The sequence below is a fragment of the Ruegeria sp. YTSC106 genome (assembly GCF_059609765.1).
Genome location: NZ_JBXWMI010000021.1, coordinates 1 through 56,605, shown reverse-complemented (window position 1 = coordinate 56,605; position 56,605 = coordinate 1). Strand labels below are relative to the sequence as shown.

Below are 56,605 nucleotides of genomic sequence, written 5' to 3'. Positions count from 1 at the left end.
ATCGGGTCAAAGCCTTTTACGCCGGCGGCGACGTCACCATCAGCGATACCCTGCACTTCCAACTCGTGCATTCCTACGAAATCCGCGATCTGCTTGAAGCTGATCGTGGTGTTGTCCACCAGCCATACGGCGGTTGCCTTGGCCATAAGCGGTTTTGCCATCAGCCCGTCTCCTATACATACATCTGTCCCGTCGCCGGAATTCGGCGGCCCCTTGGTTCTTGGGGCAGGTTTCCGTTGTCGGGGAACTTGGCCAGTATATAGTCGCGCAAAGGCAAGAAGGGAAGAGGCGAATGCGCTGGGTAGTTTTGTGGGTCTTCAGTGCGGTGGCTGCGCTGGCCGAGGGCGAAAAGGCGGGCGAGTTTGACTACTACGTTCTGTCGCTGAGCTGGTCGCCCAACTGGTGCGCCCGCGAAGGAGATGCGCGCGGATCGGATCAATGCGATTCACGCCATGATCACGGTTGGGTTCTGCACGGGCTGTGGCCTCAATTCCATCAGGGCTGGCCGTCCTACTGCCGTACCCCCGCAAGCCCACCTTCGCGCCGCATGACGCGGGAAATGGAGGATATTCAGGGCAGTTCCGGCCTTGCCTGGCATCAATGGAAGAAACACGGCACATGTTCGGGATTGTCGGCGTCCGACTACTTTGCCCTGTCCCGGCGGGCTTATGAAGCGGTCGAGCGCCCTCAGGTGTTCCGCAAGCTGGATTCATCCGTCAAACTGCCCGCTTCGGTGGTCGAGGAGGCATTCCTGAACGCCAACCCGGAGTTGGAGCGCGACATGATCACGATCACCTGCAAACAGGGCTATATCGAAGAGGTCCGCGTGTGCCTGTCGCGCGATCTGGATTCCGTGCCCTGCGGTCGGGACGTGATCCGTGATTGCACCGCCAAGGACGCGCTCTTTGATCCGATTCGTTAGAGCTTTTTGTTCTGACAGTCCCGCGCATAGTCCAAAGCCTTGGCGGTCCCTTTGAGGTCAATGGCCATCACCACCTCACCTGCCGGATTGTAGACCGTCATTGTCTTGTTCTGAGCGATGGCGTTCACGAAGCTCCGATCGGTGAAAAACACGGTCGCGCCCGGCACGTCGCGTTCGTTGAACCCGATGGCCGTGGCATCATGGCTTTTGCCGTCAAGATCGAACCGGATCGGGTAACTCTCACCCTGCTTAATGTCGCCCCAAGCCTTGTTGTAGACGGCGAAGTACCCGCGATTGTCCAGTGCGTCATAGCCAAGGCGCACCACCGAGAGATCCTGATACACCGTCTGAATCAGGCACCCGTTGCCAAGTGCGGGGTCCATCATGATGTTCCAGCCTTCGACGTAGCCTTTGTCGATCAGCTCTTGTGAAAGGGCGGCGGTGGCAGAAAATGTAGCAAAAGCAAGCGCAAGAAGACGGGTCATGAGGGGTGCTCCAAAGTATTCGCTGAGTTTATCTATCCTTAGAGCAGTTTAGTGATCATCCAAAGTTGCTTTTTTGAACTATGGCTGTCCCGGTATTGAAAGCGAGACAAACCTGAATTCGAGCCCAATCCATGAGCTCAGCTCAATATGGTTTCAACGCCGTTAGCAAGGTGAAACACGCACCCTTGTGTTCTCGGTAGCCGTAGCAGAGTGTCCAAATCCAGGCCCAACCAAAGCCCTCTCAGCACCAATGATGTAACGCCATGGGTTACGATGATCGCTGGCTCAACCTGTTCCTTCAGAAAAGAATCTACGCGACCGCAGATGTCATCAAAGTTCTCTCCGCCCGGGCTGCGAAAATACCAATGATAGCTTTCATAGGAACAGTCGATTTGCTCTCGGATGAAACCCCTCGTTGCACCTTCCCATTGTCCAAACGCGATTTCCATAAGCCGATCGTCATGTATCACCTCATGATGAGGTGAGGTTGCCAAACGCGCGGTGCGTTTAGCCCGTTCCTGTGGGCTGGCATAAACACGCGATGGTGCATCCGGGACTTGTTTGAGTATCTCGTTTTGTTTTCGAGCCTGAGACTTGCCATTTTCCGTCAACGGAGAATCCTTGCGCCCTTGGAACTTACCCTGAGTGTTCCACTCGGTTTCGCCATGTCTCAGTACAAAAAGTTCTGGATACTTGCTCAAGATGCGTACCTCAATTTAATGCCCGAGGGGTGTTGTTCTTATTGGCGTAAAAAAAGGGGTGCGGTTTGACAAAGCTGATTCAGATCTCTTTCCGCGCCCGCAGCGCCGCCGTAATCGTCCCGTCATCCAGATAATCCAACTCTCCGCCGATCGGCACACCTTGGGCCAAAGAGGTCAGGCGCACCTGACCCTCCAGTTGGTCTGCAATGTAGTGGGCGGTTGTCTGGCCATCGACGGTCGCGTTGAGCGCCAAAATGACCTCGGTAATCCCTTCGGCCATGACCCGGTCCCTGAGTCGGGGAATGCGCAGTTCGTCCGGGCCGACCCCGTCCAGCGCCGACAGCGTGCCACCCAGTACATGATAGCGGCCTTTGAAAACACCGGCGCGTTCCATCGCCCAGAGGTCGGCGACGTCCTCGACCACGCATAACTCTCCGGTTGCGCGGGCCTCGTTGTCGCAGATATCGCAGATGTCGGTGGTGCCCACGTTACCGCAGTTCAGGCACTCCCGAGCGGTGATCGCGACCTGCTGCATGGCATCAGACAGGGGTGTCAGCAGCAGGGCACGTTTGCGGATCAGATGCAGAACGGCGCGGCGGGCCGAGCGTGGGCCGAGGCCCGGCAGCTTGGCCATCAGGTCGATCAGATTGTCTATATCGCTGTTGGAACTCAACCCGGGCGCTCCTGCAAAAGGGCCAGGCCCAGGTGCCCGGCCGATGATCCGTCAGGAGGGTGTATCAGAACGGCAGCTTGATGTCTGCGGGCAGGCCCATGCTTTCGGTCAGTTTTGCCATCTCGGCCTGCGAGCGTTCGGTGGCCTTGGTCTGCGCGTCCTTGATGGCGGCCAGGATCAGGTCTTCGACCACTTCCTTGTCGTCACCGTTGAAGATGGACGGATCGATATCCAGACCTTTGAGTTCACCTTTGGCGGTCGCAGTTGCTTTGACCAGGCCAGCACCGGATTCGCCGACAACCATCATGTTGTTCAACTCTTCCTGCATCTCGGTCATCTTGGTTTGCAGGTCCTGCGCGGATTTCATCATCTTGGCCATGTCGCCCAGACCGCCAAGCCCGCCGAGTCCTTTCAGCATAGTATTCTCCTGTGTCTCCGTTTGCGCTCTAGATACGGGCAGCGGCCACATCGCACAAGGGTTGTCCCGCCCGTCGTCAAGGTCTTTGGCAAGACCTTTCCTCCCGTTGGGCCCGGCAGCGCATGGGCCCGGTCCATGCGCTGCCGGGCCCAAGGCCGCTCTGGGGTATCGGCGCAGCCGATAGACCGTGGCGGGCGCGGGAGGGTTGGTTCTTAGTTTTCTCGAACGCGGTTTGAACCTTCGGCGTCGCTGACAGAGCAGCAAATGGATTTCAGGGTTCCTGGGTGGTATTAGTTCCAGAGACGGCCGCGATGCATCGTGGCGCGTTCGTCCCAGATGAGAACGTCGCCGACTGACCGCTTGTGGGAATAGACTTGTTCGGGCTGCGTGCAGAACGTGATTGCGTTGTCCAGCAGGGTCTGACCTTCATGATGCCCAATCCCTTCGATAGCAAAGGCATGCGAAGCGATGAATACAGGATTTGGCCAGATCGCGCGCCATTGGCAATCCTGCCATCTGGTCATTTTAGACAGTTCGGCCAGATCGGGTGAAATCTTTGATCGGGAATGAGACAACCGGTGCCAGATAATGGCATCCTTCAGTGTATTTTCAGTTGATCCGGCATATCTGCCCGCGCCGCTAGGGTCGATGCGAGCTCGGTCGGGTTACCCGACGGGAGCACGGCCTTGGCCGTCAGAATGTTGATCAGTGCAGGCGTCGGCAGGAATATACTGTCCGTGTGCCGCAACATATCACAACAAATTTGCCTGCAAATCCAGCAAGCGCAGATCGTCCTTTGAGCAAAGGCTGTCTTTTGTTTTCTAGGTCAGTTCGGAAATCTGAAATTCAAAGTCGTGTGCCGCCGCCACGGCTCTTCTATTCTCCAACGGCCAAACAGTTCGGCGATGCGAACATGGTATGTATCCGGGATTGATTGTTTGGGAAACAGCAACGCTGAGTGGGTTTCGAACGCCTGCCGAATATCAGGATACAAGGTATCACCTGCAACTTCGCGCAGGTCGATGTCGTGAACAATCAATTCGAAAAGTGGATGCAGTGGTGACGCTCGCATGAAATCCCTCGCTCACGTTGTGGAACGGTGTAATCACGGGAAGAGTCGATGAGTAACACTTGTGACACGATATGACGGGTGGCAAGGTCAGTCTTCCTCGAACGGGTCCCACTCGTCTTCAACTTCGGGAAGAGCTTCGGTCTCGACCTTGGCGGCGCGTTGTTCCGGCGTCTCGATATTGGTGATTCTCGCCTTGGGGAATTGCGCCAGCACAGCCTGAACCAAAGGGTGTTGTTCAGCCTCGGATTTCAGTGCCAGCTCGGCCTCGTCCCGTACTTCCCCAATTGTGGGTGCATCCCCATCCGAGACAATCGAGACCGCCCACCGGTTTCCTGTCCAGCGTTGCAAGGCAGAGCCCAGCCGTGGAGCCAGATCCGCCGGTGCTTGAGCGGCGGGTGTGAATTCGATTCGTCCGGGCTGATAGGACACGAGGCGCACGCCGTTTTCCACCTCAACCAGCAACTTCACGTCGCGATTGGTCCGGATCAGTTCGACCACGTGGTCGAAGGTCGGGTACCGCGCAAGGGCCGTTTGAGCATCCTGCGCCAGAGCTGCAACCGGCGCACCACCGGCACCGCGAGGGGGCGACGCGTAGGCAGGCGGATGGGCCGCGCCAGCTTGCGTTGGAACCGCACCCTGTCTGGCTATGGGCACGCCGCCGTTGGGCCCGCCCTGCGGCGGTGGCGGGTTATCCTGTAATCGCTTGATCAGCTCTTCGGGGCTGGGCAAATCAGCCACATGTGTCAGGCGGATAACGGCCATTTCAGCGGCCATCATCGCGTTGGGGGCAGCGGAGACTTCCTCGAGCGCCTTCAGCAGCATTTGCCACATCCGGGTCAGGACCCGCATCGGCAGAGCCTCGGCCATGAGTTGGCCCCGGGTCCGTTCGTCCGGAGAAACTGTCGGGTCCTGGGCCGCGTCAGGTGTGATCTTTACGACGGACACCCAGTGCGTGATCTCGGCCAGGTCGCGCAGCACCGCCAGCGGGTCCGCGCCTTCGGCGTATTGCCCGCTCAACTCGGTAAGTGCGCCCGCGGCGTCGCCGCGCAGGATCATATCCATAAGGTCCAGAACGCGGCCACGGTCCGCCAGTCCAAGCATTGCACGGACCTGATCGGCGGTCGTCTCGCCAGCCCCGTGCGATATCGCCTGATCCAGCAACGAGGTCGCGTCCCGGGCCGATCCTTCCGCTGCTCGGGTGATCAGTGCCAGCGCGTCTTCGGCAATCTGGGCGCTTTCCGCTTCGGCGATCTTGCTCAGAAGGCCAATCATGTCTTCGGGTTCAATCCGGCGCAGGTCGAAGCGCTGGCATCGGGACAGTACTGTGACAGGCACTTTGCGGATTTCAGTGGTCGCGAAGATGAACTTTACGTGCGCGGGCGGTTCTTCCAGCGTCTTGAGCAGCGCGTTGAAAGCACTGGTCGAGAGCATGTGAACCTCGTCGATGATATAAATCTTGTAGCGCGCGCTGGCGGCGCGATAGCGCACGCTGTCGATGATCTCGCGGATATCGTTGACGCCTGTGCGGCTGGCGGCGTCCATCTCCATCACGTCGACATGGCGACCTTCCATGATGGCGACACAGTGTTCGCACTGACCGCAGGGCTCGGTTGTGGGGCCACCGGTTCCGTCCGGACCGATGCAATTCATGCCCTTGGCGATGATCCTCGCGGTCGTGGTTTTGCCGGTGCCGCGAATGCCGGTCATGATGAAGGCCTGCGCGATCCGATCGGCCGCGAACGCGTTTTTCAGGGTGCGCACCATGGCATCCTGACCCACCAGATCGGCAAAGGTTTCCGGGCGATATTTGCGGGCGAGAACCTGATAGGTGGGGCTGGAGCTGTCTGTCATGTCTTCTCGTTGGGATTCGGTGCTTCGGCACAGCGTAGTGGCCACCGCTGCCCGCGTCCACAGCGTGGTGTGATGATTTTTGATTTAGAAACGAGTCGCTTTCGCACTAAACTGCGTTAGCAGATTTAATGACTCATTTTTGTAAAGAGTTCTTTGGGGAGGACACGTTTCATGTCGCAGCTGGTGATCTACGCCCTGCAAGTCGGAGGCGGAACGCTTGCACTGACCTCGATGCCCGGACGTGGCGGGGATTATTTCAGCGATCTGGATACGATCGCAGCCTGGCAGCCGGGGCTTGTTGTATCGATGACAACGGATGTCGAGATGCTTCAGGATGGCGCGAAGGATTTCGGCAGCGACATTCAAAGCCGCGCCAGCCGATGGGTTCACCTTCCGATCGAAGATTTCGGAGCGCCGACACAGGCGATTCAGGACGCGTGGCCGTCTGTCAGCGCCGCAGCCCGGCACGCGCTGTCAGGTGGAGGTCGCGTTTTGGTGCACTGCCGTGGGGGCTGTGGCAGGTCAGGTATGGTTGTTCTGCGGCTGATGGTCGAATGCGGCGAACGCGCGGACACAGCGCTGGAACGATTGCGGGCGGTACGTCCTTGCGCTGTCGAAACGGATGCGCAACTGGCCTGGGCCTCTCGGCGTGCCCAGGCACGGGTCAGTCTGGAATCAGATTGACATCTGCGCGGGCGCGCAAACGGGTTTTCGAGGCCGGATCGTGGAAACCTGGATCATCGCGCAGGGTGGGTTTTTCACGACGCCGGATGGCATCGCACTGAACGTGTTTCCGAAGATCAAGTCGGCATAGCCGTTCAGGGGCTCAATTGCGGCTTCGGGCTGCGTCCCGCAAAAGATACGAATGCTGTCTGATCGCGCGCGGAAAATTGCATGGCATCCTTCGGCGCAATGCGACAGCTCACTGCTGCCCTCAACCTCCAAATCGTCACTTGTGGCCAAGGTCGCCTGTGTCACGGCTTCGGATATCGAGCGCGCCAGCCGCGCCAAAGCGGGGCAGGTTTTGCCCGTCCGCTGACATACTGTTGCACTGTATTCATGCGTTTTTGTCTTCCAGATCATCCTGCGCCCTCCGCGCGTGGTGGACAGGATATTTGGGACAGGTGGGACAGCGTGATGCCGTCAAGACCTGCCCGGACACCCCGCCCGAGTTTCGGTTTTGTTTCCGATGGCAGGTCTCCTGACTTGCGGGTCATTGCTTTGCCGACCTTCCCGGCCATTGGGCCAGTGGTGTTTTGGCATCGCTTACCGCTTACAGTTGCGGGGGCAGTCGCGGATTTGGTTGTTGCCTGTATGACCAGACATTACCGCACCGTGTTCCCTTTTCATCCCGACCCCTTGTGGAGGCCGGAAACCATCACACAACCGCTAGCGTTTGAGCACGCACCGAGTCAAGCCGATCTTTTGACCGGACGCTTGGTCATGCTGGATACGATGTTGGTTCATGCATAGTGTCGAGGGTGTTGAGGTTCGGAAACCGGATTTACCAAGCGAAAAGCCAGAGATCATGTTGGATACAGAGCAAACGGTATTGACCGAGGAGTTTCGGTTTCCGTCCGGGCAGAAAACGCTGTCCGCCCGATTGTATAGCCCGGTAACTTCGCCCGAAATCGTCGTCGTGCTGAACAGTGCAACGGGTGTGCCGCGTGATTATTACCGTCATTTCGCACGATGGCTTGCCGCTGAGAAGGGCATGGCCTGCCTGACCTATGACTATAGGGATTATGGGTATTCTTTAACGGGCCGCCTGAAAGATTCGCGTGCGACCATGGCGGATTGGGCCTTGATCGACATGCCCGCGGCACGGGCGGAAATGCGTCGGCGATACCCGAATGCGAAACACTGGACCATCGGCCATTCCGTCGGCGCGATGTTGGGGCCAGTACAACCGGATATCGATCTGATTGACCGGATGATCTGTGTGTGTTCGGGGCTTGTGACCCTAAGCGACCATCCGTGGCCCTATCGGGGTTTGGCAGGGTTGTTCTGGTACGGCCATGCCCCGCTTTTGGCCCGAGCACTTGGCTACCTTCCCGGAAAGGCGATAGGGTTTGGCTCGGACCTGCCGGCATCGGTCTATTGGCAGTGGCGCAAATGGTGTACAGCGTCGTTAAGCTATGTACCTGAAGTCGGGCGTGACTTACCTGCGGCGCACTGGGAGGAAACTGGAGTGCCCGTGGATTTGTTTGCATTCGAGGACGACCAGATGGTGCCGCCGGAAGCGGTTTGGCGGCTTGCGGATCTTTACGGCCCCGATGCCAACCGTCACCTGCTCAGCCCCGCCGATTTCGGGTTGCCTGAGGTTGGTCATATCGGAGCATTTGCCCGGCGCAACGCAGCGGTTTGGCCGCGACTGATCGCTTGACCAGACGCGGCGCAGGACGGGCCGGGCACCGTCCAACCATCACCGGTTGCGAAGTTTCTTTTCCTTCATGACGCCACGGACCATCTTACCGAACGCTTTGTCCCGCGCGCGGGACTGTGCGACTGTTTCAGAGTTGCGCCGATCTTCGCGCCGAAGCTTGCGCCACCGGTCCAGTCTCACCGGATCAAGCGTGCCGTGACTGATCGCCGTTTGCACGGCACATCCGGGCTCGGAGTTGTGCTGGCAATCCGCAAAACGGCAGTCCCGGCTCAACTCGGCAAGGTCCGAGAAAACTTCGTCGATCCCGTCCCGAGCGTCCAGCAGGCGCAACGCGCGCATTCCGGGTGTATCGATCAACCAGCCGCCGTTGCGCATCTGGTGCAGTGCGCGTGCGGTCGTTGTGTGCCGGCCCCGCGCGTCATCCTCGCGAATGCCCGACGTGGTGAGATCCTGACCGGTCATGGAATTGGCAAGTGTCGTCTTGCCAACGCCCGACGAGCCAACCAGCGCTCCGGTTTGGCTTTTGGAGCACCAGGACAGAACCTTTTCAACTTCTGCTGGGTCCAGCGCGTTGATCGCCAGAACCGTCAAGAACGGGTCCAGTGATTGCACCTGCCCCGAGAAACTGTCAGGGTCCTCTGATTTGTCGGCCTTTGTCAGAACAACGACCGAGTAACACCCGGCCTGATGCGCAAGCGCCAGATATCGTTCCAGCCGGGGCAGGTTGAAATCGGCATTGCACGAGCTGACGATGAACAGCACATCGACATTGGCTGCGATCAGTTGCGTCGCGGCACCTGAACCGGCAGCGCGTCGGTGCAGCAGGCTGCGCCGGTCGAGCAAATGGCGCACGCGTTTGTCGTCGTCGGTGAGAACCCAATCGCCAACGGCATAGCTGCCGGTTGACTGATCGAGGGTCAGCAACGGGACTTCACCATCCGGGTTCAGCCCGATCAGGCGGTCCCGATGAACGGAAGTGATGCGAAAAGGTGTGCAGGAAGGATAAGCCGCGTGTTGCGCAGCAAAGTGAGAGGACCATCCCAGGTCCGAAAGTGTAAGAAACATTGGTCTGCCTGTCGTCAGAAACAGTACTCCCGACGGATGGCGATCGCTCATCCCCGGGTCATGTGTTCAGGCAGTCAGTTGATACCGTGAGGTCAGAACCGTGCTGCCCGAAGGGTCTTTTCTACAATCATAAAGCCCTCCTGCGGCTAAGGTTCGAAAAGTGAGAGGTTGGACATCGACCCAAGCGGGGCTCGTTGTGGCTGCTTCCTTCCGGACCTGACCAGGTTGGCGAGGCGCTCGCCCGCGCCAACCTCTCGACTCTGGATATAGGGAAGGCTTCGGCAAATGACAACCCGTCAGAGCGTCAGGCGAATGCGTGCAAAACCGGTTTCGTCAGGTTCCAGAATCTTGGGGTCAAACATGTTCAATTCGTCAATATACTTCAAAGCACCGGGACCAGTCCGAAGAATGGTCGTCATCCCGGATTTCGGCATCAGAGAGAACGGATAAGGTTGCCGGGCCAATGGGTCGGGTGGCAGGCGGTGCGTCATGTAGTCTCGCAAAATGTCCCGGATATCCAGCGGGGGCAGATTGATGGCTAGGGCCGATGACACATATGGGAAATGTCCACCACCGCTTGCGCGATAATTATCGAGAGCAACGACAAACACCTGATCCGGCCGTACGGCTTGGCCCGCGCAAGTCAGATGATGCACCCGCCTGTGACCGGGATGGATCATTTGCCCCCCGACATCGTATCGCGGCGGTTGCGACGGGTCGATCTGATAGGACAAGCCAAAGATGATATCGAAATTGTACCCCGCCCGATCCCGGTCGAACAGTTCTGCCTCGGCATCGGGGAATTGTTGGTTGAATGCACTGGCTGACATCTCCAACCATTCCAGCAACTGCGCGCCTGTGATCTGGATCGCGCGCAACTCATTGGGGAAGACATGCAGATCCGCAACGTGCCGCAGACAGATTTCACCGGCCGGAACGTCCGTGTAATACCGAGGGCCAGAGCGCCCGCCGCATTTGGCTGGCGACACGGCTGACAACAGTGGCAGCTCTGCAAGCGCGGTGCCGTGTAAAAAGGGGCGCAACGCGGTTGCTTGTGCGGCGGCAACAAGCGTCAGTCCACGATCCGGTGCACAGAAACTGAAATAGCTGTGCAATGTGTCCGAGACGCGCGCAACGGGCGCGGCCATGTCCTGACGGGTCTGCTGATGTGCGGGTTCAACTAGTTGCGCGATTTCCAAGTCTTCGCCAATAGCGGTGCCGCCCACGGAAACCGGGCGCAATTCAGCGTGGCTGTCAACAACACGCAGCCCCGACTGGGCCTGTAGGGTAACGGCTAAATCAATTACTCCAAGATATGCGCCTGCCGAGCCGGGCATGACAACCGGCGTACCATGCACCAGCCCTTTCGCGTAATCCACATTCGGGGTTTGGGCGCTGGTGCGTGCGGGAAGGGTCAGGTGAGTGTGCCCAGCGACAACAGCGTCGATGCCCTCAATCGCGGCCAGGGGAATAACGGCATTCTCGGTGTCGGCCGCTGTGTCCGGGTTTCCAAGCCCGGAATGGGCGAGCGCCACGATCAGATCGCACCCTTTTTCGCGCAAGAAATTCGTCAGGGACCGTGCCGCGACAACAATGTCGTCCGCCACTACGGTTTCGTTCAGATTATGTTCTTCCCAACGTGTTGTTTGCGGTGGAAGAACCGAAAACACGCCAACGCGAATGGGTACGCCCTTGTTTCCTGCCGGTATGATGCGGTCAATGATCGCAAAACGCTGCCATGATTGTATTTTTCCTGACCGATGAAGATTGCCGCACAGAACCGGGCACGGGGCTTGTGCAAGGGTCTTGTCCAATGATGGCAGCCCGAACCCGAAATCATGGTTGCCAAGACCAATCGCATCATAGTCCAGTGCCTTGAATGCCAGCATCATCGGATGGGGAGTGTCGTTCCGAACGGCCCATTCGCCCATCGGTGTTCCCTGGAGCGAGTCCCCGTTGTCGAACATCAGCACCAGTGCGTCTGTGGCCTCGTGTCGGGCCTTGCGGATCAGGCTGGCGGTGCGAGTCAACCCAAGTGTTGGGTCTGGTGTGTCCGTGTAATAGTCAAAACCGGTCAGATGCATATGCAGGTCGGAGGTGGCAAGAATACGAATACGCCCACGGTTTTCCGTGGGTTGAACCTGCGTCGATGGGTTTTGCTTCACTTTTGTTGTTCTACTTTTGAATGTGGTAATGGGCTAAAATCATCGAAACGCAATTTAGATGATTTTTCCGAGGCCGCCATGCGGCTTTTCGGCGGCGCGTCTCTGCGTTTTGCGCTTTGAATTGCCATTGCAACATGGCCTGAGACATGGCAGCCCTTGGCGCAAGACCAGAAGGAAATCCAATGAAAAACGCAGAGCAGGTGACTTTTGGCGGCTCGGGTCTGAATCGGGCAGCGCATCTTCGTGGGGATTCGGAGAAGCTGTCGGAGATGGCGCGCAGCCCTGCCGCGCGATGCATATTGCTGTGGCGAGGCAAACTTCTGGTAGTGGGTGAAGCGCTGGATCAGCTTGCCCTGACGGAGATGACCCACCCGCTGGTCAGAGATGGCCCTGGCGGAGTAATCGAAGCTCCGTTTTTTCTTGGCCTGAGCGCAGAGGGCGCACCCTTGTTTGCGGCGGATATCTCGGCTTGGGCGGCAGAGGGGCTGGACCTGACCGGCTTGGGAGAGTTCGTGGACAGATCCGAACAGCAGCACCCGGATTTGCCGGAAGGGCATGTCTTTGCCGAGCTTCGCCGGATCATGACACGATTGTCGCCCCGTGATGCCGAACTGGCCGCATCGGCCAAGGCGGTTATCGGTTGGCACGAAACACATCGCTTCTGTGCCCGCTGCGGCGCAGCCAGTGATGTGTCACAAGGTGGGTGGCAGCGAAGTTGTCCGTCTTGCGGTGGGCAGCATTTCCCGCGCACGGATCCGGTTGTGATCATGCTGATTACGCATGGGGACAGTGTGCTTATGGGACGATCTCCGGGGTGGCCCGAGGGGATGTTTTCCTTGCTGGCGGGATTTGTCGAACCCGGCGAAACGCTGGAAGCGGCGGTGCGCCGCGAAGTGATGGAAGAGGCAGGCGTACCTGTAGGTGCGGTGTCTTACCTGTCCAGCCAACCCTGGCCGTTTCCGGCATCCCTGATGTTCGGATGCGCAGGCGAGGCCCTGTCGCGCGACATCGTGATCGATCCGGTCGAGATCGAAGAGGCAATGTGGGTCAGCAAATCCGAAATGATGCAGGCGTTTGCCGGCGAACATCCCCGGTTGTTGCCAGCTCGCAAGGGGGCTATCGCTCATTTTCTGCTTCAGAACTGGCTTGCGGATACGCTGGACTGAGGAAAAACTGGTGAAGCCATAAACAGCAAAGGTCACTATGCAGTTTTCAGCGCGGGAAGATATCGAAGCCCCTATCAATTCGGTGTTCGACATGGTGTCGGATTTCGAGAGGTTCGAGCGTATGGCGATGCGTCGTGGCATCGACGTGCGGCGCCTGGGCGCGGATGCAATGGTGACTGCTGGCGCCGAATGGAAAACGGAATTCAGGTTGCGTGGAAAGCCGCGTCAGATGTCGGTGGTGATGACGGACTATGACAAACCGTCGCAAATGCGGTTTGAAGCTGCCAGCAAGGGAATAACCGGCCTGACGACAGTAGATTTTCTGGCCCTATCCCCGCGCCGGACACGCCTGAGCGTTGAGATGTCCTTGGCCGCAAAATCCTTGCCCGCGCGGTTGCTGTTGCAATCCATGAAGCTTGGACAGTCAAAGTTCCGCAAGCAATTCCAGGTGCGGTTCAGCGAGTTTGCGCGTGAGTTGGAACTGCGCCACCTGCACGGGGCGTGAACGGCGTCCGCTGGGCTGAACGGGGCAAGGCTTGGGGAAGAAACCTAGGATGTCGCACATTATTTTTCTGCATGGCGCATCAAGCAGCGGAAAATCGACGATCGCACAGGCTTTGCAGCAGAAGATAGAGAAGCCGTTCTGGCATATCTCGATCGACCACTTGCGCGATTCTGGAGTTCTGCCGCTGGAGCGCTATCGCCGTGGTGAGTTCGATTGGTCCGACGACAGATCAGCTGTCTTTGATGGGTTTCATCAATCGCTGGCTGCTTATGCGGCCTCGGGCAACAATCTGATTTTGGAACATATTCTGGATACGCCGGGGTGGGTCAAAGACTTGCACGACCTCTTCCGCCCGTTTGATGTTCTGTTCGTAGCTGTCCATTGCCCGGTTCCCGAGTTGAACGCGCGCGAACGATTGCGCGGCGACCGTCCGGTGGGAAGCGCCCAACGTGACCAATCCATGATCCACGCTGGCAGAGTTTACGATATCGAGATTGATTCGATGGACGGCATCGGGGCAAACGTGCAGACAATTCTTCAAGCATGGCGCAGTGATCTGCGCCAATCGGAATTCAGCCTGCCTTTCGAGTGACCTGTCAGCCGCGAGGATGGGCCGCAGGGTAGACGCCAAGAACCTCGACGTTGGTCGTGAAGTGTTCCAGCTCGTCCATGGCTAGTTGCACGTTACGGTCTTCGGGATGACCAACGATGTCGGCATAAAACTGCGTTGCAGTGAAGGACCCGTCGACCATATAGCTTTCCAGCTTGGTCATGTTGATCCCGTTCGTGGCAAAGCCGCCCATTGCCTTGTACAGCGCAGCCGGGATGTTGCGGACCTGAAACACGAAGCTGGTGATCATTCCATACTCACCCCGACGGGACAAATCCGCCTCTTGTGACATGACAAGGAAACGGGTCGTGTTGTCGTCATTGTCCTCGATGTGGCGGGCCAGGACGTTCAGGTCGTAGATTTCAGCCGCAAGCTCACTGGCCAGAGCGGCGGAATGCAAATCCCCGATTTCGGCCACTTCGCGCGCGGCGCGGGCATTGTCGGGACTGACTCGGCCGCGAATACCGTGTTCTTTCAGGAAGCCGGAACATTGCGGCAGCAGCACCAGATGCGAATGCGCTTCGGTGATATCTTCCAGTTTTGCACCCGGTACACCAAGAAGGTTGATGTGAACGCGTACAAAGGCCTCATCGATGATGTGCAGGCCGCTATGCGGCAGCAGCCGGTGAATGTCGGCAACCCGACCATAGGTCGTGTTTTCGACCGGCAGCATTGCCAGATCGGCCGCGCCCGAGCGAACTGATTCGATCACATCCTCGAATGTGCGGCAGGGTAGGGCCTCCATTTCGGGTCGTGCGTTGCGGCAGGCCTCGTGACTGTAGGCGCCGGGTTCACCCTGAAAAGCAATGCGATTGGTCATTTGGTCGATTCCATGCAACAAGTTCGCGATTTGGTCGTTTCGTCGCGGTGTCTATACCTTGCCTCTCGCAAGTGGAAGCCTTAGACACCTGCCCAGACAGCTGAAATGGACACGCGATCAATGTTCGACACGATGACAGTTACCAAGGCCGCCGCAGGCCTGTTCGGCACTTTCCTGGTGCTGCTTCTGGCCAAATGGGGGGCGGATGTCCTCTATGCTTCCGGTGGCCATGGCTCGGCTGAGGCCGCCTACATTATCGAAACCGAAAGCTCGGGCGAAAGCGCCGACGGCGAAGAAGTGGTCTTCGAAGACCTGCTGGCCGCCGCTGACGTCGAGAAGGGCGCGAAAGTATTCCGCAAGTGCACCGCGTGCCACAAGCTGGAAGACGGGGCGAATGGAACCGGCCCTTACCTGTATGGCGTAGTTGATCGCCCGGTTGCCTCGGCAAAAGGTTTCACCGGTTACTCAGCCAGCATGCAGGCCCATGGCGGCAACTGGACGCCCGAAGCGCTGGATGCCTTCCTGGAACGCCCAAGCGCCTATATCTCGGGAACATCGATGAGTTTTGCTGGCTTGAAAAAACCTCAGGACCGCGCGGACTTGATTGCTTATCTGCAGACAATTGGCAACTGATTGCCTGAGAGACCATTGAAGTTCAGAGCCGCTGCCCCGCGCAGCGGCTTTTTTTGTCTGAAGGGAACTTCACAAAGCGCTCACGCATTCTAAACTTGAAACTGTGAGCGTTGGCACTTTAGCTAGCGTATGCGACATAAAAGATTACAATAACCCAGAGGATGAGCCCCATGATATCCCTAATGCCTGCTGCACGTGATCTTAAGGTCAGGCCATTGGCTGGCATATTCGGGCTTTGTGCTGTTCTGCTCTCTTCGCAAGCCGCATTGGCTTTGGATGAGGGGGTTACCCGCAGTCATGGATATTCGTATTTCGGCAATCTGGATTACCCTGCTGACTATCCGCATCTGAAATATGTGAATCCAGATGCGCCCAAAGGTGGTGAGTTGTCCTTGGCGGCTTCAGGGACGTTCGATTCCCTGAACCCCTATTCCCGCAAGGGGCGCGCAGGCGCCTTGACGACGCTGCAATATGATCGCCTGTTCGAAAGCTCTGATGACGGCGTCGGGCAGTATTACGGCGTATTGGCGGAAAGTCTGGAATATGATGAAGGGCGCAACTACGTCATTTTCCATTTGCGACCCGAAGCAACCTTTTGGGATGGCACCCCGGTGACGGCAGAGGACGTTGTCTACAGCCACCGTCTGTTCATTGAGCAGGGCCTGCCCTCATACGCGCAAGCCGTAGGCCGCATGGTGACAGGGGCCGAAGCGCTGGATGACAACACGGTCAAGTTCTCGTTCAACCCCGAAGTCACCCGCCGCAGTTTGATCGAGACAGTAGGGTCAACCCCTGTATTTTCAAAAGCATGGTTCGAGGCGGATGAGTCCCGACGTCTGGATGAGCCGCGACTGGAAGTGGCGGTCGGCTCAGGCCCCTATAAACTCGACAGCTATGACATCAATCGCCGCATCGTTTACAAGCGACGTGACGACTATTGGGGTAAAGATCTGCCATTCAATGTTGGTCGCAACAATTTCGATACGATCCGCGTCGAGTATTTCGGCGATCAGACAGCGGCGTTCGAAGGCTTCAAAGCTGGAGAATACACGCTGCGGATTGAAAGTGACCCCAAGCTTTGGGCGACGGCGTATGATTTTCCGAAGCTGAACGAAGGTGTGATCGTTAAGGATGAGATTCCGGATGGCAGCCCGCCGACACCGTCAGGCTTCGTCTTCAACCTCGGAAAACCGCAGTTTGCCGACAAGAACGTCCGAAAGGCCCTTGCCTTGGCCTTCAATTTCGAATGGGCGAATGAATCTTTGCTGTTTGGTCTGAATTCACCGCGCAATTCCTTTACACAAGGCACCCCGCTTGAAGCGCATGGTCTGCCCGAGGGCGATGAACTGGCGTTTCTTCAGGTGCTGGGTGAAGTTGTTTCAGAGGATTTTCTTTCGGAACCTGTTGTGATGGCCCATGAGTCAAACCCCGCGCGCCTGAACGACCGGAGAAATCTGCGCAAAGCCGCGAAACTGCTGGACGAGGCTGGGTGGGCGGTCGGCGATGGCAACGTGCGGCGCAACGCGGAAGCGCAGACGCTCAGGGTGGATTTCCCGTATCCTTCAAACCTGCCGACATCGACGGCCACGATGATTGAAACCTATGTCCAGAACCTGCAAGCCATGGGCGTGGATGCGTCTGCAGAAAAGGTTGACCCGGCGCAATACACGCTGCGCAGTCGCGAGCGGGACTATGACATGGTCTATTCCACACGATACGGGTCGTTTCTTTCGACCGGTGGCGGGTTGAGTCAGATGTATGGGTCAGAAGAGGCCGCATTCAGCCTTTTCAACCCTGCCGGATTGGCCAGCCCTTTGGTTGATGCTATCATCGAAGCTTCCTTCGAAACCGACAATCAGGCGGATCAGGATACGGCATTGAAGGCGTTGGATCGCGCCCTCAGGCATGAGTTCTTCGTAATCCCTGTAGGATACATCGCTGACCACTGGGCGGCCTATTACGATATGTATGAATACCCTGAAAACCTGCCACCTTATTCGCTGGGCTATCTGGATCTGTGGTGGATCAATCCGGAAAAAGAGGCTGCACTGAAAGCGAAAGGCGCGCTGCGATAACATGGGCGCCTATATTCTAAGACGCTTGTTGCTGATCATTCCGACCCTTCTGGGCATCATGATCGTCAACTTCACGCTGGTACAATTCGTGCCTGGCGGTCCGGTCGAGCAGATCATTGCGCAGATCGAAGGACAGGGTGATGTTTTCGCCGGATTTGCAGGTGCGGGCGATGCCGGCGCGGGTTCAGAACCGGCGGGCGGTGTTTTCGACGACAAATATGTCGGTGCGAGGGGCCTGCCGCCCGAGTTCATTGCTGAACTTGAAAAGGAATTCGGCTTCGACAAACCGCCTCTTGAACGGTTCCTGATCATGATGGGCAACTATCTGACGCTGGACTTCGGCGAGAGCTATTTCCGCTCGATCAGCGTGATTGAACTTGTACTTGAAAAAATGCCGGTCTCAATCTCGCTGGGCCTGTGGTCGACCCTGATTGCTTATCTGGTTTCTATTCCGCTGGGCATTCGCAAAGCGATCAAGGATGGTTCGCGGTTCGATACCTGGACCAGCGGTGCGATCATCGTGGCCTACGCAATTCCGGGCTTCCTGTTTGCCATTCTGCTACTGGTGCTTTTCGCCGGTGGATCCTATTGGCAGATCTTCCCACTGCGTGGCCTAACCTCGGACAACTGGGACAGCCTTAGTTTCTTCGGTAAGATCGCAGATTACTTCTGGCACATCGCGCTACCGACTATTGCTCTGACGATCTCGGCCTTTGCGACGTTGACGCTGCTGACCAAAAACTCGTTCCTGGATGAGATCAAAAAGCAATATGTCATGACCGCCCGCGCCAAAGGCCTGAGCGAACGCAAGGTGCTGTATGGCCATGTGTTCCGCAACGCGATGCTGATCGTCATAGCCGGATTTCCGGCCGTGTTCATCGGTGTGTTCTTTGGAGGTTCGATCATCATCGAAACGATCTTCTCACTTGATGGTCTGGGTCGTCTTGGGTTTGAGGCTGCCGTGGCGCGGGATTACCCGGTGATCTTCGGCACGCTGTTCATCTTTGGCCTGATGGGCCTGGTCGTCGGCATCATCAGCGACCTGATGTATGTGCTGGTCGACCCGCGCATCGATTTCGAAAAGCGGGAGGGGTAAATGGCATTGTCCCCCCTGAACCAGCGCCGCTGGAGCAATTTCTGCCGCAACAGGCGCGCTTTCTGGTCGTTGATCGTTTTCTCAGTGCTGTTCGGCCTGTCGCTGTTTGCCGAGTTTATCGCCAACGACAAACCGATTCTGGTGAAATACCGGGGTGAGTTCTATACGCCGGTCTTCAACTTCTACGCGGAAACCGATTTTGGCGGAGACTTCCAGACAGAGGCGATCTATCGCGACCCCGAGGTTCAGTGCCTGATAGACAGCGGCGGCCTTGAAGACTGTTTTGACGATCCTGAAGGCATAATCGAACAGATCGACGCCGGTACGTTCCAGGCGGAAGGATTCGAACGTGGCTGGTCGCTTTGGCCGTTGATCCCTTATTCCTATAACACATCGGTCGATCGCCCCGGGGCTGCGCCATTGCCACCCAACAGCCAGAACCTCCTGGGGACAGATGACACCAAACGCGACGTTCTTGCCCGCGTGATCTACGGTTTCCGCCTGTCGATCCTTTTCACGCTGATCGTGACGGGCGCCGCCAGTCTGATCGGTATTTTCGCCGGTGCCATACAGGGCTTCTTCGGCGGTTGGCTGGATCTGATCTTTCAGCGGATCATCGAGGTCTGGTCAGCGACACCGTCGCTTTATGTCATCATCATCATGTTTGCGGTGTTGGGGCGAAGTTTCTGGCTGCTGGTCGCGTTGATGATCCTGTTCAGTTGGACCGGACTGGTTGGCGTGGTACGTGCCGAATTCCTGCGGGCGCGGAACCTTGAATATGTGCGCGCTGCGCGGGCGCTGGGCGTGGGCAACATGACCATTATGTTCCGCCACATGCTGCCGAACGCGATGGTGGCCACGCTGACCTTTATGCCCTTCATCGTCACGGGCACCATAGGTGGTCTGGCTTCGCTGGATTATCTGGGTTTTGGCCTTCCCTCTTCGGCCCCTTCGCTGGGAGAGCTTACCTTGCAGGCGAAACAGAACCTGCAGGCCCCATGGCTGGCCTTCACGACCTTTTTCACCTTTGCCATCATGCTGTCCCTGCTGGTCTTTATTTTTGAAGGCGTGCGGGATGCGTTCGATCCCAGAAAGACCTTCTCATGAGCCTGCTGGATGTAAACAACCTGAAGGTTTCTTTCCGGCAGGACGGTCAGATCAGTGCTGCGGTTCGGGGCGTGTCGTTCCATGTCGATCGCGGGGAAACCGTGGCGCTTGTGGGCGAATCCGGGTCGGGTAAATCCGTCACTGCGCTCAGCACGGTATCGTTGCTGGGCGACAGCGCGATCGTTGAGGGATCCGTCACCTATGACGGGCAGGAGATGATCGGCGCCTCGGAGCAACGCCTGATGGATGTGCGGGGCAATGACATCAGCTTTATTTTCCAGGAGCCAATGACATCGCTGAACCCGTTGCACACGATCCAGAAGCAGATGGCGGAATCGCTGGCCCTGCATCAGGGGGTGTCGGGCGATGTCGCGCGCGAACGGATTCTCGAACTGTTGAACAAGGTCGGTATCCGCGACCCCGAAGACAGGCTGGACAGCTATCCGCACCAGTTGTCGGGTGGACAGCGGCAGCGGGTGATGATCGCCATGGCACTGGCGAACAAGCCGGACATCCTGATCGCCGATGAGCCGACGACGGCGTTGGATGTAACCATTCAGGCACAGATCCTCGAGTTGCTGGCCGATCTTCAGAAATCCGAAAACATGGGGATGCTGTTCATCACCCATGATCTGGGCATTGTGCGCCGGATCGCTGATCGGGTCTGCGTGATGAAGGATGGCGAGATTGTCGAAACCGGAGTTACGCGGGAGATTTTCGACAACCCGCAGCATCCCTATACCCGCAAACTTCTGGCGGCCGAACCGTCGGGTCAGCCTGACGCCGTTGCAACAGATGCGGAAGAAGTCGCGCGTACCGATCATTTGAAAGTCTGGTTCCCGATCCAGCGCGGGTTTCTGAAACGGACGGTTGGCTATGTGAAGGCGGTGAATGACGCCTCGCTGAGTGTACGCGCGGGTGAGACTTTGGGGATTGTGGGCGAAAGCGGGTCTGGCAAGACCACGCTGGCACTGGCTCTCATGAGGTTGATCGCGTCCGAAGGCGGCATCACCTTCCGCGATCAGGATGTGCGAAAATGGTCCACGCGAGAACTGCGCCGGCTGCGCAAGGATATGCAGATCGTGTTTCAGGACCCGTTTGGCAGCCTCAGCCCACGTATGACATGCCAGCAGATCATCGCGGAAGGTCTGGCTATTCACAACGTTGATCCTCATCGCGCGCCGCGCGAACTGGTCGCTGAGGTGATGACCGAGGTGGGCCTGGATCCTGAGGCCATGGATCGGTATCCGCACGAGTTTTCGGGCGGGCAGCGTCAGCGCATCGCGATTGCGCGGGCGATGGTTCTGCGACCGAAGCTGCTGGTACTGGATGAACCGACCAGCGCGCTGGACATGACGGTTCAGGTTCAGATCGTCGATCTGCTGCGCGATCTGCAAAAGAAATACGGGCTGGCTTATCTGTTCATCAGCCATGACCTGAAAGTTGTACGGGCGATGTCGCACAAGGTGATCGTCATGCGAAATGGGGATGTGGTTGAAATGGGCACGGCAGAGGATTTGTTCGAAAATGCCCAGACCGACTATACCCGTGAACTGATAGCGGCGGCGGGCTGAAACCAGCCCGCCAAATTCAGTGTATCAAGCGCTTGCCTTTTCTTTGGTCGTCGCCTTGGGCGTTGGCCCGCGCAGTTCCTCATAGTGGTCAAAGCTCAGCTTAACCCATCCAGTGCCGCGCGTGGCGCTTGCGAGTGTGCGATGCAATTCATCCTCGGCAACGGCGGGAATCAGAGCGTTGAAGATCTCCCAGCCTGATGCGTTGGGATTGCCTTCAAATCCCAGAACTTGCCCTTGCAGAGAGCTGATTGTTGGCACGAGATCGCCCACAAAATAGGATGGCAGGTGGATTTCAGCATTCAGGATCGGCTGTAAAACAACCGGTTTGGCCTGAGGCAGCGCTTCGCGCACGGCGTTCTTGCCTGCGGTGCGGAAGGCATAGTCGGAACTATCTACGTTGTGGTGTTTCCCGTCTTTCAGTGTCACTTTGACATCGACTACGGGAAAGCCTTCGGGGCCTTGCTCCAGCGCGTCCTTGGCTCCGTGTTCCACTGACGGGATGTAGTTCTTGGGAACCGCTCCGCCTTTGACCACCTCTTCGAACTGGAACCCCGATCCGCGTGGCAGGGGCGCGACCGAGATCACCACATCCGCGAACTGCCCAGCCCCGCCGGATTGTTTGCGATGCCGGTGGCGATATTCGACAGGTTTTCGAATGGTTTCACGATAGGCGGTTTCGACCTGATCGGCTTGAATCTCGATCCCGAAATCCTCGGCCAGCTTGGTGGTCACGCGTCGCATGTGCTGCGGACCTTGAGAACCAAGAACGGCGTGGCCGCTCAGCTCATCCTGTTGCAGGTGAAGGCCGGGGTCGATTTCGGCCAGACGGCTCAGGGCGTTGGAGAGGCGCACATCGTCCCGCTCATGCACTGGTGAGACGATCTGGCGATGCGCCACTGGATGCGAGGACGCCCATTCCGGCAGCTCCGTCGCTGAATTGCTGTCATATATGTAACAAGGGTTGAGGTGATCGGACTTCACTGCCAGACCAATCTGCCCGGCCTCCAGTGTCGCGATTTGGGTTTTGGCATCCAGCGTTGTCAGGTTGCCGACGGTCTCACCGCCCAAGGCCTCATGGGCTTGCACGCCGTCCCCAAGGCCGCGCAGAACGACGATTTTTCCGATGTGTTTTTTGACATCTGCAAAACCGGCAATGGCGCGGGCGCTGTCTGCGGCCTCGTCGCGCCCGGCGGCGATATCAAACTCGGGGGCTTCGTGCCGTAGCGCTTTCATCAGGCGCGTCAGCCCGTTGCCGTGGCTCGCGGCCCCCAGGCAGGCGGGGATCAACTGGTGATTCTGTAGGACCTGCGCGGCCAGGTCATAAACTTCGTCACTTGGCGGCAGTTTGTCTTCGATCAATTGCTCCAGAAGGGTGTCATCGAAATCGGACAAGGTCTCAAGCAGCTCGGTTCGGGCCTCCTGCTCACGGTCTTCGACGGATTTAGGCAGTTCGATCAGGGCCGAGGGTTGGCCCTCCTGATACTTCCAGGCCCGTTCCGAGATCAGATCGACCGCCCCGATGATCGTATCTCCTTCGCGGATCGGCACTTGACGCAGGGCGATGTGATGGGTGCAATATGTTTGAAGTGAGGCGATGATATCGCGGATGCGGCCGTTGGGATTGTCCATCCGGTTGATGAACAGAAAACAAGGGATGCCGGCCTCTTCTACCAGTCGCAGGTAGGGCGCGCACAATACTGCGGCATTCGGGTCGGGGGGCACGACAACCACGGCGGCGTCCGATATTGCCATTGCGGGTCCGACATAGGCCAGAGCATCGCCGCCCCCGTCAACGTCGATCGCGCACCAGGGCTCGTCCAAGTAAGAAAAACCGTGCAAATGCACGGTTCCGGAAACATCGAATGTGGTGGGGCGCCCGTCGAGGCGGCTGATAGCCTCGACAAGCGTAGATTTGCCCGATTGGCTGGGCCCGAGGACGGTAAAAACGCGCATGAGTGTTGTCCCTCTTTCAGGTTGCAGATTGGCTGCACGAAAGGGACCGACCGACGCGTTGGCGCCGACAAGGATTGTCTGTATTTTGCCCGCCTCAGGCCGCAGGGCAAGATGCCACCCTACAGTATGAGTGTGGGAAAAACCGCAGGCGTGCGTCAAGCCCCTGATGTGTTTTGCGCGTCACGGGCCGAATGTTGCCCGTAGAAAAGGGTCAGATGGCTGAGCTGTGCCCGGCTTTGCTGAGGTCATAGGCATCAAAGCTACGGGCGATCATCCGAGTCAGCGCACGCGCTTCGGGCGGCACGAAAAGCCCGTCTTCGGTGATCTGCAGCATTCCGTCGAAGGATGCATTGGCTGCGCGATACATCTCGTCCAGTTCAGCGGCCGATACATCGTGATCCCGCAGGATTTCCGCCGTGTCGATTTTGAAATCGCACATCAGTGCCTCGATCAGGCGGGCACGCAGAATGTCCTGACCTTTAAAGAGGTGCCCTCGGGATGTTGAAAACTGCCCATTGCGAATGGCTTTGGTATGGGCAGAGGTGGCCGGAGCGTTCTGCGCATAACCTTGCGGAAATCGCGAGATCGAGCTGGCCCCGACACCAATCAGTATATCGGCCTGATCGTCGGTATAGCCCTGGAAGTTCCGCTTGAGGCGGCCCGCGTGCAAAGCGTGGGTAAGCCCGTCATCCTGAGTGGCGAAATGGTCGATGCCTATCTCGGCATAATTGTCCCAAAGGAACAAACGCCGGGCCGTGTCGAACAACTCGAGGCGCTGTTCCGGTGTGGGCAGGGCGTCCGAAGGAATCAGCTGCTGCCGCTTGGCCATCCAAGGCACATGGGCATAGCCGTAAAGCGCCACGCGATCCGGGCTGAGCGACAGGAGTTTCTGTACGCTTTCCGTCATGCGCGCCTTGGTCTGATGCGGCAGACCGTAAAGAATATCCGCATTCAGGCTGGTGATGCCACGTTCGCGGATCATGTCGATGGCATCGCGTGTTGTGTCGTAGCTTTGGATGCGGCCGATGGTTTTCTGAATTTCGTCATCGAAATCCTGCACTCCGATCGAGGCACGGTTCATGCCCGCGTCTGCCAGCGCATCCAGACGCGCCTCATCAATCTCGTTCGGATCGATCTCGACCGAGAATTCGGCATCAGGCCCCATGGGCACGATACCCAGGATGTGTTGTGCTAATTCGCGCATCAGTTGGGCGTTCAGCAACGTTGGCGTGCCGCCGCCCCAATGCAGGCGCGACAGAACCACACCTTCGGGCAAGCGTGCTGCCAGAAGATCCAGTTCGGCCTTCAGAACGTCGGCATAGGCGATCACCGGATTGTCGGTTTGTGTCCCTTGTGTCCGGCAGGCACAGAACCAGCAAAGCCTGCGGCAGAATGGGACATGGACGTACAGCGAAACAGCACTGCCGGGTGTGATCCCGGAAATCCAGTCGCCAAACATATCTGCTCCCACGTCGTTGCTGAAGTGGGGGGCGGTGGGGTAGCTTGTGTAACGCGGTACTTTCGCGTCAAATAGTCCAAGCTTTGCCAATTGTGGTTTCACTATCATGGCGATACCCTTAGGCGACAGATGACATAGGTGCTTTGATGGAGATCAAGTGGGAACGCGCATGACAGTAAAAGCACAATTTGACCATTCAAATTGCGGAGATTGCCCGATACGTCATCGTGCCGTCTGCGCTCGCTGTGATGCTGACGAGCTGGAAGAGCTTGAAAGCATTAAGTATTATCGCAGTTTCGAGGCGGGTCAGACGATCATCTGGTCTGGGGATCCGATGAGTTTTGTCGGCTCGGTTGTGGCCGGAATTGCATCGTTGACTCAGACGATGGAAGATGGACGCACCCAGATGGTTGGTCTGCTGCTGCCCAGCGACTTCGTCGGCCGCCCGGGTCGCGATACAGCACCTTACGATGTTCAGGCGACGACGGATGTCGTGATGTGTTGTTTCCGCAAGAAACCATTCGAAGAGATGATGGACCAAACCCCGCATATCGCCCATCGCCTTTTACAGATGACTTTGGACGAGCTTGATGCCGCACGCGAGTGGATGCTGGTTCTGGGGCGAAAGACCGCGCGTGAGAAGATTGCCAGCCTGCTGTCAATTATTGCTCGCCGGGACGCATCGGTAGGTCAAAAAGGTCTGTCAGGCACTATCGTTTTCGATCTGCCGCTGACCCGAGAAGCCATGGCGGATTATCTGGGCCTGACGCTCGAGACGGTCAGTCGCCAGATATCGGCTTTGAGAAAAGACGGGGTGATAACGCTTGAAGGCAAGCGGCACGTGACCATCCCCGATCTGGGTCGCCTGATGGAAGAGGCGGGCGACGATTCGGATGGCGGTTTTCTGGTTTAACGTGAACCACATATAAAAAGTGACAACCGGCGCAGCGTTTGTTGCGGGATTGTCCAACTTAGGAGCACGGCATGGAATTCAGCAGTTTGTTGGCAATGCTGTTGATCGGCGCAATCGCCGGTTGGCTGTCTGGCAAGATCATGGAAGGCCGGGGGTTCGGTCTTTTCGGCAACATCATTGTCGGAATCGTCGGCGCGTTTCTTGCGGGGTTGGTTTTTCCGGCACTTGGATTTGCCGTTGGCGGCGGCCTGCTGTCGTCTATCTTCTTTGCAACAGTAGGCGCCGTGATCCTGTTGTTCCTGATAGGCCTCATTCGCAGAGGATGACAAAAGCCGCCAAGTCAGGCGGCTTTTGAATGGCGGATCAATGGGCAAGGAATACGGGAACAGTTGACTGCTCCAGCATGTTGCGGGTTGCTCCACCCAGAATGGCCTCGCGGAAACGGGAATGGCCATAGGCACCCATCACGATCAGATCCGATTCTGTATCGGATGCGTGGCGGTTGAGAATATCCGACACGCGCGTCATGCTTTTGCTCAGCACATCAATCTCACATTTGACCCCGTGACGGGCCAGCATCTGTGACAGCATTCCGCCCGGATCAGACCGGTCGGGCCCATGGCGGGGAGGGTCGATGACCACGATTCGGACCAGCTCGGCCTGTTTCAGGAAGGGCAGGGCGTGACGAATGGCGCACATGGCCTCTACGCTTTCGTTCCAACCTATCATGATATTGCGCGGCACCGTCAGGGGTTTGACGTCGTCCGGTACGACCAGAACCGGGCAATGCCCCTCGAACATGGCGGCCTCAACGATGGGCTCGGCTTCGGCCCCACGGTCTTTGCCGTAGGGGTGCGGCAGGATCACCAGATCGGAAAACCGTGCCCTATGTGCAACGTGGCGTCCTATATCAGCAATTTGCGCGACGCCATGCTCGGCGGACCAGCGAACGCCGGACTTGCCAAGGTAATCATTGGCAAAGGACAACAACTCCTTGGCCTCGGCGTTGGCTCGGCTCAGTGTTTCCTGAACAATGAGCGCATTGGCACCCGCATAGTAATAACCTGTCTGACTGCGATCGACCCCAAGGCACAGGGCTTCGGCATGGGCATCCTGAGATTGTGCCAAAGCCACCATCTGCGCCAGAGCGGCGGGTGCTGTCTTGGTTTCGGTCATGACAGTGAGTAGAGATTTGTAAGTCATTGCGACCTCATGATTCGGGCATTTGGTCTCATGTGACCAGTTGGCCTATTTCCTCTACAATGCGTGTCACAGAAAACGCAGAACTGTCTTGATACAGATCAAAGCAGCAATAGCCGCCGTGCTTCAGAACGGCAGCCAGTCAAATGGGTTTCGCGCGTCATAAGAACCAAAAGCGCGCGGAGCATGGCAAAGGGACGCAATATGTCGAATTACATCAAGCTGATCGTGCTTGGTCTGATCGCGCTGTTTGCAGCGATCGGAACCAATTATGCACGCGATTTGGCGTATCAGGTACATGCGCTGCTGGTGATGCTTATCGCCGGTGGCTTGTTTATCTGGACGCTTCGAAACACTGACGAGCCAGATATTCTAGTCGACCGCTCGGGCGAATACATGGATGACGTGATCCGTTATGGCGTGATCGCAACCGCCTTCTGGGGCGTTGTCGGGTTCCTGGCCGGGACCTTCATCGCGTTTCAGCTTGCCTTTCCGGTGCTGAACTTTGAATGGGCACAGGGTTATCTGAATTTCGGTCGTTTGCGTCCGCTGCACACGTCGGCGGTGATTTTTGCCTTTGGTGGCAATGCGTTGATCGCAACCTCATTCTATGTCGTGCAACGTACCAGCGCCGCGCGCTTGTGGGGCGGCAACCTGGCGTGGTTCGTATTCTGGGGTTATCAGCTGTTCATCGTGCTGGCCGCGACCGGCTATGTTCTGGGCGGTACTCAGTCGAAGGAATATGCCGAGCCTGAATGGTATGTCGATCTTTGGCTGACCATTGTCTGGGTCGCCTATCTGGCGGTCTACTTGGGCACGATCATTAAGCGGAAAGAACCCCATATCTATGTAGCCAACTGGTTCTATCTGGCCTTTATCGTCACCGTTGCGATGCTGCACTTGGTCAACAACATGACCGTTCCTGTCAGCATTTGGGGTTCGAAATCGGTCATCGTCTGGTCGGGCGTACAAGACGCCATGATCCAGTGGTGGTACGGCCACAACGCGGTGGGTTTCTTCCTGACTGCGGGTTTTCTGGGCATGATGTACTATTTCATCCCGAAACAGGCCGAGCGCCCGGTATTCTCGTACAAGCTGTCGATCATCCACTTCTGGGCACTGATCTTCCTGTATATCTGGGCCGGTCCGCACCACCTTCACTATACCGCGCTGCCTGACTGGGCTTCGACGCTGGGCATGGTGTTCTCGGTGATCCTGTGGATGCCGTCCTGGGGTGGTATGATCAACGGTCTGATGACCTTGTCGGGTGCATGGGACAAACTGCGCACCGACCCGGTGATCCGGATGATGGTGATTTCGGTTGGCTTTTACGGCATGTCCACCTTCGAAGGCCCGATGATGTCGATCCGCGCGGTGAACTCGCTGTCGCACTACACCGACTGGACCATTGGCCACGTGCACTCGGGCGCGCTGGGCTGGAACGGTATGATCACCTTTGGTGCGTTGTACTTCTTGGTGCCCGTCCTGTGGAAACGGGAACGCCTGTACTCGCTGCAGATGGTCAGCTGGCACTTCTGGCTCGCCACCATCGGCATCGTGCTCTACGCCGCGTCGATGTGGGTGACCGGTATCATGGAAGGCCTGATGTGGCGCGAAGTGGATGCCAACGGCTTCCTGGTGAACTCGTTCGCCGACACCGTGGCTGCCAAGTTCCCGATGTACGTGGTGCGTGCTCTGGGTGGCGTAATGTTCGTCGCTGGTGCTGTGATCATGTGCTACAACCTGTGGATGACTGTGCGGAAAGCGCCGGCCAAAGAGGCCAGCCTGACCGTCGCGGTCCCGGCTGAATAAGGAGGGCCGGAGCAATGGCAATTCTCGACAAACACAAGATCCTCGAGACCAACGCGACCCTCCTGCTGATCTTCAGCTTTCTGGTCGTAACCATCGGTGGCCTGGTGCAGATCACCCCGTTGTTCTATCTTGAGAACACCATCGAGAAGGTGGAGGGCATGCGCCCTTACACCCCTCTCGAGATGGCGGGGCGTGAGATCTATATCCGCGAAGGCTGCTACACCTGCCACAGCCAGATGATTCGCCCGATGCGGGACGAGGTCGAACGCTACGGTCACTACTCGCTGGCGGCGGAATCGATGTACGATCACCCGTTCCAGTGGGGATCCAAACGGACCGGCCCTGATCTGGCCCGTGTCGGTGGCCGCTATTCGGACCAATGGCAGGTCGATCACCTGCGGAATCCGCAGTCCGTGGTGCCGGAATCGGTGATGCCGAAATACGGCTTTCTTGAGCATCGTAAAATTGACGGCAAGTACATCGGCGATGTAATGGCCACCAATGCTCTGGTCGGGACTCCTTACACCGAAGAGATGCTGGAAAACGCGCAAGCAGATTTCCTTGCTCAGGCTGACCCCGACAGCGACTATGACGGGCTGTTGGAGCGCTATGGTGACAAGGTCAATGTACGCAACTTTGACGGCCAGCCCGAGCTGACCGAAGCTGATGCGTTGGTTGCCTATCTTCAGATGCTGGGCACGTTGGTCGATTTTTCGACCTTCACCCCGGACGCAAGCCGCTAAAGGAGAATCGTGATGGAAGAATACACAATTCTCAGGCAGTTCGCGGATAGCTGGATGCTGTTGTTGTTGTTCGCCTTCTTCGTTGGCATCGTCATCTGGGTTTTCCGCCCCGGTGCCAGTAAGGAATACAACGACACCGCCAACATCCCGTTCCGGCATCAAGACAAACCCGCCACATCCAAGGAGGCGCGGAAATGAGCAAGACACCTGAAAAACAGCCGGGTGATCCGAACACAACCGGGCACAGCTGGGACGGGATCGAAGAGTTCGACAACCCGATGCCGCGCTGGTGGCTGTGGACATTCTATGTGACCATTATCTGGGGCGTGATCTACACGATCATGTATCCAGCATGGCCCTTGGTGCAGTCGGCAACCGCTGGCGTCATGGGATGGTCTTCGCGGGCTTTGGTCCAGCAGGAGATGGTCGCATTCGAAGAGGCAAACGCACCCTGGAATGCCAAGCTGGTGGAAACTCCGCTGGAAGACATCGCGAAGGACGCTGAACTTCAGCAATATGCCGTGAACTCCGGTGGTGCCGTGTTCCGTACCTGGTGCGCACAGTGCCACGGTTCCGGTGCACAGGGCGCGCCTGGTTTCCCGAACCTGCTGGATGACGCCTGGCTCTGGGGGGGGACGATGGAAGACATCGTCTACACTGTCAACTATGGTATCCGGAACGAAGAAAGCGACGATGCACGCTATTCCGAGATGCCTGCCTTCGGTGAAATCCTCGAGGATGATGAAATCACGCAGGTGGTTCAGTATGTCATGTCGCTGAGCAACGCACAGACCGACGATGCGGCGGCTGAGGCGGGCAAGGTTGTCTTCGAAGACAACTGCGCGTCCTGTCACGGCGAAGATGGTACGGGTGACATCTTCCAGGGGGCACCGAACCTGACCGACGCTATCTGGCTATATGGTGGCAGCGAAGAGACTCTGACTGAAACTGTGACCTACAGCCGCTTTGGCGTCATGCCGAACTGGGATACCCGCCTGACCGAGGCGCAGATCCGTGCGGTATCCGCCTATGTCCACCAGTTGGGTGGTGGTCAGTAAGACCTAGAGGGCAACCTTCGGGCGGTTCGCCGCCCGAAGGCTGTAGCACCGGCTGTTCCATCTGTTCGCGCGTTTCCTGAACAGCCGGTGCTCTTTTACACTACTTTCCTGTTGTATTGCCATTCAGTTCTGCGCAACGAGGTCTGCTCATATGCGTTGGGGTGGGGCGCAATCTCGGGCTGCGACAATTGGTCGGGACTCAGAGAGCCGCGCGTGCTCGATGCGGTTGGGTTCAAGCCACAAGCAGATTTTTCGCCAAAACCAGCTGAAAATCGGGTAAAATACACCATTTCCAGCGCGGGCAATATGGGCTGATCTTCAAAAGATGTTTGCTCGATGCGCTTTTTGACCCATGTCAAAGTTCGCCCATGCATGATCTGGAACAAGACGTCTTCAGAAGACCCATTTGTGGAGCCAGCCAGTGAGCGATTCCGACCCCGCCCCCAGCCTTTACGCCGCGCGTGAACCGATCTTTCCAAGACGTGTTTCGGGGCCGTTTCGAAACCTGAAATGGATTATTCTTATTGTGACGCTGGGCATCTACTACGTGACGCCCTGGATCAGATGGGATCGTGGTCCCAGCCTGCCGGATCAGGCTGTTCTGTTGGATCTGGCAAATCGGCGTTTCTATTTTTTCTGGATCGAAATCTGGCCGCACGAATTTTACTTTGTCGCCGGTCTGCTGATCATGGCGGGTTTGGGCCTGTTTCTGTTCACGTCAGCTCTGGGTCGCGTGTGGTGCGGGTATGCATGCCCGCAGACCGTCTGGACGGATCTGTTTATTCTGGTCGAGCGCTGGATTGAAGGTGACAGAAACGCCCGCCTGCGCCTGCACCGTCAGGAAAAGCTCGATTTCCGCAAAGCTCGTTTGCGGGTCACCAAATGGACGGTCTGGTTTCTGATCGGTCTGGCAACGGGCGGTGCCTGGGTGTTCTACTTCGCGGATGCACCGACGCTGGCCCGTGATCTTGTGACGGGCAACGCGCATCCCGTCGCCTACACGACGATGCTGATCTTGACGGGTACAACTTTCTTCTTCGGCGGGTTCGCCCGTGAGCAGATCTGTATTTACGCGTGCCCATGGCCGCGCATTCAGGCGGCAATGATGGATGAGGACACGCTAGTTGTCGGCTATCGCGAGTGGCGGGGTGAGCCGCGCGGCAAAGGCAAGCGGACGGCGGATTCAGAATTGGGGGATTGTATCGACTGTATGGCTTGCGTGAATGTCTGTCCTGTCGGTATCGATATCCGGGATGGTCAGCAGTTGGAATGCATCACCTGTGCCCTGTGCATCGACGCTTGTGACGACATGATGGCCAAGATCGGCAAACCACGAGGGCTGATCGACTACATGGCGTTGAGTGATGAAGCCCATGAGCGATCCGGCGAACCCCCCAAGAATGTCTGGAAGCACATTCTGAGGCCACGTACGATCATGTACACCGCATTATGGGCGCTGGTCGGATTCGGGCTTCTGTTTGCACTGTTCATCCGTTCTGACATCGATCTGACGGTCGCGCCGGTGCGTAACCCCACTTTCGTCACCCTGTCGGACGGAACAATCCGCAACACGTATGACGTTCGTCTTCGCAACAAGCACGGTGAAGACCGTCTGTTCAAACTGTCTTTGGCGGGCGATCCGGCGATGCGACTGGAAATTGAGGGAACCAAGATCGATACTGTGAATGTCACGGCGGATACGGCACAATTGACCCGTGTATATATCATAGCTCCTCGCGACAGCGGTCCGGCCGCAGCAGAGGCGACACCAGTGCGGATCTGGGTCGAAGACCTCAGCAGCGGCGAACGCGCATACAAGGACACCACGTTTAATGGACGAGGGAACTGATCATGGCCGAACGTAAATTCACCGGAAAGCACGCTTTGGCCGTGTTTGTCGGCGCTTTTGGCGTGATCATCGCGGTGAACCTCGTGCTGGCCTACAATGCCGTGAAGACGTTTCCCGGGCTCGAGGTGAAGAACTCCTATGTCGCCAGTCAGGAGTTCAATGAGAGATTGCAAGAACAGCGGGCGCTGGGCTGGACCGTTCGGGCGGAAACCAAAGGTGGTCTTCTGATCCTTCACATTACCGACGAAAGCGGTGTACCGGTTCAGGTGAGTGAATTGCAGGCGGTGGTTGGCCGGGCAACCCATGTACGCGACGACTTCGTACCCGACTTTACGTTCGACGGTACCGCCTATGCCACGCCTGCCACTTTGGGTAAGGGCAACTGGAATATCCGATTGGTGGCGCGTGACGGAAGCGGTGCCGAATTCTCGCAGCGCGTTCCGCTGTACGTGAAGGGGTAAGCATGACGGCTCAGCTTTCATCCGGTACAGCAGCCTGCCCGGGCTGCCTTGCGGCCCCGGCAGAACCGCCCCGGCCCGTACCGGAGGATGTACAGATCGCTTTGTCGCTGCCGGGCATTCATTGCTCGGCCTGTATCGCGACGGTCGAGCGTGAACTGAACGCGCACCCCGGCGTCGAAGATGCCCGGGTGAATCTGACGCTCAAACGCGCGATGATAAAAGCCACGCCGGAAACGCGCGCAAGCGATCTGATCCCGGTGCTTGAACAGGCGGGATTCGAAGCACATGAGCTTGATCCGGGGGTTTTGTCCGCAACGCAGACGGACAAGGCCGGTCGTGATCTTCTGATGCGCCTGGCCGTGGCCGGGTTTGCATCCATGAACGTGATGTTGCTGTCGGTTTCGGTCTGGTCCGGTGCGACGGATGCAACGCGGGACATGTTCCACTGGATTTCAGCGGCCATTGCGCTGCCGGCCATTGCGTTCTCGGCCCAGCCGTTCTTTGTCAATGCCTGGAGCGCCCTGCGCGTGCGACGGCTGAATATGGATGTACCGATTGTACTGGCGATCCTGTTGGCGCTGATCACATCGCTGTGGGAAACCGCGTTGAGCGGCGAGCATGCCTATTTCGACGCTGCTCTGACATTGACCTTCTTTCTGCTGGCGGGACGGTATCTTGATTACCGTACCCGTGCTGCGGCGCGATCAGCGGCCGAGGAATTGACAGCGTTGGAAGTTCCCCGCGCCATTCGTGTGGTCGATGGGGCCGAAGACGAGGTTCCCGTTGCCGAGTTGCATGTCGGAGATCTGGTCCTTGTGCGACCGGGTGGGCGCATGCCGGTGGACGGCCAGATCGTGTCGGGCCAGTCCGAACTGGATCGATCCCTTCTGACAGGCGAGACGGTGCCAGTCTTTGCCGAAGCCGGGCAGGTTGTGAGCGCGGGTGAAGTCAACCTGACGGGTCCGTTGACAATCCGGGCAACGGCGGTCGGGGAAGACACGTCGCTCCATCGCATGGCTGATCTTGTAGCCATCGCCGAGTCTGGCCGGTCCCGCTATACCTCGTTGGCCGACAAGGCCGCCAAGCTCTATGCGCCCGGGGTTCATATTCTGTCGGCGCTCAGCTTTGTTGGGTGGTACATCTATTCCGGTGACTTGCGCACGGCACTGAACATCGCGGCGGCTGTTCTGATTATTACCTGCCCCTGCGCGTTGGGTTTGGCCGTGCCAGCGGTAACAACGGCCGCGTCGGGTCGGTTGTTCCGCAAGGGAATGCTGATCAAGCACGCCACTGCACTGGAGCGGTTGTCCGAAGCCGACACAGTTGTATTCGACAAGACGGGCACCCTGACATCCGGCGTACCGGAACTGGTCAATCTGGCAGACCATGCCCGCGCCAAGGTCGAGGTCGCTCTGGCGCTGGCCGAGGCTTCTGCGCATCCCTTGTCCGTGTCATTGGCAAAAGCGGCGCGTGCGGCAGGGATCAAACCAGCAAGTGTTCGAGGAATAGCCGAGGTTCCCGGCTATGGCACCGAGGGCGAGTTCCGTGGCCAACGTGTTCGTCTGGGTCGGGCGGCCTGGGTCGGCGCGGATCAGGGCACCAATACTTCGGCCTGGCTGGCAATCGGCGAAGACGCACCCGTGGCCTTCCGATTCTCGGACGCCTTGCGCCCGGGCGCCGCTGAGGCGGTAGATGCGCTGCGCGCTTCGGGCAAGCAGGTGCTTCTGATTTCAGGAGACTCGCAGGGGGCCGTGCGCGCATTGGCAGAAAAACTGGGGATCAGGGATTGGATTGCCGAGGCTTTGCCGCAGGACAAGGCAAGACGCATTCAGGATCTCAGCGATGAAGGTCACAAAGTTCTGATGGTTGGCGACGGGCTGAATGATACCGCTGCTTTGACGGCGGCGCATGTGTCGATCTCTCCGGCTTCCGCGCTGGATGCGGCACGGGTCGCGTCGGATATCGTACTGTTGGGCAATGATCTTTCGCCTATTGCGGATGCGTGCGACACGGCTGTCAAAGCCACCAGGCGCATTCGCGAAAACTTCCAGATCGCAACCGTTTACAACGTGATCGCTGTTCCTCTGGCCGTGATGGGACTGGCGACACCGCTGATCGCGGCCTTGGCGATGTCGACCTCGTCCATTACCGTGTCCCTGAACGCCCTGCGGCTGAGGTAACCTGAATGGAAGTGCTTGCCTATCTGATCCCGATTTCCCTGTTCCTGGGGGGCGTTGGTCTTGCCGCCTTTGTCTATACCGTTCGTTCGAACCAGTACGAAGACCCCGAAGGCGACGCGCGCCGGATCCTGAGCGACGAATGGGATGACAAACCCAAACCCTGAACGATTGCCCCATAGAGGCAGAGATGAACCAACTGCCCTTGAAATTGTCGCAATGCCCGGATATGTCCGGCCCATCCGCTAGCAGAGAGAAAACGCCAAATGGCCACTACCAATCCGATCCAGTTCATTCAGCAGGTCCGAGCCGAAGTCTCCAAGGTCGTCTGGCCGACCCGGCGCGAGGTGCTGTTGACCACGGTAATGGTCTTTATCATGGCCGCGCTGACGGCTGTATTTTTCGCTTTGGTCGATCTGGGTATCCGGGGCGGCCTGCAACTGATCCTGGGCGCGTTCAGCTAAGCAGTATCAGCGCGTTGATACGTCTCTGCCCCCTTGCGTCGCGCGCAATGTCAGAGTAGGTGACGCGGTACTATTCGGAATAGGCGTGTGGCGATTCGGGCTGCGCGCCGCTTTTTATTCCGGATGGCGTGACGAGATTTTAATGACGGGTGTGTCCGGTACGCGGGATACCTCGAAGACAAACAAGGACGACAGGTTCATGGCGAAACGGTGGTACTCGGTCAGCGTTCTTTCGAATTTCGAAAAGAAGATCGCAGAGCAGATCCGCACGTCGGTGGCTGAACAGGGCCTTGAGGACGATATCGACGAAGTGCTGGTGCCCACCGAAGAGGTGATCGAAGTGCGCCGGGGCAAGAAAGTCACGACCGAGCGCCGTTTCATGCCCGGTTACGTGCTGGTACATATGGAAATGTCGGATCAGGGCTATCACCTGATCAACTCGATCAACCGCGTCACCGGTTTCCTGGGCCCTCAGGGGCGTCCGATGCCGATGCGCGATGCTGAGGTCAATCAAATCCTCAACCGTGTTCAGGAAGGTGAAGAAGCGCCCAAGCTGATGATCAGCTTCGAGGTTGGTGAAAAGGTCAAAGTCAACGACGGCCCGTTCGAGGATTTCGACGGCATGGTCGAAGGCGTGGATGACGAAAACCAGAAACTGAAGGTCTCGGTCTCGATCTTTGGTCGGGAAACCCCGGTCGAGCTGGACTTTACGCAGGTTACGAAGCAGGGCTGAGGAAACTCTCCTCGAGAATTGAAACGCCGCGATGCCAAGGGTAACGCGGCGTTTTTGTTTAGGTATTCGCTGAAAACGTATCGACCTATTGTGCTTGAACCATAGCCGCGCGCAAAAGTTGCGGTCTGTCGGTCTGGGACGGCAGGAACACGGCTTGCGATCCGGCATCCAGCGCCGAAAGGCTCGCGTCATACCACTGCATCGCAAGGTCGCGGCGCTCCTGCACGCCGAAACCTTCGCGCAGATGGTGGCCAATCAGTTCGCCGTAGGCGGGTTCACCCATTGCGACCAGCATCAGAGCAGACCCAAGAGCGGCATCCATGTTGTCCTGACGGTAGCCAATCGCCAGACAGACCTTGCTTGTTGCGGCAAGATCTTGGGGGCTGAGCCCGGAGTCCAGCGCCAGCTTGCGCATCTGGGTTTCAGCCTCGGTTTTCGAGTTGATCGACAGAGCGTCAACTTGTGGAGCCACCATTTCACCATAAGAGTCGCATTGGGCGCTAACCTGATCCGGCGTCAGTCCCTGGATATCCTGAATCAGATCTTCACCGCGTGCCATCGCGTAACTGCGGGCAAGGCAGAACTGCTCGCTGAGCGCAAAGTCGGGATCGGACATGTTCGACAGGGTTGTATAGCCGCCATTGGTCGATGTTTGCAGCATGACTCCGCTGCAGCGATTGGCCAGTGACGGGCCTCCGGTACCGCCTGAAAACAGGCTCGGCAGGCTTGCAGACGCTGTTTCAGTGGTCTCGGGTTCGGGTTCCTGCGGTGTCGTAACCGGGACAGGTTGTACCGGCACGGTTTGTGCCGGGGCCTGAGGGGCAGCAGCCAGAGCAGAGCCCGTGTGCACCTGACGGCGATACGCCATCAGCAGCGGTTGGCCCGAAAGCTGAGTGGCCGACTGCCCACCGCTTGTGGCCCAATAGTAGGCCTGCATCAAAAAGTCGGACTGATAGGGCTGAAAATCATAGCCGTTCACAGGATAGCCCATCGAGGCCTGATAGCGTTCGATTGCGGACCGGGTGCCACGACCGACCTGGCCATCGACCCTTCCTGCATTGTATCCGAAGTAATTGAGCGCGGTCTGGGTTTGCGCGCCCTGTGAAGTCGATGGGATGCCCGACCGGTAAGTTCGATTTGATGTGGTCGTTCTCTGAGACTTTTTCTTCTGTTGGTCCTTGCCAATCGCGTAGCCAACGATTCCGCCGACGACGGCGCCGCCGAGGAATTCACCAGCGTCCGCCCGCGCTGTCTGAGGGGCAGCTGCAGCAAGAGAAAAGGCGATGCCAAGAGTTAAAACTAAACGAAGTATCATAATTAACCTCCACCAAAATTCACTAATTTTTCGAAGTATAACACGGCCACGCGCTTTGTGGTGATGCAAGCACCAAAATCCCGATTGATGAGCGACTGATTTGTGGTTTTCGCCGTTTTTTTAAAATGTTAGTGGCACTCACAATTGCACTGCCAGTGGCCTACAATCTTTTAGGCGGCGAATAACCTTCCTGGTTTTGATTCGGTATATCCAGATTGCGGCGCCAACCACTTGTCATCTCTACTGATCCCCTGTAAACGCCGCCTCTATCGTCTTCGGGCGAGATTCTCTCGTGGGAGGTTGCAGGGATCGCGATCCCGGATCGGACCACGCAACATAATCTGGGTGGGACGCGTTTCACCTAAGTTGAAAGGAAAACCAAATGGCCAAGAAGCTTGCTGGTACAATGAAACTGCAGGTTCCTGCAGGACAGGCGAACCCGTCGCCGCCAGTTGGTCCGGCGCTGGGTCAGCGCGGCATCAACATCATGGAATTCTGCAAGGCGTTCAACGCCAAGACCGCAGACATGGAGCAAGGCGCGCCTTGCCCGACCGTGATTACCTATTATCAGGACAAGTCCTTCACCATGGACATCAAGACGCCGCCCGCGTCTTATTACCTGAAAAAAGCGGCTGGCCTGAAGCCGGTTGGCAAGCGGAACCGCCCTCGTGGTGCGGAAAACCCAGGTCGTGAGACCGTGGCAACCGTGACCTCGAAGCAGGTTCGCGAAATCGCCGAAGCCAAAATGAAAGATCTGAACGCCACTGACATCGAAGGCGCAATGCAGATCATCCTGGGCTCGGCCCGCTCTATGGGCATCGAGGTGAAGTAAGATGGCAAAACTCGGTAAACGTACCCGCACTGCGCGCGAAGCTGTCGCTGGCAAGGAAAACCTGTCGGTTGAAGAAGCGGTTGCCCTGGTCAAAGGCAACGCAACCTCGAAATTCGACGAGACCATCGAAATCGCGATGAACCTGGGCGTTGACACCCGTCACGCGGACCAGATGGTTCGTGGCGTCGTTGGCTTGCCGAATGGCACAGGTAAAGCGATGCGCGTCGCCGTATTCGCACGTGGCCCCAAGGCGGACGAAGCGAAAGAAGCAGGCGCAGATATCGTCGGCGCAGAAGACCTGATGGAAACCATTCAGGGCGGCACCATCGAATTCGATCGCTGCATTGCAACCCCGGACATGATGCCGATCGTCGGCCGTCTGGGTAAAGTTCTGGGCCCCCGCAACCTGATGCCGAACCCCAAGGTTGGCACCGTGACCATGGACGTGAAAGCCGCCGTGGAAGCAGCCAAAGGTGGTGAAGTTCAGTTCAAGGCGGAAAAAGGCGGCGTTGTTCATGCCGGTGTTGGCAAAGCGTCGTTTGACGAAGCCAAGCTGGTCGAAAACGTCCGAGCGTTTGTCACGGCTGTTGCCAAGGCGAAACCGTCGGGCGCCAAGGGCACCTACATGAAAAAAATCGCGCTGAGCTCGACCATGGGTCCTGGCGTGACCGTTGATGTGGCGGAAGCCGCGGGCGAATAAGCCCTAGATTTCCGATTTGAAGAATTGATCCCGGGTGGTGCGAACTGTCCGGGATTTTCTTTTGCGGGGTTCGGTGCAAAAGTGGCCAGACATCCAATTCGGTGCTCGTCAAAAAAACGGACCCTCGCCATGGAAACCAAGCGCGTTCTCATTCAAAAATTTCTCAAGGGTCTGGAAACCGGTGACGCTATGGCGGCAGCGGTGGTCAATGAAGACAAGTATATTCAGCACAATCCTCAAACCCACGAAGGCAGTGAAGGTATTGCGGAATTGTTCGCGCGACTGTCAAAAACCTCGCCTAGGGTCACATTCAAACGGGTTTTCGAAGATGGCGATTTTGCCTTTGCGCATATCGAGTACGATTTCAGAAGTCTGCGCGCAGCGTTCGAGGTGTTTAGGTTCGAAGATGGAAAAGCCGTAGAGCATTGGGACAACATTCAGCCTTTGCGTGGTCCAAACCTCTCGGGGCGTGGAATGCAGGATGGCCACACTGAAATAGCGGATTTGGAGAAGACCGAAGAAAACCGGTCAACCAGCCGTGTGTTTGTCACGGAGGTCCTTATCGAGCGTCGGTTCGATAGGTTGGCAGAATTTGTGGCTGAAGACCTGAAACAGCACAATCCGGAAATGGCTGACGGCATCTCGGCACTCAAGAGCGTGTTGGAAGGTCGAAGCGCAAGCAATCTGGTGTTTGCTTACGAAACGTCGCACAGGGTTTTAGCCGAGGGCAATTTCGTTCTGTGTGTGTGCGAAGGCCAGAGAAATGGGGTGCATTCAAGCTTTTATGATTTGTATCGGTGGGACGATGATCTAATTGTTGAGCACTGGAGCACGATCGAAGAGATCCCGCCGCGCGAAGAATGGAAAAACGATAACGGAAAGTTCTGACGCCACGTGGTCGGAGTTTGGGCGGTTTTTTGATCCGCTTTAGGTGCAATTTACCCCTTGGAAACCCCCTTTTTCTGCCCTAATAAGACCTGCGGAACAAAGCGTGCGATTCGTCGTGCGCTTTGTTTTGTTTCGTCCAAGACGGTGGGTGGGTCCATTCGGCCCCTTAATTCCCTGCCTGAGACGGGTAAGACCAAAGAATTCTGGGGGTCCCACCCTCGGGCGCATTTTGGCCAATCCCGTAACAACGGACCTGAACGCCGGAGCGAAAGCTGCGGCAAATATGAGCCGGGGTGAGATATCGCCCCAAACTTGGAGAGAACTGTGGATAGAGCCCAGAAAGAGAAAGTGGTCGAGGAACTCGGCCAAATCTTCGAAAGCTCTGGCGTCGTAGTGGTATCCCACTACGCCGGTCTGACAGTTGCCGAGATGCAGGACCTTCGCGCACGTGCTCGTGACGCGGGAGGTGCCGTGCGTGTTGCCAAGAACAGGCTCGCCAAAATCGCCCTTGAGGGTAAGCCGTGTGAAAGCATGGCCGACCTGCTGACAGGGATGACCGTTCTGACCTATTCCGAAGACCCCGTGGCAGCAGCCAAGGTGGCCGAGGACTTCGCCAAGGATAACAAGAGTTTTGAGATTCTTGGTGGTGCAATGGGTGAGAACGCTCTGGACCGCAAAGGTGTCGAAACAGTTTCGAAAATGCCGTCTCGCGAGGAGCTTATTGCTTCGATCGTGGGCTGCATTGGCGCACCTGCTTCGAACATCGCCGGCGCGATTGGCGCACCTGCAAGCAACATCGCAAGCATCCTTTCCACCATCGAAGAGAAGGCGGAAGCTGCGTAAGCGGTTGGCACTGAATGATCTGCGTGGGGCAGATGCCCTGACGTTGGAACACACACTGTAAACGGAAAGAGCTGATAAAATGGCTGATCTGAAAGCACTCGCAGAAAGCATCGTGGGTCTGACCCTGCTGGAAGCACAAGAACTTAAAACCATCCTCAAAGACGAATATGGCATCGAGCCCGCAGCAGGCGGCGCAGTTGTCATGGCAGCCGGTGGCGACGCCGGTGGCGCAGCTGAGGAAGAAAAAACCGAATTCGACGTCGTTCTGAAGAACGCTGGCGCTTCGAAAATCAACGTGATCAAAGAAGTTCGCGGCATCACCGGTCTTGGCCTGAAAGAAGCCAAAGAGCTGGTCGAAGCTGGCGGCAAGATCAAAGAAGGCGTGTCGAAAGACGAAGCCGAAGAAGTCAAAGGCAAGCTGGAAGCAGCTGGCGCCGAAGTCGAGCTGGCCTAAGCCATTCGACAGGCGCATCACTGATGCGCCGCAAGATTTGGCTGGATCCGGGGAAATCCGGGTCCAGCCGAACCTGTCTCAGAAAGGGCCTCAGAACTTGGGGTGTTTTCTAAGACGCGGTTCGCGGATCGGGAGGCTGCCATTCGGGACGGTGGCCACGAATTGATCCGGACGTGTCCTCTCTAATGTGCAAGGCGCCGGGGCCCGACGGTGTCTTTGCCCGCTGAGAACATCGAAAGGTGACATCTGACATGGCTCAATCGTTCCTTGGCCAGAAACGTCTTCGGAAATACTATGGCAAAATCCGCGAAGTGCTGGAAATGCCGAACCTCATTGAGGTGCAGAAATCTTCTTATGATCTTTTCCTGCGCTCCGGCGATGCAGAGCAGCCCGCAGACGGCGAAGGCATCAAAGGCGTGTTCCAATCGGTTTTCCCGATCAAGGATTTCAACGAAACCTCCGTTCTGGAGTTTGTGAAATACGATCTGGAAAAACCCAAATACGATGTCGAAGAATGCATGCAGCGCGACATGACCTACAGCGCGCCGCTGAAGGTTACCCTGCGCCTGATCGTGTTCGATGTCGATGAGGATACCGGTGCTAAATCGGTGAAAGACATCAAGGAACAGGATGTCTTCATGGGCGATATGCCTTTGATGACGCCGAACGGCACATTTGTCGTGAACGGGACCGAGCGTGTGATCGTATCCCAGATGCACCGTTCGCCCGGTGTGTTCTTTGACCACGACAAGGGCAAGACCCATTCCTCGGGCAAGCTGCTGTTTGCCTGCCGCATCATCCCGTATCGCGGCAGCTGGCTGGACTTTGAGTTCGACGCCAAGGACATCGTGTTCGCCCGGATCGACCGCCGCCGCAAACTGCCTGTGACAACCCTGCTTTATGCGCTGGGTCTGGATCAGGAAGCGATCATGGACGCGTATTACAACACAGTGTCCTACAAGCTGGACAAGAAGAAGGGCTGGGTCACACCGTTCTTCCCCGAGCGCGTGCGCGGCACCCGTCCGACCTATGATCTGATCGACGCCAAGTCCGGTGAAGTGATTGCTGAAGCGGGCAAGAAAGTCACGCCTCGCGCGGTCAAGAAACTGATCGACGAAGGCACCGTTACCGATCTTCTGGTTCCGTTTGATCACATCGTCGGCAAATTTGTCGCCAAGGACATCATCAACGAAGAAAACGGCGCGATCTATGTCGAGGCCGGTGATGAACTGACGCTGGAATATGACAAAGACGGTGACCTGATCGGCGGCACTGTGAAAGAGCTGATCGACGCAGGCATCACCGACATCCCGGTTCTGGACATCGACAACGTCAATGTCGGTCCCTACATGCGCAACACCATGGCTCAGGACAAGAACGTGAACCGTGAAAGCGCGCTGATGGACATCTACCGCGTCATGCGCCCAGGCGAGCCGCCCACCGTCGAGGCAGCGTCGGCCCTGTTCGACACGCTGTTCTTCGACAGCGAGCGCTATGATCTGTCGGCTGTTGGCCGCGTGAAGATGAACATGCGTCTGGCACTTGATGCGCCGGATACCCTGCGTACCCTGCGCCGCGAAGACATCGTTGCCTGCATCAAGGCGCTGGTGGAACTGCGTGACGGCAAAGGTGACATCGACGATATCGACCACCTAGGCAACCGTCGTGTGCGTTCAGTCGGCGAACTGATGGAAAACCAGTACCGTGTTGGTCTGCTGCGCATGGAGCGCGCGATCAAAGAGCGTATGTCGTCGGTCGAGATCGACACCGTCATGCCGCAGGACCTGATCAACGCGAAACCTGCCGCTGCCGCCGTCCGCGAATTCTTCGGCAGCTCGCAGCTGTCGCAGTTCATGGACCAGACCAACCCGTTGTCGGAAGTCACCCACAAACGCCGTCTCTCGGCGCTTGGCCCCGGTGGTCTGACACGTGAGCGCGCGGGCTTTGAGGTGCGCGACGTTCACCCGACCCACTATGGCCGGATGTGCCCGATTGAAACACCGGAAGGCCCGAATATCGGTCTGATCAACTCGCTGGCCACCTTCGCCCGTGTGAACAAATATGGCTTCATCGAAACACCGTACCGTGTCGTCAAAGACGCAGAGGTGACTGATGAGGTCCACTACATGTCCGCGACCGAGGAAATGCGTCACACCGTGGCGCAGGCGAACGCGACGCTGGATGAAAACGGCAAGTTCATCAATGATCTGGTGTCGACCCGTCAGGCCGGTGACTACACCCTCGCCCCGCGCGAGAATGTGGACCTGATCGACGTATCGCCGAAACAGCTGGTTTCGGTCGCTGCATCGCTGATCCCGTTCCTTGAGAATGACGACGCCAACCGCGCTCTGATGGGCTCGAACATGCAACGTCAGGCGGTTCCGCTGCTGCGGGCCGAGGCGCCGCTGGTCGGCACCGGTATCGAGGAAAAGGTTGCGATCGACTCGGGCGCTGCGATCCAGGCGAAACGCGCCGGTATCATCGACCAGGTCGATGCCCAGCGTATCGTTATCCGCGCTACCGAGGATCTGGAACTTGGCGACGCTGGTGTGGACATCTATCGCCTGCGGAAATTCCAGCGTTCGAACCAGAACACCTGCATCAACCAGCGCCCGCTGGTGAAAGTGGGCGACACCGTCCAGAAAGGCGAGGTGATCGCCGACGGTCCGTCAACCGACATGGGTGAACTGGCTCTGGGTAAGAACGTGATTGTCGCGTTCATGCCGTGGAACGGGTACAACTACGAAGACTCGATCCTGATTTCGGAACGTATCGCGCGTGATGACGTCTTTACCTCGGTCCATATCGAGGAATTCGAAGTCGCCGCCCGTGACACCAAGCTGGGTCCGGAAGAGATCACCCGCGACATCCCGAACGTCGGTGAAGAAGCGCTGCGCAACCTCGACGAGGCCGGCATCGTTTACATCGGTGCGGATGTTGAGCCGGGCGATATTCTGGTCGGCAAGATCACTCCGAAGGGCGAAAGCCCGATGACCCCGGAAGAAAAGCTGCTGCGCGCCATCTTTGGTGAAAAAGCATCAGATGTGCGCGATACTTCGCTGCGCGTGAAGCCGGGCGATTACGGGACTGTCGTGGAAGTCCGTGTCTTCAACCGTCACGGCGTCGAGAAAGACGAGCGTGCGCTGCAGATCGAGCGTGAGGAAGTCGAACGTCTGGCCCGTGACCGGGATGACGAACTGGCGATCCTTGACCGCAACATCTATGCGCGTCTGCAAGGCCTGATCCTGGGTAAGACCGCTGTCAAAGGCCCGAAAGGCGTCAAGGCAGGATCGGTGATCACCGAGGAACTGCTTGACATGCTGACCCGTGGTCAGTGGTGGCAGCTGGCACTGGAAGACGAGAAGGACGCCCAGATCGTAGAGGCTCTGAATGAGCAATACGAAGTGCTCAAGCGCGCTCTGGATGCCCGTTTCGAAGACAAGGTCGAGAAAGTCCGTCGTGGTGACGACCTGCCGCCGGGTGTGATGAAGATGGTCAAAGTCTTCATCGCCGTGAAGCGTAAGCTGCAGCCGGGCGACAAGATGGCCGGTCGTCACGGGAACAAAGGTGTGATCTCCAAAGTTGTTCCAATGGAAGACATGCCGTTCCTGGCCGATGGTACTCCGGTTGACTTTTGTCTGAACCCGCTGGGTGTGCCTTCGCGTATGAACGTTGGTCAGATCCTTGAAACCCACATGGGTTGGGCCGCACGCGGTCTGGGTCTGAACATCGACGAAGCTCTGGGTGAATACCGCCGTTCCGGCGACCTGACCCCGGTGCGCGAAGCGATGAAACTGGCCTATGGCGAAGATGTCTACGAAGAAGGCATCACTGGCATGGACGAGGAAACGCTTGTCGAAGCAGCGGGCAATGTAACCCGTGGTGTTCCGATCGCAACCCCGGTCTTTGACGGTGCCAAAGAGGCTGACGTCAATGACGCGCTGGTGCGTGCCGGATTCTCGCAGAGCGGTCAGTCGATCCTGTTCGACGGTCGTACCGGTGAGCAATTCGCACGTCCGGTGACCGTGGGCATCAAGTACCTGCTGAAACTGCACCACCTTGTGGACGACAAAATCCACGCGCGTTCGACCGGGCCGTACAGCCTGGTTACCCAGCAGCCGCTGGGCGGTAAGGCGCAGTTCGGTGGTCAGCGCTTTGGTGAGATGGAGGTCTGGGCTCTGGAAGCTTACGGCGCCGCCTACACCCTGCAGGAGATGCTCACCGTGAAATCGGATGACGTCGCCGGCCGGACCAAGGTCTATGAGTCGATCGTCAAGGGCGAGGATAACTTTGAAGCGGGCGTACCGGAATCGTTCAACGTTCTGGTGAAAGAAGTCCGTGGTCTCGGCCTGAATATGGAACTCCTGGATGCGGAGGAAGAGTAGGGGCGGCAACGCCCCACACTCATCCCATCCCAATTTGTAAGGACGCAAAATGAACCAGGAAATCACCAACAACCCGTTTAACCCGCTGACGCCCCCGAAGGTCTTTGACGAGATCAAGGTCTCGTTGGCGTCGCCCGAGCGGATCCTGTCTTGGTCCTATGGCGAGATCAAGAAACCCGAAACCATCAACTACCGAACGTTCAAGCCTGAACGTGACGGTCTGTTCTGCGCGCGTATCTTTGGCCCAATCAAAGATTATGAATGTCTGTGCGGCAAATATAAGCGGATGAAGTATCGCGGCGTTGTCTGCGAGAAATGTGGTGTGGAAGTCACCCTGCAGAAAGTCCGCCGCGAGCGTATGGGCCATATCGAACTGGCAGCACCCGTAGCACATATCTGGTTCCTGAAGTCGCTGCCGTCCCGCATCGGTCTGATGCTGGACATGACGCTGCGCGATCTGGAACGCGTTCTGTACTTTGAAAACTACGTCGTCATCGAGCCCGGTCTGACCGACTTGTCTTACGGCCAGATGCTGACCGAAGAAGAGTTCATGGACGCTCAGGATGCCTATGGCATGGACGCGTTCACCGCGAACATTGGTGCCGAAGCCATCCGTGAGATGCTGGCCCAGATCGATCTGGAAGCCGAAGCCGAGCAGCTGCGCGCTGATTTGGCCGAAGCGACTGGCGAGCTGAAGCCCAAGAAGATCATCAAGCGTCTGAAGGTTGTCGAAAGCTTCCTCGAGTCGGGCAACCGCCCCGAGTGGATGGTGATGACCGTGATCCCGGTCATTCCGCCGGAACTGCGACCGCTGGTTCCGCTGGATGGTGGCCGTTTCGCGACCTCGGATCTGAACGATCTGTATCGCCGCGTCATCAACCGGAACAACCGTCTGAAGCGTCTGATCGAACTGCGCGCACCTGACATCATCGTCCGCAACGAAAAGCGGATGCTGCAGGAATCCGTTGACGCTCTGTTCGACAACGGCCGTCGTGGCCGCGTGATCACCGGCGCCAACAAGCGCCCGCTGAAATCGCTGTCGGACATGCTGAAAGGCAAGCAGGGCCGCTTCCGTCAGAACCTTCTGGGGAAACGCGTCGACTTCTCGGGCCGTTCGGTCATTGTGACCGGCCCGGAACTCAAGCTGCACCAGTGTGGTCTGCCCAAGAAGATGGCGCTCGAGCTGTTCAAGCCGTTCATCTACTCGCGTCTTGAAGCCAAAGGTCTGTCTTCGACCGTCAAACAGGCGAAGAAACTGGTCGAGAAAGAGCGTCCCGAAGTATGGGATATCCTCGATGAGGTGATCCGCGAACACCCTGTCATGCTGAACCGTGCGCCGACGCTGCACCGTCTTGGCATTCAGGCGTTCGAGCCGGTTCTGATCGAAGGCAAGGCGATCCAGCTGCACCCGCTGGTCTGTTCGGCCTTTAACGCCGACTTCGACGGTGACCAGATGGCCGTACACGTCCCGCTGAGCCTTGAGGCGCAGCTGGAAGCGCGTGTTCTGATGATGTCGACGAACAACGTTCTGTCGCCCGCAAACGGTGCGCCGATCATCGTTCCGTCACAGGATATGATCCTGGGTCTGTACTATGTGACCCTGGAACGCGAAGGCATGCCGGGCGAAGGCAAGGTCTTTGGCTCGATCGACGAAGTCCAGCACGCGCTGGACGCGGGCGAGGTGCACTTGCACTCGAAAATCACCGCTCGAATCAAGCAGATCGACGACGAAGGCAATGAAATTCAGAAGCGTTATGAAACCACTCCGGGCCGTCTGCGTCTGGGTGCTCTGCTGCCGATGAACAACAAGGCACCTTTCGAGCTGGTCAACCGTCTGCTGCGGAAAAAAGAAGTGCAGCAGGTGATCGACACCGTCTACCGCTATTGCGGTCAGAAAGAGTCGGTTATCTTCTGTGACCAGATCATGTCGATGGGCTTCAAAGAAGCGTTCAAGGCGGGCATTTCGTTTGGTAAGGACGACATGGTCATCCCGAACGGCAAGTGGAGCATCGTCGACGAAACGCGCAGCCAGGTGAAAGACTTTGAACAGCAGTACATGGATGGTCTGATTACTCAGGGCGAAAAGTACAACAAAGTGGTCGATGCCTGGTCGAAGTGTAACGACCGCGTGACTGAGGCAATGATGAGCACGATCTCGGACGTTGCCAAGGCCGAAGACGGGTCGGACATGGAGCCGAACTCGGTCTACATGATGGCTCACTCCGGTGCGCGTGGCTCGGTTACTCAGATGAAACAGCTGGGCGGTATGCGCGGCCTGATGGCCAAGCCGAACGGCGACATCATCGAGACGCCGATCATCTCGAACTTTAAAGAAGGTCTGACCGTTCTCGAGTACTTCAACTCGACTCACGGTGCCCGTAAGGGTCTGTCGGATACCGCTCTGAAGACGGCGAACTCGGGTTACCTGACCCGTCGTCTGGTGGATGTCGCTCAGGACTGCATCGTTCGTGAGATCGACTGCGGCACCGAGCGTGCGATCACTGCCGAAGCTGCGGTGAATGACGGTGAGGTTGTCGCCTCGCTTGCCGAACGTGTTCTGGGCCGTGTCTCTGCCGACGACGTTTTGCGTCCGGGTACGGATGAGGTTCTGGTCGCTGCAGGTCAGTTGATCGACGAACGTATGGCCGACATGATCGACGAGGCCGGTGTTGCTTCGATGCGTATCCGGTCGCCACTGACCTGTGAGTCCGAGGAAGGCGTCTGTGCGACATGCTACGGTCGCGACCTTGCACGCGGTACCATGGTGAACACAGGTGAGGCTGTCGGCATCATCGCAGCCCAGTCCATCGGTGAACCCGGTACGCAGCTGACGATGCGGACCTTCCACATTGGTGGTGTTGCGCAAGGTGGCCAGCAGTCGTTCCAGGAAGCCAGCCAAGACGGTGTCGTTTCGTTCGAGAACCCGCAGATCCTGGCCAATGCCGCAGGCGAAAGCCTGGTCATGGGCCGGAACATGAAGCTGGTGATCAAAGACGAACATGGCGAAGAGCGTGCCAGCCACAAGCTGACCTACGGCTCGAAGCTGTTCGTGAAGGATGGCACCAAGGTAGCCCGTGGTGACAAGCTGTTCGAATGGGATCCCTACACCCTGCCGATCATCGCCGAGAAAGCGGGTACCGCGAAATATGTCGATCTGGTTTCGGGCCTTGCTGTCCGCGACGAGACCGATGAAGCAACCGGTATGACCCAGAAGATCGTGATCGACTGGCGCGCGGCCCCGAAAGGCAGCGAGCTGAAGCCTGAGATCATTCTGGTTGGCGAAGATGGCGAGCCGGTCCGCAACGATGCGGGCAACCCGGTTCACTATCCGATGTCGGTGGACGCGATCCTGTCGATCGAAGATGGTCAGCAGATCGAAGCAGGTGACGTTGTTGCGCGTATCCCGCGTGAAGGTGCCAAGACCAAGGACATCACCGGTGGTCTGCCGCGTGTGGCTGAACTGTTCGAAGCCCGTCGCCCGAAAGATCACGCGATCATCGCCGAGGCCGATGGTTACGTGCGCTTTGGCCGTGACTACAAGAACAAGCGCCGCATCAGTATCGAGCCGGCAGACGAGTCGATGGAAACGATCGAGTATATGGTACCCAAGGGTAAACATATCCCGGTCGCGGAGGGCGACTTCATCCAGAAGGGTGAATACCTGATGGACGGCAACCCGGCCCCGCATGACATCCTGTCTATCATGGGTGTCGAAGCGCTGGCGGATTACATGATCGACGAGGTGCAGGACGTGTATCGTCTGCAGGGCGTGAAGATCAACGACAAGCACATCGAAGTCATTGTGCGTCAGATGCTGCAGAAGTGGGAGATCCTGGATTCAGGCGACACCACCCTGCTGAAAGGCGAGCATGTCGACAAGCAGGAGTTTGATGCGGCCAACGAGAAGACACTCTCGCGTGGTGGCCGTCCGGCTCAGGGCGAACCGATCCTCTTGGGGATCACCAAAGCCTCGCTGCAGACACGTTCGTTCATCTCGGCGGCGTCGTTCCAGGAAACCACCCGCGTGCTGACCGAAGCGTCAGTGCAGGGCAAGAAAGACAAGCTGGTTGGCCTGAAAGAGAACGTCATCGTGGGCCGTCTGATCCCTGCCGGTACTGGTGGTGCAACTCAGGCCGTTCGTCACATCGCGCAGTCGCGTGACAACGTAGTCATCGAAGCACGACGGGAAGAGGCCGAGGCCGCCGCTGCCCTGGCCGCTCCGATCATGGATGATGATATGGTCGGGGATGAACTGGACGTTCTGATCGAAACACCGGAAAGCCGCGAGTAAGCAGCGCCATTCAGAACTAAAAAGGCCCCGCGAAATCGCGGGGCCTTTTTTTCTTGCCGTACCAAAGTACGGAAATGTGAACCGAAGTGTCAGAACACGTCTATTGACCCAATTGCGCCATGCTTGTGGTTCTGCAATCAGTGGATTAGCGCTGTAATGTGTTTTCAGATAGTTTTGAGCTGACCCATGGACATCAAAAACAATTCCTTCGAGGACCGGGTGGCGCGGATCAAACAGCGCTCGGAAGAAAACACAAGCAAGTCACCTTCACCTGGTACCGAAAGTGTCTGGCAGCGCCTGAGTTATCCCGCGGCGTTTCTGGGGGCTTTTTTGCTGGGTATTCTTGCGGTCTTCCTGTCTCGCTTCATTCAATATCAATCGGTTGGTATTCCGGTGCCCGGTCAGGTTGGTACGCAGGACTTCGTCAGCCTCGGCCTCGCAGGAGGGGCCTGTATTATGGTGATGCTTTTTCTGAAAGGTAAACTACGAGAGTTTGCCGGGGCGCTGACGGTTGGCGCGTTGGTGACGACATTTACTTTTCACAACCTTGTGTGGCAATACCCGGTGTTTTTCGAACGTGCATACGGAGAGGACTGGGTGGATTTTGTCAAAGACACGACAGAGCCTTCCAGCCTGAACCTGTTTGGGACCATCCTCCCATTCGGTTGATGATCACGCTGTCGCATGGTGCGATATTGACATCCGGCTCAAGTCCTTGGCCAATGCGGGGCGATCAATAGCCCCGGAGCTTGAAACAGCATGACTCCAAACACAAAAGGCGCCTTGCTGATGATGGGCAGCATGGCTGCATTTACCCTGAACGACACGCTGGTGAAGGTTACCTTGCAGGATCTGCCTTTGTTTCAGTTGGTGGCCCTGCGCGGGTTCTTGGCGGTTTTTCTGATCTATGTACTTGCCCGGTCTTTGGGCACGTTGCATCTGAATTTTTCGCGCCATGACAAGTGGCTGGTTGCACTGCGCTGCCTTGCAGAGCTGGCCGCGACTTTCTTTTTCCTGACGTCGCTGAAGAACATGCCCCTTGCCAATGTTACGGCCATTCTTCAGGCATTGCCTCTTACGGTAACCTTGGGTGCGGCTTTGGTTTTTTCCGAACAGGTTGGTTGGCGACGCTCACTGGCTATCGCCGTGGGTTTCGTCGGAATGCTTCTGATCGTAAGACCCGGGCCAGAGGGATTCAGTGTGTATTCCATCTATGCGCTGGTTGCAGTGGCTTCGATTACAGTTCGGGACCTTGTCACGCGACGTATGTCAGCCGACGTGCCATCGATGCTGGTTACGTTGGCCACTTCGGTTTCCATTGCAGGGGCCGCAGCAATAGCCTCGGTTTTCGAAGGATGGGTTCCGGTTTCGGCAACAGCGGGTTCCCTGGTCGCGGCGGCGGCCGTGTTTGTTTTGCTCGGCTATTTGTTCAGCGTCATGGTCATGCGTCAGGGGGATGTCGGATTTATTGCGCCGTTCAGATATTCCAGCCTGATCTGGGCGCTCGGGTTGGGTTGGGTCGTGTTTGACGAATGGCCCGACAATCTGACGATGCTGGGTGCCGCCCTGATCGTGGGTGCCGGGTTGTTTACGTTGTTCCGGGCACGTGCGCGTCAGGGCTTGGCGTGACTCCGTCTGACCATGTCCTGATCAATGGCGAAACGGGTTTGAAACTCGAGCTCCTGCTGCCGGGTAAGAGGTGTAAGCCCGAGATCGATCTTTCTGGTTCGTGGCGAGTCATTGAACCGGTTCAATCCCCGTACCCACATCGGAGTATCCGGTCGCGTCACAACGGGCATCGCTCGGTTGATCCTGTTATGGGCAAAATTCATGATCGATTTCTGCTGCCCACCCCGCACGTACATTCCAAGACCGGCTGTTATCAACGGGCGGTGTACGCGAGCGGCTTGTATACCCTCAGCAGTGGCACGGGCCAGATAACCGCAATTGAAATCAATAGCGACCATAGCGCGCTTTTCAAACAAGCCGACGCAGTCCCTGACACAACCTCGGAGCCGTTCGACAAAATCCACGGCCACTGTATCATCGTCGTCGTGACGAAACTGAAGGCAGGGTTGATCGGGATTGTTCCGCGCCGAATTCAGGACATCCTGCATGACTTTCCTGTGCCGCCCCGGAGGTTTCGCGACTATGCGCACCTGCTTAAAACCCCCTGTCAGATCGTTGAGGCGGTCATATGCCAATTTGGGCAAGCACTCGCCGACCACGATTATCAACTGGAAATCGTCGTCAGACTGTTTTTTGAAACCGGGCAGGGCGACCGTCTCAAACAGGCGAAACCGCTCTTCCAACCTGTCGTGCTGGTACAGAAATCGCCGTCTGTCTTCGACACTCTCGTGCGTTGTCTGAAAACCGCCAATTGCGGGATAGGAAAACCTGCAAAGACCGATAACCTGCATTTTCTCAGCGCGCTGCATATTTGACGTCGAACGCGTCCGGGTCGATCAAGAACCGCGCCCGCAGGTCTTCTGCCTGCTGTGGCGTGAAAGATGATAACTCACAGGTATCTTTGCGCGCGTGGTCCGAGTCGTTGTACGCGTGAAGCATCCTTACCCACATGGGCGTGTCCGGATAGCTGACCACAGGCATGAACCGGGCCAGCCTGTTGTGCAACCGGTCAAAGATTGTCCGCCTGCTGCTGGCCTGAACATACATACCCAGGCCAACACCCAGCAACGACCGATAGACCCGAGCGGCCTGAAACCCTCGAGCCTCGCGCCGGGCGATGAAACCTTGATTGAAATCTATGCCGACAGACTCGCTCTGCTGCATCAGTCCCTCATTCTCATGAACAGCGGCGCGGAGGCATTCTATAAAATCAACGGAAACGGCGTCATCGTCGTCATGTCGAAATTGCACGCAAGGCTGATGCTGATTCGTTCGCGCGGTGTTCAGTACCTCACGCATAATCTGCTTATGATCTCCAGGTTCCTTTTCAATGACACGGATCTGTTTGATCCCGGCGGTCAGATCGCGCAGCCGGTCCGCATAGATCTGAGGGAGGCAAGTCCCCGTTAACACCAACAGCTCAAACGCCTCATCTGTCTGGGTGCGAAAGCTGGGCAGAGTGATGGTCTCAAACAGGTGAAAGCGCTCTTCCAGCCGGTCAGGGGCATATAGAAACTGCCGCTGCTCTTCGATTGTATCCCGATTCAGTCGAAGGCCGCCCGTTGCGGGATAGGAAAATCGGCAAAGGCCAATCACTTGCATCTGTAATCCATCAGCAGGTATTCCACACGACTATGCCCGTGCTACGGTTCAGCCGCAACAGGGACGGTGGCGCGTTATAAGGCAATCCGATACACCCGACACAACGCGAGCGCGGGGGCGTTGGTGTACAGCTGTTGACACTCGGGACGACTCCCCCTATACGCGCGTCATCTCGGTGCCGGGGGCCGCCCCGTAGCCGATTCCAGTAATGAACTGGTCAAGGCCTGGACAATTTTGCAGTTCGCGCCCTCTGAGAAACAACCGCGACGTTCACCTCGGAATGGGAACGCTCGTGGGTTTTGCGCTTGTGGACGCATAAGTGCAGCGAATTTAGCCGCACGCGACGCGCGTGCATGTCATGTGTGTTGCAAAACGGGGAAAGAACCGGAATGCCAACTATTCAACAGCTGATCCGCAAACCGCGGCAGCCGAAAGTAAAACGCTCGAAGTCCATGCACCTGGAGCAGTGCCCGCAAAAACGCGGTGTCTGCACACGTGTCTATACCACAACGCCCAAGAAGCCGAACTCGGCGATGCGTAAGGTTGCCAAGGTGCGCCTGACCAACGGATTCGAGGTCATCTCGTACATCCCCGGTGAAAGCCACAACTTGCAGGAACACTCGGTTGTTCTGATCCGTGGCGGTCGTGTGAAAGACCTTCCCGGTGTGCGTTACCACATCCTGCGCGGTGTTCTGGATACTCAGGGCGTCAAAGATCGTAAGCAACGTCGTTCGAAATACGGCGCGAAGCGTCCCAAGTAAGAAGGAGAGGCTGATATGTCACGTCGTCACGCCGCCGAAAAACGCGAAGTCCTGCCTGACGCCAAATTTGGCGATAAGGTTCTGACAAAATTCATGAACAACCTGATGATCGACGGCAAGAAGTCGGTCGCAGAGCGCATCGTTTACAACGCGTTTGACCGCGTTGAGAACAAGGTGAAGCGCGCTCCTGTCGAAGTGTTCCACGAAGCGCTCGACAACATCAAACCGTCGGTCGAGGTTCGCTCGCGCCGGGTTGGTGGTGCAACCTACCAGGTTCCGGTCGAAGTGCGCCCCGAGCGCCGCGAAGCACTGGCCATCCGCTGGCTGATCACCGCTGCGCGCGGCCGCAACGAAAACACCATGGAAGAACGCCTCGCCGGTGAACTGCTGGACGCCGTACAGTCCCGCGGTACTGCCGTTAAGAAGCGCGAAGACACCCACAAGATGGCCGAGGCGAACAAAGCCTTCAGCCATTACCGCTGGTAATTCTAGAGGCTTATCCAAATGGCACGCGAATATCCGCTCGAACTATACCGTAACTTCGGTATCATGGCGCACATCGATGCAGGCAAGACGACCTGCTCGGAACGTATCCTGTATTATACTGGTAAATCCCACAACATCGGTGAGGTGCACGATGGTGCAGCCACCATGGACTGGATGGAGCAGGAACAGGAACGCGGCATCACTATCACATCGGCTGCGACCACCACCTTTTGGGAACGCACCGAAGACGGTGAAACTGCTGACTCGCCCAAGCACCGCCTGAACATCATTGACACCCCCGGCCACGTTGACTTCACCATCGAAGTTGAACGCTCGCTGGCGGTTCTCGACGGCGCTGTCTGCGTTCTGGACGCAAACGCCGGTGTTGAGCCCCAGACCGAAACCGTGTGGCGTCAGGCTGACCGCTACAAGGTTCCGCGTATGGTGTTCGTCAACAAGATGGACAAGATCGGCGCAGACTTCTTCAACTGCGTTGCAATGATCGAAGACCGTACTGGCGCACGTGCTGTTCCGGTTGGTATTCCGATCGGCGCAGAGACCGAGCTGGAAGGCCTGATCGACTTGGTCACCATGGAAGAATGGCTGTGGCAGGGCGAAGACCTGGGCGCAAGCTGGGTCAAAGCACCGATCCGTGACAGCCTGAAAGACATGGCTGACGAATGGCGCGGTAAGATGATCGAAGCGGCCGTCGAAATGGACGACGACGCGATGATGGAATACCTGGAAGGCAATGAGCCCGACGTTCCGACCCTGCGCGCCCTGCTGCGTAAAGGTACTCTGGAAATCGCGTTCGTTCCGGTTCTGGGTGGTTCGGCGTTCAAGAACAAAGGCGTTCAGCCGCTGCTCAACGCTGTGATCGACTATTTGCCCAGCCCGCTGGACGTTGTCGACTACATGGGTTTCAAACCCGGCGACGAGGAAGAAGTTCGTGACATTCCGCGCCGCGCGGATGACGACATGGCGTTCTCGGGCCTGGCGTTCAAAATCATGAACGACCCCTTCGTTGGCTCGCTGACCTTCACCCGGATCTACTCGGGCACCATGAACAAAGGTGACTCGATCCTGAACTCGACCAAAGGTAAGAAAGAGCGCATCGGTCGTATGATGATGATGCACTCGAACAACCGTGAAGAGATCGAAGAAGCGTTTGCAGGCGACATCATCGCGCTGGCGGGTCTGAAAGACACCACCACCGGTGACACCCTGTGTGACGCCAAGGATCCGGTGGTTCTGGAAACCATGACCTTCCCCGATCCGGTGATCGAGATCGCGGTCGAGCCCAAGACCAAGGGCGACCAGGAAAAGATGTCACAGGGTCTGGCCCGTCTGGCCGCAGAAGACCCGTCCTTCCGTGTGGAAACCGACCTGGAATCAGGTCAGACCATCATGAAGGGCATGGGCGAGCTTCATCTGGACATCCTGGTTGACCGTCTGAAGCGCGAGTTCAAGGTCGAGGCCAACATCGGTGCGCCGCAGGTGGCCTATCGTGAAACCATCTCGATGCCGGTCGAGCACACCTACACCCACAAGAAACAGTCGGGTGGTTCGGGTCAGTTCGCCGAGGTCAAGCTTGAGATCACTCCGACCGAGCCGGGCGAAGGCTACTCCTTCGAGTCCCGCATCGTTGGCGGTGCCGTTCCGAAGGAATACATTCCAGGTGTCGAAAAAGGCATCCAGTCGGTTATGGACAGCGGCCCTCTGGCTGGCTTCCCCGTGATCGACTTCAAGGTTGCCCTGCTGGACGGTAAGTTCCACGACGTTGACTCGAGCGTTCTGGCGTTCGAAATCGCGGGTCGCATGTGTATGCGTGAAGGCATGCGCAAAGCCGGCGCGAAATTGCTGGAACCAATCATGAAGGTCGAAGTGATCACCCCGGAAGAATACACCGGTGGTATCATCGGCGACCTGACCTCGCGTCGTGGCCAGGTGTCTGGTCAGGAGCCGCGCGGCAACGCAATCGCAATCGACGCATTCGTTCCGCTGGCGAACATGTTCGGCTACATCAACACCCTGCGTTCGATGTCGTCGGGCCGTGCCCAGTTTACCATGCAGTTCGACCATTACGATCCGGTTCCGCAGAACATCTCGGACGAGATCCAGGCGAAATACGCATAAGCGAAGATTTGAGGGAGCTCGGTTCACGGGCTCTCTTCATTACCGAAAAAGGAGGCCATCATGGCAAAGGAAAAGTTTGAGCGTAATAAGCCGCACGTCAACATCGGCACGATTGGCCACGTTGACCACGGCAAGAC

General features: G+C 57.4%; 53 protein-coding genes, 1 other RNA gene and 1 riboswitch (1 of these 55 cut by a window edge). Of the genes, 35 read left to right on the top strand and 19 right to left on the bottom strand.

The features are described 5' to 3' along the window. Nucleotides 1-161 carry the 5' end (the start) of a DUF1013 domain-containing protein gene (locus tag AC2FEB_RS21150; RefSeq protein WP_117872134.1) on the bottom strand. The gene continues 601 nt to the left of window position 1, outside the view, so the window shows 161 of its 762 coding nt (coding positions 1-161); its start codon is at nt 159-161; the stop codon falls past the left edge of the window. 131 nt (nt 162-292) lie between these two features. Here AC2FEB_RS21150 and AC2FEB_RS21145 point away from each other — a divergent pair, with 131 nt between their 5' ends. Then, complete coding sequence (locus AC2FEB_RS21145) at nt 293-922, top strand: ribonuclease T2 family protein (protein ID WP_496676608.1); 630 nt, start codon at nt 293-295, stop codon at nt 920-922. Here AC2FEB_RS21145 and AC2FEB_RS21140 read toward each other — a convergent pair. From AC2FEB_RS21140 to AC2FEB_RS21115, 6 genes are all read right to left on the bottom strand, one after another. Continuing rightward, the gene (locus AC2FEB_RS21140) at nt 919-1,407 is read right to left on the bottom strand and encodes a hypothetical protein (protein WP_117872136.1); all 489 of its coding nucleotides are present in this window, start codon (nt 1,405-1,407) and stop codon (nt 919-921) included. The genes AC2FEB_RS21145 and AC2FEB_RS21140 overlap by 4 nt on opposite strands. Nucleotides 1,408-1,544: 137 nt before the next feature. Further along, nucleotides 1,545-2,108, bottom strand: coding sequence for a histidine phosphatase family protein (locus AC2FEB_RS21135; protein WP_496676611.1), 564 nt, complete (start codon nt 2,106-2,108; stop codon nt 1,545-1,547). A 79-nt stretch (nt 2,109-2,187) separates the two neighbouring features. Continuing rightward, nucleotides 2,188-2,781 (bottom strand): recombination mediator RecR, encoded by a 594-nt coding sequence (gene recR, locus AC2FEB_RS21130; RefSeq protein ID WP_496676613.1) that lies wholly within the window; start codon nt 2,779-2,781, stop codon nt 2,188-2,190. Between the two features lie 64 nt (nt 2,782-2,845). Beyond that, nucleotides 2,846-3,199, bottom strand: coding sequence for a YbaB/EbfC family nucleoid-associated protein (locus tag AC2FEB_RS21125; protein WP_171236037.1), 354 nt, complete (start codon nt 3,197-3,199; stop codon nt 2,846-2,848). 290 nt (nt 3,200-3,489) lie between these two features. After that, nucleotides 3,490-3,723 carry a TauD/TfdA family dioxygenase gene (locus AC2FEB_RS21120; RefSeq protein WP_496676615.1) on the bottom strand — a complete coding sequence of 78 codons (234 nt, stop codon included), beginning with the start codon at nt 3,721-3,723 and terminating at the stop codon, nt 3,490-3,492. A 635-nt stretch (nt 3,724-4,358) separates the two neighbouring features. Next, nucleotides 4,359-6,122 (bottom strand): DNA polymerase III subunit gamma/tau, encoded by a 1,764-nt coding sequence (locus tag AC2FEB_RS21115; RefSeq protein ID WP_496676619.1) that lies wholly within the window; start codon nt 6,120-6,122, stop codon nt 4,359-4,361. Nucleotides 6,123-6,293: 171 nt separating this feature from the next. Here AC2FEB_RS21115 and AC2FEB_RS21110 point away from each other — a divergent pair, with 171 nt between their 5' ends. Beyond that, nucleotides 6,294-6,806, top strand: coding sequence for a protein-tyrosine phosphatase family protein (locus tag AC2FEB_RS21110; protein ID WP_117872146.1), 513 nt, complete (start codon nt 6,294-6,296; stop codon nt 6,804-6,806). On the opposite strand, the gene AC2FEB_RS21105 is transcribed toward AC2FEB_RS21110, so the two are convergent. After that, nucleotides 6,798-7,205, bottom strand: a complete 408-nt coding sequence (locus AC2FEB_RS21105; RefSeq protein WP_117872148.1) for a hypothetical protein — start codon at nt 7,203-7,205, stop codon at nt 6,798-6,800. The genes AC2FEB_RS21110 and AC2FEB_RS21105 overlap by 9 nt on opposite strands. A gap of 91 nt (nt 7,206-7,296) precedes the next feature. Then, nucleotides 7,297-7,517, bottom strand: a riboswitch (cobalamin riboswitch). Nucleotides 7,518-7,587: 70 nt separating this feature from the next. Between AC2FEB_RS21105 and AC2FEB_RS21100 the strand changes: the two genes are divergently transcribed. After that, complete coding sequence (locus AC2FEB_RS21100) at nt 7,588-8,508, top strand: alpha/beta hydrolase family protein (RefSeq protein WP_496676630.1); 921 nt, start codon at nt 7,588-7,590, stop codon at nt 8,506-8,508. 39 nt (nt 8,509-8,547) lie between these two features. On the opposite strand, the gene rsgA is transcribed toward AC2FEB_RS21100, so the two are convergent. The 3 genes from rsgA to AC2FEB_RS21085 all read right to left on the bottom strand — a co-directional run bounded on the left by rsgA (nt 8,548) and on the right by AC2FEB_RS21085 (nt 11,738). Then, nucleotides 8,548-9,573: a ribosome small subunit-dependent GTPase A gene (gene rsgA / locus AC2FEB_RS21095; protein WP_117872962.1), complete on the bottom strand. Its 1,026-nt coding sequence runs from the start codon at nt 9,571-9,573 to the stop codon at nt 8,548-8,550. A gap of 158 nt (nt 9,574-9,731) precedes the next feature. After that, an RNA gene (gene ffs, locus AC2FEB_RS21090) (signal recognition particle sRNA small type) lies at nt 9,732-9,830 on the bottom strand. A 39-nt stretch (nt 9,831-9,869) separates the two neighbouring features. Beyond that, nucleotides 9,870-11,738 (bottom strand): bifunctional 2',3'-cyclic-nucleotide 2'-phosphodiesterase/3'-nucleotidase, encoded by a 1,869-nt coding sequence (locus tag AC2FEB_RS21085; protein ID WP_496676632.1) that lies wholly within the window; start codon nt 11,736-11,738, stop codon nt 9,870-9,872. Between the two features lie 182 nt (nt 11,739-11,920). On the opposite strand from AC2FEB_RS21085, the gene nudC reads away from it, so the two are divergent. Genes nudC through AC2FEB_RS21070 form a run of 3 tightly spaced genes read left to right on the top strand, consistent with a single transcriptional unit; the run spans nt 11,921 to nt 14,001 of the window. After that, nucleotides 11,921-12,904 carry an NAD(+) diphosphatase gene (gene nudC / locus AC2FEB_RS21080; RefSeq protein ID WP_117872152.1) on the top strand — a complete coding sequence of 328 codons (984 nt, stop codon included), beginning with the start codon at nt 11,921-11,923 and terminating at the stop codon, nt 12,902-12,904. Between the two features lie 37 nt (nt 12,905-12,941). Next, a complete protein-coding gene (locus tag AC2FEB_RS21075; RefSeq protein WP_117872154.1) occupies nt 12,942-13,409 on the top strand; it encodes an SRPBCC family protein in 468 nt (155 codons plus the stop codon). Nucleotides 13,410-13,458: 49 nt separating this feature from the next. Then, nucleotides 13,459-14,001 (top strand): chloramphenicol phosphotransferase CPT family protein, encoded by a 543-nt coding sequence (locus AC2FEB_RS21070; protein ID WP_496676635.1) that lies wholly within the window; start codon nt 13,459-13,461, stop codon nt 13,999-14,001. 4 nt (nt 14,002-14,005) lie between these two features. On the opposite strand, the gene AC2FEB_RS21065 is transcribed toward AC2FEB_RS21070, so the two are convergent. Beyond that, on the bottom strand, nt 14,006-14,839 hold the full coding sequence (locus AC2FEB_RS21065; RefSeq protein WP_117872158.1) for a prephenate dehydratase: 834 nt from the start codon (nt 14,837-14,839) through the stop codon (nt 14,006-14,008). A gap of 120 nt (nt 14,840-14,959) precedes the next feature. On the opposite strand from AC2FEB_RS21065, the gene AC2FEB_RS21060 reads away from it, so the two are divergent. From AC2FEB_RS21060 to AC2FEB_RS21040, 5 genes are all read left to right on the top strand, one after another. Continuing rightward, nucleotides 14,960-15,472 carry a c-type cytochrome gene (locus tag AC2FEB_RS21060; RefSeq protein WP_117872964.1) on the top strand — a complete coding sequence of 171 codons (513 nt, stop codon included), beginning with the start codon at nt 14,960-14,962 and terminating at the stop codon, nt 15,470-15,472. Between the two features lie 170 nt (nt 15,473-15,642). Beyond that, nucleotides 15,643-17,547: an extracellular solute-binding protein gene (locus AC2FEB_RS21055; protein WP_496676640.1), complete on the top strand. Its 1,905-nt coding sequence runs from the start codon at nt 15,643-15,645 to the stop codon at nt 17,545-17,547. 1 nt (nt 17,548) lies between these two features. After that, the gene (locus AC2FEB_RS21050) at nt 17,549-18,643 is read left to right on the top strand and encodes a microcin C ABC transporter permease YejB (RefSeq protein WP_117872162.1); all 1,095 of its coding nucleotides are present in this window, start codon (nt 17,549-17,551) and stop codon (nt 18,641-18,643) included. Next, nucleotides 18,644-19,750, top strand: a complete 1,107-nt coding sequence (locus AC2FEB_RS21045; RefSeq protein WP_496676643.1) for an ABC transporter permease — start codon at nt 18,644-18,646, stop codon at nt 19,748-19,750. Further along, a complete protein-coding gene (locus tag AC2FEB_RS21040) occupies nt 19,747-21,324 on the top strand; it encodes an ABC transporter ATP-binding protein (protein ID WP_496676644.1) in 1,578 nt (525 codons plus the stop codon). Before AC2FEB_RS21045 ends, AC2FEB_RS21040 begins: the two co-directional genes overlap by 4 nt. 24 nt (nt 21,325-21,348) lie before the next feature. Here the strand turns inward: AC2FEB_RS21040 and AC2FEB_RS21035 are convergent, their stop codons facing one another. Both AC2FEB_RS21035 and hemN read right to left on the bottom strand, forming a co-directional pair. Beyond that, entirely contained in the window at nt 21,349-23,277 is a 1,929-nt protein-coding gene (locus tag AC2FEB_RS21035; RefSeq protein WP_496676646.1) for an elongation factor G, read from the bottom strand. Nucleotides 23,278-23,488: 211 nt separating this feature from the next. Further along, the gene (gene hemN / locus AC2FEB_RS21030; RefSeq protein WP_496676648.1) at nt 23,489-24,844 is read right to left on the bottom strand and encodes an oxygen-independent coproporphyrinogen III oxidase; all 1,356 of its coding nucleotides are present in this window, start codon (nt 24,842-24,844) and stop codon (nt 23,489-23,491) included. Nucleotides 24,845-24,905: 61 nt separating this feature from the next. Here hemN and fnrL point away from each other — a divergent pair, with 61 nt between their 5' ends. Both fnrL and AC2FEB_RS21020 read left to right on the top strand, forming a co-directional pair. Beyond that, complete coding sequence (fnrL, locus tag AC2FEB_RS21025; RefSeq protein ID WP_117872172.1) at nt 24,906-25,649, top strand: transcriptional regulator FnrL; 744 nt, start codon at nt 24,906-24,908, stop codon at nt 25,647-25,649. A gap of 71 nt (nt 25,650-25,720) precedes the next feature. Further along, nucleotides 25,721-25,975 carry a GlsB/YeaQ/YmgE family stress response membrane protein gene (locus AC2FEB_RS21020; protein ID WP_117872174.1) on the top strand — a complete coding sequence of 85 codons (255 nt, stop codon included), beginning with the start codon at nt 25,721-25,723 and terminating at the stop codon, nt 25,973-25,975. 37 nt (nt 25,976-26,012) lie between these two features. Here the strand turns inward: AC2FEB_RS21020 and AC2FEB_RS21015 are convergent, their stop codons facing one another. Beyond that, nucleotides 26,013-26,852, bottom strand: coding sequence for a universal stress protein (locus AC2FEB_RS21015; RefSeq protein ID WP_299901754.1), 840 nt, complete (start codon nt 26,850-26,852; stop codon nt 26,013-26,015). A 201-nt stretch (nt 26,853-27,053) separates the two neighbouring features. On the opposite strand from AC2FEB_RS21015, the gene ccoN reads away from it, so the two are divergent. The 4 genes from ccoN to ccoP are packed head-to-tail and all read left to right on the top strand — an operon-like array spanning nt 27,054 to nt 30,462. Next, the gene (gene ccoN, locus AC2FEB_RS21010) at nt 27,054-28,661 is read left to right on the top strand and encodes a cytochrome-c oxidase, cbb3-type subunit I (protein WP_117872179.1); all 1,608 of its coding nucleotides are present in this window, start codon (nt 27,054-27,056) and stop codon (nt 28,659-28,661) included. Between the two features lie 14 nt (nt 28,662-28,675). Then, nucleotides 28,676-29,404 carry a cytochrome-c oxidase, cbb3-type subunit II gene (ccoO, locus tag AC2FEB_RS21005; protein WP_299643353.1) on the top strand — a complete coding sequence of 243 codons (729 nt, stop codon included), beginning with the start codon at nt 28,676-28,678 and terminating at the stop codon, nt 29,402-29,404. Nucleotides 29,405-29,416: 12 nt separating this feature from the next. Further along, nucleotides 29,417-29,602 (top strand): cbb3-type cytochrome c oxidase subunit 3, encoded by a 186-nt coding sequence (locus AC2FEB_RS21000; protein ID WP_117872183.1) that lies wholly within the window; start codon nt 29,417-29,419, stop codon nt 29,600-29,602. Continuing rightward, a complete protein-coding gene (gene ccoP / locus AC2FEB_RS20995; protein ID WP_299901761.1) occupies nt 29,599-30,462 on the top strand; it encodes a cytochrome-c oxidase, cbb3-type subunit III in 864 nt (287 codons plus the stop codon). The genes AC2FEB_RS21000 and ccoP overlap by 4 nt, the downstream gene beginning before the upstream one ends. Before the next feature lie 95 nt (nt 30,463-30,557). Here the strand turns inward: ccoP and AC2FEB_RS20990 are convergent, their stop codons facing one another. Then, nucleotides 30,558-30,848 carry a hypothetical protein gene (locus AC2FEB_RS20990; RefSeq protein WP_496676654.1) on the bottom strand — a complete coding sequence of 97 codons (291 nt, stop codon included), beginning with the start codon at nt 30,846-30,848 and terminating at the stop codon, nt 30,558-30,560. Nucleotides 30,849-30,883: 35 nt separating this feature from the next. Between AC2FEB_RS20990 and ccoG the strand changes: the two genes are divergently transcribed. From ccoG to nusG, 6 genes are all read left to right on the top strand, one after another. Next, nucleotides 30,884-32,311, top strand: a complete 1,428-nt coding sequence (gene ccoG / locus AC2FEB_RS20985; protein WP_117872189.1) for a cytochrome c oxidase accessory protein CcoG — start codon at nt 30,884-30,886, stop codon at nt 32,309-32,311. A 2-nt stretch (nt 32,312-32,313) separates the two neighbouring features. Beyond that, nucleotides 32,314-32,772, top strand: a complete 459-nt coding sequence (locus AC2FEB_RS20980; RefSeq protein ID WP_496676658.1) for a FixH family protein — start codon at nt 32,314-32,316, stop codon at nt 32,770-32,772. A gap of 2 nt (nt 32,773-32,774) precedes the next feature. Next, nucleotides 32,775-34,952: a heavy metal translocating P-type ATPase gene (locus AC2FEB_RS20975; RefSeq protein WP_496676661.1), complete on the top strand. Its 2,178-nt coding sequence runs from the start codon at nt 32,775-32,777 to the stop codon at nt 34,950-34,952. Between the two features lie 5 nt (nt 34,953-34,957). Then, on the top strand, nt 34,958-35,116 hold the full coding sequence (ccoS, locus tag AC2FEB_RS20970) for a cbb3-type cytochrome oxidase assembly protein CcoS (protein WP_117872195.1): 159 nt from the start codon (nt 34,958-34,960) through the stop codon (nt 35,114-35,116). A 99-nt stretch (nt 35,117-35,215) separates the two neighbouring features. After that, nucleotides 35,216-35,413, top strand: coding sequence for a preprotein translocase subunit SecE (gene secE / locus AC2FEB_RS20965; protein WP_050605011.1), 198 nt, complete (start codon nt 35,216-35,218; stop codon nt 35,411-35,413). 199 nt (nt 35,414-35,612) lie between these two features. Continuing rightward, the gene (gene nusG, locus AC2FEB_RS20960; protein WP_117872965.1) at nt 35,613-36,146 is read left to right on the top strand and encodes a transcription termination/antitermination protein NusG; all 534 of its coding nucleotides are present in this window, start codon (nt 35,613-35,615) and stop codon (nt 36,144-36,146) included. 85 nt (nt 36,147-36,231) lie between these two features. Here the strand turns inward: nusG and AC2FEB_RS20955 are convergent, their stop codons facing one another. Continuing rightward, entirely contained in the window at nt 36,232-37,461 is a 1,230-nt protein-coding gene (locus tag AC2FEB_RS20955; RefSeq protein ID WP_117872197.1) for a peptidoglycan-binding domain-containing protein, read from the bottom strand. Nucleotides 37,462-37,843: 382 nt separating this feature from the next. On the opposite strand from AC2FEB_RS20955, the gene rplK reads away from it, so the two are divergent. The 9 genes from rplK (at nt 37,844) to AC2FEB_RS20910 (ending at nt 51,483) form a co-directional block, all read left to right on the top strand. After that, nucleotides 37,844-38,293, top strand: coding sequence for a 50S ribosomal protein L11 (rplK, locus tag AC2FEB_RS20950; RefSeq protein WP_117872199.1), 450 nt, complete (start codon nt 37,844-37,846; stop codon nt 38,291-38,293). 1 nt (nt 38,294) lies between these two features. Next, nucleotides 38,295-38,993 (top strand): 50S ribosomal protein L1, encoded by a 699-nt coding sequence (gene rplA / locus AC2FEB_RS20945; protein ID WP_299901780.1) that lies wholly within the window; start codon nt 38,295-38,297, stop codon nt 38,991-38,993. Between the two features lie 129 nt (nt 38,994-39,122). Further along, nucleotides 39,123-39,881: a nuclear transport factor 2 family protein gene (locus AC2FEB_RS20940; RefSeq protein ID WP_496676665.1), complete on the top strand. Its 759-nt coding sequence runs from the start codon at nt 39,123-39,125 to the stop codon at nt 39,879-39,881. Between the two features lie 324 nt (nt 39,882-40,205). Then, nucleotides 40,206-40,724, top strand: a complete 519-nt coding sequence (gene rplJ, locus AC2FEB_RS20935) for a 50S ribosomal protein L10 (protein WP_496676667.1) — start codon at nt 40,206-40,208, stop codon at nt 40,722-40,724. Nucleotides 40,725-40,803: 79 nt separating this feature from the next. Further along, complete coding sequence (gene rplL, locus AC2FEB_RS20930; protein ID WP_037314964.1) at nt 40,804-41,178, top strand: 50S ribosomal protein L7/L12; 375 nt, start codon at nt 40,804-40,806, stop codon at nt 41,176-41,178. A 251-nt stretch (nt 41,179-41,429) separates the two neighbouring features. After that, nucleotides 41,430-45,563, top strand: coding sequence for a DNA-directed RNA polymerase subunit beta (rpoB, locus tag AC2FEB_RS20925; RefSeq protein WP_117872205.1), 4,134 nt, complete (start codon nt 41,430-41,432; stop codon nt 45,561-45,563). Between the two features lie 49 nt (nt 45,564-45,612). Continuing rightward, nucleotides 45,613-49,854, top strand: a complete 4,242-nt coding sequence (gene rpoC, locus AC2FEB_RS20920) for a DNA-directed RNA polymerase subunit beta' (RefSeq protein WP_299901790.1) — start codon at nt 45,613-45,615, stop codon at nt 49,852-49,854. A 186-nt stretch (nt 49,855-50,040) separates the two neighbouring features. Further along, the gene (locus tag AC2FEB_RS20915; protein WP_117872209.1) at nt 50,041-50,523 is read left to right on the top strand and encodes a hypothetical protein; all 483 of its coding nucleotides are present in this window, start codon (nt 50,041-50,043) and stop codon (nt 50,521-50,523) included. 90 nt (nt 50,524-50,613) lie between these two features. After that, complete coding sequence (locus AC2FEB_RS20910; protein WP_299901793.1) at nt 50,614-51,483, top strand: DMT family transporter; 870 nt, start codon at nt 50,614-50,616, stop codon at nt 51,481-51,483. Here the strand turns inward: AC2FEB_RS20910 and AC2FEB_RS20905 are convergent. Then, nucleotides 51,468-52,274: a putative rhamnosyl transferase gene (locus AC2FEB_RS20905; protein WP_496884346.1), complete on the bottom strand. Its 807-nt coding sequence runs from the start codon at nt 52,272-52,274 to the stop codon at nt 51,468-51,470. The genes AC2FEB_RS20910 and AC2FEB_RS20905 overlap by 16 nt on opposite strands. 4 nt (nt 52,275-52,278) lie before the next feature. Then, a complete protein-coding gene (locus AC2FEB_RS20900; RefSeq protein ID WP_496676676.1) occupies nt 52,279-53,085 on the bottom strand; it encodes a putative rhamnosyl transferase in 807 nt (268 codons plus the stop codon). A 389-nt stretch (nt 53,086-53,474) separates the two neighbouring features. Between AC2FEB_RS20900 and rpsL the strand changes: the two genes are divergently transcribed. Genes rpsL through fusA form a run of 3 tightly spaced genes read left to right on the top strand, consistent with a single transcriptional unit; the run spans nt 53,475 to nt 56,468 of the window. Then, complete coding sequence (gene rpsL / locus AC2FEB_RS20895; protein ID WP_005621086.1) at nt 53,475-53,846, top strand: 30S ribosomal protein S12; 372 nt, start codon at nt 53,475-53,477, stop codon at nt 53,844-53,846. A gap of 15 nt (nt 53,847-53,861) precedes the next feature. Then, nucleotides 53,862-54,332, top strand: coding sequence for a 30S ribosomal protein S7 (rpsG, locus tag AC2FEB_RS20890; protein WP_010441203.1), 471 nt, complete (start codon nt 53,862-53,864; stop codon nt 54,330-54,332). An 18-nt stretch (nt 54,333-54,350) separates the two neighbouring features. Then, nucleotides 54,351-56,468 (top strand): elongation factor G, encoded by a 2,118-nt coding sequence (gene fusA, locus AC2FEB_RS20885; protein WP_117872215.1) that lies wholly within the window; start codon nt 54,351-54,353, stop codon nt 56,466-56,468. Nucleotides 56,469-56,605: the final 137 nt, after the last annotated feature.

What these genes read in the sequence shown, in the direction of transcription:
- AC2FEB_RS21145 (WP_496676608.1), top strand. Translation starts at nt 293, where the DNA reads ATGCGCTGGGTAGTTTTGTGGGTCTTCAGTGCGGTGGCTGCGCTGGCC.
- AC2FEB_RS21140 (WP_117872136.1), bottom strand. Translation starts at nt 1,407, where the DNA reads ATGACCCGTCTTCTTGCGCTTGCTTTTGCTACATTTTCTGCCACCGCC.
- AC2FEB_RS21125 (WP_171236037.1), bottom strand. Translation starts at nt 3,199, where the DNA reads ATGCTGAAAGGACTCGGCGGGCTTGGCGGTCTGGGCGACATGGCCAAG.
- AC2FEB_RS21120 (WP_496676615.1), bottom strand. Translation starts at nt 3,723, where the DNA reads ATGACCAGATGGCAGGATTGCCAATGGCGCGCGATCTGGCCAAATCCT.
- AC2FEB_RS21115 (WP_496676619.1), bottom strand. Translation starts at nt 6,122, where the DNA reads ATGACAGACAGCTCCAGCCCCACCTATCAGGTTCTCGCCCGCAAATAT.
- AC2FEB_RS21110 (WP_117872146.1), top strand. Translation starts at nt 6,294, where the DNA reads ATGTCGCAGCTGGTGATCTACGCCCTGCAAGTCGGAGGCGGAACGCTT.
- AC2FEB_RS21105 (WP_117872148.1), bottom strand. Translation starts at nt 7,205, where the DNA reads ATGATCTGGAAGACAAAAACGCATGAATACAGTGCAACAGTATGTCAG.
- AC2FEB_RS21100 (WP_496676630.1), top strand. Translation starts at nt 7,588, where the DNA reads ATGCATAGTGTCGAGGGTGTTGAGGTTCGGAAACCGGATTTACCAAGC.
- rsgA (WP_117872962.1), bottom strand. Translation starts at nt 9,573, where the DNA reads ATGTTTCTTACACTTTCGGACCTGGGATGGTCCTCTCACTTTGCTGCG.
- nudC (WP_117872152.1), top strand. Translation starts at nt 11,921, where the DNA reads ATGAAAAACGCAGAGCAGGTGACTTTTGGCGGCTCGGGTCTGAATCGG.
- AC2FEB_RS21075 (WP_117872154.1), top strand. Translation starts at nt 12,942, where the DNA reads ATGCAGTTTTCAGCGCGGGAAGATATCGAAGCCCCTATCAATTCGGTG.
- AC2FEB_RS21070 (WP_496676635.1), top strand. Translation starts at nt 13,459, where the DNA reads ATGTCGCACATTATTTTTCTGCATGGCGCATCAAGCAGCGGAAAATCG.
- AC2FEB_RS21065 (WP_117872158.1), bottom strand. Translation starts at nt 14,839, where the DNA reads ATGACCAATCGCATTGCTTTTCAGGGTGAACCCGGCGCCTACAGTCAC.
- AC2FEB_RS21060 (WP_117872964.1), top strand. Translation starts at nt 14,960, where the DNA reads ATGTTCGACACGATGACAGTTACCAAGGCCGCCGCAGGCCTGTTCGGC.
- AC2FEB_RS21055 (WP_496676640.1), top strand. Translation starts at nt 15,643, where the DNA reads ATGATATCCCTAATGCCTGCTGCACGTGATCTTAAGGTCAGGCCATTG.
- AC2FEB_RS21050 (WP_117872162.1), top strand. Translation starts at nt 17,549, where the DNA reads ATGGGCGCCTATATTCTAAGACGCTTGTTGCTGATCATTCCGACCCTT.
- AC2FEB_RS21045 (WP_496676643.1), top strand. Translation starts at nt 18,644, where the DNA reads ATGGCATTGTCCCCCCTGAACCAGCGCCGCTGGAGCAATTTCTGCCGC.
- AC2FEB_RS21040 (WP_496676644.1), top strand. Translation starts at nt 19,747, where the DNA reads ATGAGCCTGCTGGATGTAAACAACCTGAAGGTTTCTTTCCGGCAGGAC.
- AC2FEB_RS21035 (WP_496676646.1), bottom strand. Translation starts at nt 23,277, where the DNA reads ATGCGCGTTTTTACCGTCCTCGGGCCCAGCCAATCGGGCAAATCTACG.
- hemN (WP_496676648.1), bottom strand. Translation starts at nt 24,844, where the DNA reads ATGATAGTGAAACCACAATTGGCAAAGCTTGGACTATTTGACGCGAAA.
- fnrL (WP_117872172.1), top strand. Translation starts at nt 24,906, where the DNA reads ATGACAGTAAAAGCACAATTTGACCATTCAAATTGCGGAGATTGCCCG.
- AC2FEB_RS21020 (WP_117872174.1), top strand. Translation starts at nt 25,721, where the DNA reads ATGGAATTCAGCAGTTTGTTGGCAATGCTGTTGATCGGCGCAATCGCC.
- AC2FEB_RS21015 (WP_299901754.1), bottom strand. Translation starts at nt 26,852, where the DNA reads ATGACTTACAAATCTCTACTCACTGTCATGACCGAAACCAAGACAGCA.
- ccoN (WP_117872179.1), top strand. Translation starts at nt 27,054, where the DNA reads ATGTCGAATTACATCAAGCTGATCGTGCTTGGTCTGATCGCGCTGTTT.
- ccoO (WP_299643353.1), top strand. Translation starts at nt 28,676, where the DNA reads ATGGCAATTCTCGACAAACACAAGATCCTCGAGACCAACGCGACCCTC.
- AC2FEB_RS21000 (WP_117872183.1), top strand. Translation starts at nt 29,417, where the DNA reads ATGGAAGAATACACAATTCTCAGGCAGTTCGCGGATAGCTGGATGCTG.
- ccoP (WP_299901761.1), top strand. Translation starts at nt 29,599, where the DNA reads ATGAGCAAGACACCTGAAAAACAGCCGGGTGATCCGAACACAACCGGG.
- AC2FEB_RS20980 (WP_496676658.1), top strand. Translation starts at nt 32,314, where the DNA reads ATGGCCGAACGTAAATTCACCGGAAAGCACGCTTTGGCCGTGTTTGTC.
- AC2FEB_RS20975 (WP_496676661.1), top strand. Translation starts at nt 32,775, where the DNA reads ATGACGGCTCAGCTTTCATCCGGTACAGCAGCCTGCCCGGGCTGCCTT.
- ccoS (WP_117872195.1), top strand. Translation starts at nt 34,958, where the DNA reads ATGGAAGTGCTTGCCTATCTGATCCCGATTTCCCTGTTCCTGGGGGGC.
- secE (WP_050605011.1), top strand. Translation starts at nt 35,216, where the DNA reads ATGGCCACTACCAATCCGATCCAGTTCATTCAGCAGGTCCGAGCCGAA.
- nusG (WP_117872965.1), top strand. Translation starts at nt 35,613, where the DNA reads ATGGCGAAACGGTGGTACTCGGTCAGCGTTCTTTCGAATTTCGAAAAG.
- AC2FEB_RS20955 (WP_117872197.1), bottom strand. Translation starts at nt 37,461, where the DNA reads ATGATACTTCGTTTAGTTTTAACTCTTGGCATCGCCTTTTCTCTTGCT.
- rplK (WP_117872199.1), top strand. Translation starts at nt 37,844, where the DNA reads ATGGCCAAGAAGCTTGCTGGTACAATGAAACTGCAGGTTCCTGCAGGA.
- rplA (WP_299901780.1), top strand. Translation starts at nt 38,295, where the DNA reads ATGGCAAAACTCGGTAAACGTACCCGCACTGCGCGCGAAGCTGTCGCT.
- AC2FEB_RS20940 (WP_496676665.1), top strand. Translation starts at nt 39,123, where the DNA reads ATGGAAACCAAGCGCGTTCTCATTCAAAAATTTCTCAAGGGTCTGGAA.
- rplL (WP_037314964.1), top strand. Translation starts at nt 40,804, where the DNA reads ATGGCTGATCTGAAAGCACTCGCAGAAAGCATCGTGGGTCTGACCCTG.
- rpoB (WP_117872205.1), top strand. Translation starts at nt 41,430, where the DNA reads ATGGCTCAATCGTTCCTTGGCCAGAAACGTCTTCGGAAATACTATGGC.
- rpoC (WP_299901790.1), top strand. Translation starts at nt 45,613, where the DNA reads ATGAACCAGGAAATCACCAACAACCCGTTTAACCCGCTGACGCCCCCG.
- AC2FEB_RS20915 (WP_117872209.1), top strand. Translation starts at nt 50,041, where the DNA reads ATGGACATCAAAAACAATTCCTTCGAGGACCGGGTGGCGCGGATCAAA.
- AC2FEB_RS20910 (WP_299901793.1), top strand. Translation starts at nt 50,614, where the DNA reads ATGACTCCAAACACAAAAGGCGCCTTGCTGATGATGGGCAGCATGGCT.
- AC2FEB_RS20905 (WP_496884346.1), bottom strand. Translation starts at nt 52,274, where the DNA reads ATGCAGGTTATCGGTCTTTGCAGGTTTTCCTATCCCGCAATTGGCGGT.
- AC2FEB_RS20900 (WP_496676676.1), bottom strand. Translation starts at nt 53,085, where the DNA reads ATGCAAGTGATTGGCCTTTGCCGATTTTCCTATCCCGCAACGGGCGGC.
- rpsL (WP_005621086.1), top strand. Translation starts at nt 53,475, where the DNA reads ATGCCAACTATTCAACAGCTGATCCGCAAACCGCGGCAGCCGAAAGTA.
- rpsG (WP_010441203.1), top strand. Translation starts at nt 53,862, where the DNA reads ATGTCACGTCGTCACGCCGCCGAAAAACGCGAAGTCCTGCCTGACGCC.
- fusA (WP_117872215.1), top strand. Translation starts at nt 54,351, where the DNA reads ATGGCACGCGAATATCCGCTCGAACTATACCGTAACTTCGGTATCATG.